Annotated in this window: 59 protein-coding genes (1 of these 59 running past the window's edge); 31 read left to right on the top strand and 28 right to left on the bottom strand. The window is 67.1% G+C overall.

From position 1 onward, the window contains the following. Positions 1-1,414, top strand: the 3' portion of a protein-coding gene (locus ACFVBH_RS20460; RefSeq protein ID WP_354987667.1) for a cutinase family protein. The gene continues 254 nt to the left of window position 1, outside the view; the window shows 1,414 of its 1,668 coding nt (coding positions 255-1,668); its start codon lies beyond the left edge, outside the window; its stop codon occupies positions 1,412-1,414. A gap of 118 nt (positions 1,415-1,532) precedes the next feature. On the opposite strand, the gene ACFVBH_RS20455 is transcribed toward ACFVBH_RS20460, so the two are convergent. Beyond that, the gene (locus ACFVBH_RS20455; protein WP_379003426.1) at positions 1,533-2,330 is read right to left on the bottom strand and encodes an SDR family NAD(P)-dependent oxidoreductase; all 798 of its coding nucleotides are present in this window, start codon (positions 2,328-2,330) and stop codon (positions 1,533-1,535) included. A gap of 169 nt (positions 2,331-2,499) precedes the next feature. Here ACFVBH_RS20455 and ACFVBH_RS20450 point away from each other — a divergent pair, with 169 nt between their 5' ends. Together ACFVBH_RS20450 and ACFVBH_RS20445 are read left to right on the top strand one after the other, a co-directional pair. Continuing rightward, positions 2,500-3,066: a TetR/AcrR family transcriptional regulator gene (locus ACFVBH_RS20450; RefSeq protein WP_379003424.1), complete on the top strand. Its 567-nt coding sequence runs from the start codon at positions 2,500-2,502 to the stop codon at positions 3,064-3,066. Between the two features lie 50 nt (positions 3,067-3,116). Continuing rightward, on the top strand, positions 3,117-3,635 hold the full coding sequence (locus tag ACFVBH_RS20445; protein ID WP_379003422.1) for a DUF2199 domain-containing protein: 519 nt from the start codon (positions 3,117-3,119) through the stop codon (positions 3,633-3,635). A 63-nt stretch (positions 3,636-3,698) separates the two neighbouring features. Here the strand turns inward: ACFVBH_RS20445 and ACFVBH_RS20440 are convergent, their stop codons facing one another. Further along, the gene (locus tag ACFVBH_RS20440; RefSeq protein WP_379003420.1) at positions 3,699-4,487 is read right to left on the bottom strand and encodes an SDR family NAD(P)-dependent oxidoreductase; all 789 of its coding nucleotides are present in this window, start codon (positions 4,485-4,487) and stop codon (positions 3,699-3,701) included. Positions 4,488-4,715: 228 nt separating this feature from the next. Here ACFVBH_RS20440 and ACFVBH_RS20435 point away from each other — a divergent pair, with 228 nt between their 5' ends. The 5 genes from ACFVBH_RS20435 (at position 4,716) to ACFVBH_RS20415 (ending at position 7,503) form a co-directional block, all read left to right on the top strand. Continuing rightward, the gene (locus ACFVBH_RS20435) at positions 4,716-5,156 is read left to right on the top strand and encodes a hypothetical protein (RefSeq protein ID WP_379003418.1); all 441 of its coding nucleotides are present in this window, start codon (positions 4,716-4,718) and stop codon (positions 5,154-5,156) included. A 247-nt stretch (positions 5,157-5,403) separates the two neighbouring features. Continuing rightward, the gene (locus tag ACFVBH_RS20430; RefSeq protein ID WP_379003416.1) at positions 5,404-5,952 is read left to right on the top strand and encodes a dihydrofolate reductase family protein; all 549 of its coding nucleotides are present in this window, start codon (positions 5,404-5,406) and stop codon (positions 5,950-5,952) included. Beyond that, positions 5,952-6,404 carry a putative glycolipid-binding domain-containing protein gene (locus ACFVBH_RS20425; RefSeq protein ID WP_379003414.1) on the top strand — a complete coding sequence of 151 codons (453 nt, stop codon included), beginning with the start codon at positions 5,952-5,954 and terminating at the stop codon, positions 6,402-6,404. The genes ACFVBH_RS20430 and ACFVBH_RS20425 overlap by 1 nt, the downstream gene beginning before the upstream one ends. A 33-nt stretch (positions 6,405-6,437) precedes the next feature. Beyond that, the gene (locus ACFVBH_RS20420; RefSeq protein ID WP_379003412.1) at positions 6,438-6,800 is read left to right on the top strand and encodes an iron chaperone; all 363 of its coding nucleotides are present in this window, start codon (positions 6,438-6,440) and stop codon (positions 6,798-6,800) included. Between the two features lie 64 nt (positions 6,801-6,864). Further along, the gene (locus tag ACFVBH_RS20415; RefSeq protein WP_379003409.1) at positions 6,865-7,503 is read left to right on the top strand and encodes a maleylpyruvate isomerase family mycothiol-dependent enzyme; all 639 of its coding nucleotides are present in this window, start codon (positions 6,865-6,867) and stop codon (positions 7,501-7,503) included. Positions 7,504-7,564: 61 nt separating this feature from the next. Here the strand turns inward: ACFVBH_RS20415 and ACFVBH_RS20410 are convergent, their stop codons facing one another. Next, on the bottom strand, positions 7,565-9,283 hold the full coding sequence (locus ACFVBH_RS20410) for a protein kinase (RefSeq protein ID WP_379003407.1): 1,719 nt from the start codon (positions 9,281-9,283) through the stop codon (positions 7,565-7,567). Positions 9,284-9,395: 112 nt separating this feature from the next. Beyond that, positions 9,396-10,196 carry an acyl-ACP thioesterase domain-containing protein gene (locus ACFVBH_RS20405; RefSeq protein ID WP_354987656.1) on the bottom strand — a complete coding sequence of 267 codons (801 nt, stop codon included), beginning with the start codon at positions 10,194-10,196 and terminating at the stop codon, positions 9,396-9,398. Positions 10,197-10,391: 195 nt separating this feature from the next. Between ACFVBH_RS20405 and ACFVBH_RS20400 the strand changes: the two genes are divergently transcribed. Further along, the gene (locus tag ACFVBH_RS20400) at positions 10,392-10,745 is read left to right on the top strand and encodes an MmcQ/YjbR family DNA-binding protein (protein WP_354987655.1); all 354 of its coding nucleotides are present in this window, start codon (positions 10,392-10,394) and stop codon (positions 10,743-10,745) included. 75 nt (positions 10,746-10,820) lie between these two features. Here the strand turns inward: ACFVBH_RS20400 and ACFVBH_RS20395 are convergent, their stop codons facing one another. Then, positions 10,821-11,741, bottom strand: a complete 921-nt coding sequence (locus ACFVBH_RS20395; protein WP_379003404.1) for a toprim domain-containing protein — start codon at positions 11,739-11,741, stop codon at positions 10,821-10,823. 182 nt (positions 11,742-11,923) lie between these two features. Beyond that, a complete protein-coding gene (locus ACFVBH_RS20390; RefSeq protein WP_379003402.1) occupies positions 11,924-12,784 on the bottom strand; it encodes an LLM class F420-dependent oxidoreductase in 861 nt (286 codons plus the stop codon). A gap of 144 nt (positions 12,785-12,928) precedes the next feature. On the opposite strand from ACFVBH_RS20390, the gene ACFVBH_RS20385 reads away from it, so the two are divergent. The 6 genes from ACFVBH_RS20385 to ACFVBH_RS20360 all read left to right on the top strand — a co-directional run bounded on the left by ACFVBH_RS20385 (position 12,929) and on the right by ACFVBH_RS20360 (position 20,251). Further along, positions 12,929-13,807, top strand: coding sequence for a helix-turn-helix domain-containing protein (locus tag ACFVBH_RS20385; RefSeq protein WP_354987652.1), 879 nt, complete (start codon positions 12,929-12,931; stop codon positions 13,805-13,807). A gap of 149 nt (positions 13,808-13,956) precedes the next feature. Continuing rightward, positions 13,957-14,829, top strand: coding sequence for a TIGR03619 family F420-dependent LLM class oxidoreductase (locus tag ACFVBH_RS20380; protein ID WP_379003400.1), 873 nt, complete (start codon positions 13,957-13,959; stop codon positions 14,827-14,829). Continuing rightward, positions 14,826-16,424, top strand: coding sequence for a glucose-6-phosphate isomerase (pgi, locus tag ACFVBH_RS20375; protein WP_379003398.1), 1,599 nt, complete (start codon positions 14,826-14,828; stop codon positions 16,422-16,424). Before ACFVBH_RS20380 ends, pgi begins: the two co-directional genes overlap by 4 nt. Positions 16,425-16,609: 185 nt before the next feature. Then, the gene (locus ACFVBH_RS20370; RefSeq protein WP_379003395.1) at positions 16,610-17,512 is read left to right on the top strand and encodes an arpA protein; all 903 of its coding nucleotides are present in this window, start codon (positions 16,610-16,612) and stop codon (positions 17,510-17,512) included. Positions 17,513-17,579: 67 nt separating this feature from the next. Next, entirely contained in the window at positions 17,580-18,425 is an 846-nt protein-coding gene (locus tag ACFVBH_RS20365; RefSeq protein ID WP_354987648.1) for a class I SAM-dependent methyltransferase, read from the top strand. Between the two features lie 23 nt (positions 18,426-18,448). Further along, entirely contained in the window at positions 18,449-20,251 is a 1,803-nt protein-coding gene (locus tag ACFVBH_RS20360; RefSeq protein WP_354987647.1) for a choline/carnitine O-acyltransferase, read from the top strand. 352 nt (positions 20,252-20,603) lie between these two features. Here the strand turns inward: ACFVBH_RS20360 and ACFVBH_RS20355 are convergent, their stop codons facing one another. After that, positions 20,604-21,788, bottom strand: a complete 1,185-nt coding sequence (locus ACFVBH_RS20355; protein WP_379003392.1) for an NAD(P)/FAD-dependent oxidoreductase — start codon at positions 21,786-21,788, stop codon at positions 20,604-20,606. 85 nt (positions 21,789-21,873) lie between these two features. After that, the gene (locus ACFVBH_RS20350; protein WP_379003390.1) at positions 21,874-22,401 is read right to left on the bottom strand and encodes a hypothetical protein; all 528 of its coding nucleotides are present in this window, start codon (positions 22,399-22,401) and stop codon (positions 21,874-21,876) included. Between the two features lie 126 nt (positions 22,402-22,527). Between ACFVBH_RS20350 and ACFVBH_RS20345 the strand changes: the two genes are divergently transcribed. After that, the gene (locus ACFVBH_RS20345) at positions 22,528-23,076 is read left to right on the top strand and encodes a TetR/AcrR family transcriptional regulator (RefSeq protein WP_379003387.1); all 549 of its coding nucleotides are present in this window, start codon (positions 22,528-22,530) and stop codon (positions 23,074-23,076) included. 820 nt (positions 23,077-23,896) lie between these two features. Here ACFVBH_RS20345 and ACFVBH_RS20340 read toward each other — a convergent pair. After that, the gene (locus tag ACFVBH_RS20340) at positions 23,897-25,378 is read right to left on the bottom strand and encodes a DUF222 domain-containing protein (RefSeq protein ID WP_379003384.1); all 1,482 of its coding nucleotides are present in this window, start codon (positions 25,376-25,378) and stop codon (positions 23,897-23,899) included. Between the two features lie 226 nt (positions 25,379-25,604). Here ACFVBH_RS20340 and ACFVBH_RS20335 point away from each other — a divergent pair, with 226 nt between their 5' ends. From ACFVBH_RS20335 to ACFVBH_RS20325, 3 genes are all read left to right on the top strand, one after another. Continuing rightward, on the top strand, positions 25,605-26,624 hold the full coding sequence (locus tag ACFVBH_RS20335) for a hypothetical protein (protein ID WP_379003381.1): 1,020 nt from the start codon (positions 25,605-25,607) through the stop codon (positions 26,622-26,624). Beyond that, the gene (locus ACFVBH_RS20330; protein ID WP_379003379.1) at positions 26,608-27,375 is read left to right on the top strand and encodes a hypothetical protein; all 768 of its coding nucleotides are present in this window, start codon (positions 26,608-26,610) and stop codon (positions 27,373-27,375) included. Before ACFVBH_RS20335 ends, ACFVBH_RS20330 begins: the two co-directional genes overlap by 17 nt. Before the next feature lie 111 nt (positions 27,376-27,486). Then, positions 27,487-28,254 (top strand): MerR family transcriptional regulator, encoded by a 768-nt coding sequence (locus ACFVBH_RS20325; protein WP_379003377.1) that lies wholly within the window; start codon positions 27,487-27,489, stop codon positions 28,252-28,254. Here the strand turns inward: ACFVBH_RS20325 and ACFVBH_RS20320 are convergent. The 3 genes from ACFVBH_RS20320 to ACFVBH_RS20310 form a co-directional block, all read right to left on the bottom strand. Next, positions 28,209-28,820 carry a pyridoxamine 5'-phosphate oxidase family protein gene (locus tag ACFVBH_RS20320; RefSeq protein ID WP_379003375.1) on the bottom strand — a complete coding sequence of 204 codons (612 nt, stop codon included), beginning with the start codon at positions 28,818-28,820 and terminating at the stop codon, positions 28,209-28,211. The two genes, ACFVBH_RS20325 and ACFVBH_RS20320, sit on opposite strands and share 46 nt — an antisense overlap. A gap of 206 nt (positions 28,821-29,026) precedes the next feature. Further along, positions 29,027-29,200 (bottom strand): hypothetical protein, encoded by a 174-nt coding sequence (locus ACFVBH_RS20315; protein ID WP_379003373.1) that lies wholly within the window; start codon positions 29,198-29,200, stop codon positions 29,027-29,029. A 107-nt stretch (positions 29,201-29,307) separates the two neighbouring features. Further along, complete coding sequence (locus tag ACFVBH_RS20310; protein WP_354990486.1) at positions 29,308-29,685, bottom strand: DoxX family protein; 378 nt, start codon at positions 29,683-29,685, stop codon at positions 29,308-29,310. Positions 29,686-29,814: 129 nt separating this feature from the next. Between ACFVBH_RS20310 and ACFVBH_RS20305 the strand changes: the two genes are divergently transcribed. Then, complete coding sequence (locus ACFVBH_RS20305) at positions 29,815-30,705, top strand: LysR family transcriptional regulator (protein WP_379003368.1); 891 nt, start codon at positions 29,815-29,817, stop codon at positions 30,703-30,705. A gap of 80 nt (positions 30,706-30,785) precedes the next feature. Further along, on the top strand, positions 30,786-32,261 hold the full coding sequence (locus ACFVBH_RS20300; RefSeq protein WP_379003366.1) for an amidase: 1,476 nt from the start codon (positions 30,786-30,788) through the stop codon (positions 32,259-32,261). A 167-nt stretch (positions 32,262-32,428) separates the two neighbouring features. Here the strand turns inward: ACFVBH_RS20300 and ACFVBH_RS20295 are convergent, their stop codons facing one another. From ACFVBH_RS20295 to ACFVBH_RS20280, 4 genes are all read right to left on the bottom strand, one after another. Further along, positions 32,429-32,587: a hypothetical protein gene (locus ACFVBH_RS20295; RefSeq protein ID WP_379003364.1), complete on the bottom strand. Its 159-nt coding sequence runs from the start codon at positions 32,585-32,587 to the stop codon at positions 32,429-32,431. 400 nt (positions 32,588-32,987) lie between these two features. Next, a complete protein-coding gene (locus tag ACFVBH_RS20290) occupies positions 32,988-33,680 on the bottom strand; it encodes a type 1 glutamine amidotransferase domain-containing protein (protein WP_379003362.1) in 693 nt (230 codons plus the stop codon). A 55-nt stretch (positions 33,681-33,735) separates the two neighbouring features. Next, a complete protein-coding gene (locus ACFVBH_RS20285) occupies positions 33,736-34,650 on the bottom strand; it encodes an acetoacetate decarboxylase family protein (protein WP_379003358.1) in 915 nt (304 codons plus the stop codon). 83 nt (positions 34,651-34,733) lie between these two features. Beyond that, positions 34,734-35,309, bottom strand: a complete 576-nt coding sequence (locus ACFVBH_RS20280) for a TetR/AcrR family transcriptional regulator (protein ID WP_379003356.1) — start codon at positions 35,307-35,309, stop codon at positions 34,734-34,736. A gap of 62 nt (positions 35,310-35,371) precedes the next feature. Between ACFVBH_RS20280 and ACFVBH_RS20275 the strand changes: the two genes are divergently transcribed. After that, entirely contained in the window at positions 35,372-36,664 is a 1,293-nt protein-coding gene (locus ACFVBH_RS20275) for an NADH:flavin oxidoreductase/NADH oxidase family protein (protein WP_379003353.1), read from the top strand. 91 nt (positions 36,665-36,755) lie between these two features. Next, entirely contained in the window at positions 36,756-37,994 is a 1,239-nt protein-coding gene (locus tag ACFVBH_RS20270) for a thiolase family protein (protein WP_379003351.1), read from the top strand. 58 nt (positions 37,995-38,052) lie between these two features. Here ACFVBH_RS20270 and ACFVBH_RS20265 read toward each other — a convergent pair whose 3' ends face one another. The 3 genes from ACFVBH_RS20265 to ACFVBH_RS20255 all read right to left on the bottom strand — a co-directional run bounded on the left by ACFVBH_RS20265 (position 38,053) and on the right by ACFVBH_RS20255 (position 39,749). After that, positions 38,053-38,445, bottom strand: a complete 393-nt coding sequence (locus ACFVBH_RS20265; RefSeq protein ID WP_379003348.1) for a DUF4259 domain-containing protein — start codon at positions 38,443-38,445, stop codon at positions 38,053-38,055. Positions 38,446-38,533: 88 nt separating this feature from the next. Next, entirely contained in the window at positions 38,534-38,974 is a 441-nt protein-coding gene (locus ACFVBH_RS20260) for a hypothetical protein (RefSeq protein ID WP_379003346.1), read from the bottom strand. A 214-nt stretch (positions 38,975-39,188) separates the two neighbouring features. Continuing rightward, positions 39,189-39,749 carry a DUF6881 domain-containing protein gene (locus ACFVBH_RS20255; protein ID WP_379003344.1) on the bottom strand — a complete coding sequence of 187 codons (561 nt, stop codon included), beginning with the start codon at positions 39,747-39,749 and terminating at the stop codon, positions 39,189-39,191. Positions 39,750-39,809: 60 nt separating this feature from the next. Here ACFVBH_RS20255 and ACFVBH_RS20250 point away from each other — a divergent pair, with 60 nt between their 5' ends. Then, a complete protein-coding gene (locus ACFVBH_RS20250) occupies positions 39,810-41,936 on the top strand; it encodes an Hsp70 family protein (protein WP_379003342.1) in 2,127 nt (708 codons plus the stop codon). A gap of 27 nt (positions 41,937-41,963) precedes the next feature. Here ACFVBH_RS20250 and ACFVBH_RS20245 read toward each other — a convergent pair whose 3' ends face one another. From ACFVBH_RS20245 to ACFVBH_RS20235, 3 genes are all read right to left on the bottom strand, one after another. Further along, positions 41,964-42,848: a virginiamycin B lyase gene (locus ACFVBH_RS20245; RefSeq protein WP_379004549.1), complete on the bottom strand. Its 885-nt coding sequence runs from the start codon at positions 42,846-42,848 to the stop codon at positions 41,964-41,966. A 110-nt stretch (positions 42,849-42,958) separates the two neighbouring features. Beyond that, positions 42,959-43,696: a maleylpyruvate isomerase family mycothiol-dependent enzyme gene (locus ACFVBH_RS20240; protein ID WP_379003338.1), complete on the bottom strand. Its 738-nt coding sequence runs from the start codon at positions 43,694-43,696 to the stop codon at positions 42,959-42,961. A 154-nt stretch (positions 43,697-43,850) separates the two neighbouring features. Beyond that, on the bottom strand, positions 43,851-44,351 hold the full coding sequence (locus ACFVBH_RS20235) for an SRPBCC family protein (protein WP_379003336.1): 501 nt from the start codon (positions 44,349-44,351) through the stop codon (positions 43,851-43,853). Positions 44,352-44,452: 101 nt separating this feature from the next. On the opposite strand from ACFVBH_RS20235, the gene ACFVBH_RS20230 reads away from it, so the two are divergent. Both ACFVBH_RS20230 and ACFVBH_RS20225 read left to right on the top strand, forming a co-directional pair. After that, positions 44,453-45,034 (top strand): TetR/AcrR family transcriptional regulator, encoded by a 582-nt coding sequence (locus tag ACFVBH_RS20230; protein WP_379003334.1) that lies wholly within the window; start codon positions 44,453-44,455, stop codon positions 45,032-45,034. A 177-nt stretch (positions 45,035-45,211) separates the two neighbouring features. Beyond that, the gene (locus ACFVBH_RS20225) at positions 45,212-45,448 is read left to right on the top strand and encodes a hypothetical protein (protein WP_379003332.1); all 237 of its coding nucleotides are present in this window, start codon (positions 45,212-45,214) and stop codon (positions 45,446-45,448) included. A 191-nt stretch (positions 45,449-45,639) separates the two neighbouring features. Here ACFVBH_RS20225 and ACFVBH_RS20220 read toward each other — a convergent pair whose 3' ends face one another. The 4 genes from ACFVBH_RS20220 to ACFVBH_RS20205 all read right to left on the bottom strand — a co-directional run bounded on the left by ACFVBH_RS20220 (position 45,640) and on the right by ACFVBH_RS20205 (position 50,003). Beyond that, positions 45,640-47,394, bottom strand: coding sequence for a hypothetical protein (locus ACFVBH_RS20220; RefSeq protein ID WP_379003330.1), 1,755 nt, complete (start codon positions 47,392-47,394; stop codon positions 45,640-45,642). Positions 47,395-47,857: 463 nt separating this feature from the next. Next, positions 47,858-48,994: a cytochrome P450 gene (locus ACFVBH_RS20215; RefSeq protein WP_379003327.1), complete on the bottom strand. Its 1,137-nt coding sequence runs from the start codon at positions 48,992-48,994 to the stop codon at positions 47,858-47,860. 253 nt (positions 48,995-49,247) lie between these two features. Then, on the bottom strand, positions 49,248-49,457 hold the full coding sequence (locus ACFVBH_RS20210; RefSeq protein ID WP_379003325.1) for a hypothetical protein: 210 nt from the start codon (positions 49,455-49,457) through the stop codon (positions 49,248-49,250). 78 nt (positions 49,458-49,535) lie between these two features. Continuing rightward, positions 49,536-50,003, bottom strand: a complete 468-nt coding sequence (locus ACFVBH_RS20205) for an NUDIX hydrolase (RefSeq protein WP_379003323.1) — start codon at positions 50,001-50,003, stop codon at positions 49,536-49,538. A 58-nt stretch (positions 50,004-50,061) separates the two neighbouring features. Here ACFVBH_RS20205 and ACFVBH_RS20200 point away from each other — a divergent pair, with 58 nt between their 5' ends. The 3 genes from ACFVBH_RS20200 to ACFVBH_RS20190 all read left to right on the top strand — a co-directional run bounded on the left by ACFVBH_RS20200 (position 50,062) and on the right by ACFVBH_RS20190 (position 52,014). Next, positions 50,062-50,619, top strand: coding sequence for a DUF6301 family protein (locus ACFVBH_RS20200; protein WP_379003321.1), 558 nt, complete (start codon positions 50,062-50,064; stop codon positions 50,617-50,619). A 385-nt stretch (positions 50,620-51,004) separates the two neighbouring features. Continuing rightward, positions 51,005-51,499 carry a nitroreductase/quinone reductase family protein gene (locus ACFVBH_RS20195; RefSeq protein WP_379003319.1) on the top strand — a complete coding sequence of 165 codons (495 nt, stop codon included), beginning with the start codon at positions 51,005-51,007 and terminating at the stop codon, positions 51,497-51,499. A gap of 107 nt (positions 51,500-51,606) precedes the next feature. Beyond that, positions 51,607-52,014: a hypothetical protein gene (locus tag ACFVBH_RS20190; RefSeq protein WP_379003317.1), complete on the top strand. Its 408-nt coding sequence runs from the start codon at positions 51,607-51,609 to the stop codon at positions 52,012-52,014. Between the two features lie 160 nt (positions 52,015-52,174). Here ACFVBH_RS20190 and ACFVBH_RS20185 read toward each other — a convergent pair whose 3' ends face one another. Next, positions 52,175-52,657 carry a macro domain-containing protein gene (locus tag ACFVBH_RS20185; RefSeq protein WP_379003314.1) on the bottom strand — a complete coding sequence of 161 codons (483 nt, stop codon included), beginning with the start codon at positions 52,655-52,657 and terminating at the stop codon, positions 52,175-52,177. Positions 52,658-53,130: 473 nt separating this feature from the next. On the opposite strand from ACFVBH_RS20185, the gene ACFVBH_RS20180 reads away from it, so the two are divergent. Beyond that, positions 53,131-53,442 carry a hypothetical protein gene (locus ACFVBH_RS20180; protein ID WP_379003312.1) on the top strand — a complete coding sequence of 104 codons (312 nt, stop codon included), beginning with the start codon at positions 53,131-53,133 and terminating at the stop codon, positions 53,440-53,442. A gap of 43 nt (positions 53,443-53,485) precedes the next feature. Here ACFVBH_RS20180 and ACFVBH_RS20175 read toward each other — a convergent pair whose 3' ends face one another. Further along, positions 53,486-54,286 (bottom strand): hypothetical protein, encoded by an 801-nt coding sequence (locus tag ACFVBH_RS20175; RefSeq protein WP_379003310.1) that lies wholly within the window; start codon positions 54,284-54,286, stop codon positions 53,486-53,488. Positions 54,287-54,810: 524 nt separating this feature from the next. On the opposite strand from ACFVBH_RS20175, the gene ACFVBH_RS20170 reads away from it, so the two are divergent. Continuing rightward, on the top strand, positions 54,811-55,011 hold the full coding sequence (locus ACFVBH_RS20170; RefSeq protein WP_354990460.1) for a CsbD family protein: 201 nt from the start codon (positions 54,811-54,813) through the stop codon (positions 55,009-55,011). The last annotated feature ends 107 nt before the right edge of the window (positions 55,012-55,118 follow it).

Below are 55,118 nucleotides of genomic sequence, written 5' to 3'. Positions count from 1 at the left end.
CGCGGCGCTGTCCGGCGATCACAAGAGCCCCTGGCTCGACCCGATCGTGAACGCTCCGTCCGATTACGTGAACCCCGGGTCGAACGCTGCCATCTATATCGCGTACCCGGCGAACATGGCCACCTACGAGGACGCGGTCAACACCGGTGTGGCAAACACCGAGCGCGTCATGACCGAGATCTCCAAGGCCTGCCCGGACACCAAGTACTCGATCGTCGGCTACAGCGAGGGCGCCGATGTCGTGCGCCGCGTGGCCATGAAGATCGGCAATCAGGAAGCCGACGCGAGCGGCAACTACGGCATCGTGAACCCGGACGACGTGGTCGGCGTGGTCATTCTCGCCGACGCGGGTCGCAAGGAAGGCGATTGCACGTTCCTCGGTGCGAAGGATCCGTGCAGCAACCCGGACAACTTCGACCAGAAGTACCAGAACGGGTCCAACACCGCCGGCGGCGCGGGCGCGCTGCCCGGGACCAGCGGTGATTTCGGCAAGCTGAACGGCCGCATCGCCTCGTTCTGCTCGGACGGCGACCTCACCTGCGCCGCGCCCAAGAACATCTCGCTGCTGACCCTCGCGGTCAACGTGGGCCGTCAGGTCAACGCCGATCAGCTCGAGCGCGAGGGCCTGACCCCCGCGACCGGCATGGACGTCGCGATGGTGCTCGGCGACATCGCCCTCAAGGCGTTCGCGGACATCCAGTCCCAGCCGAACTGGATGGCGAGCAACGAGACCTTCCTGTCGGTGCTGCTGCGCGTGTCGGACCCGAACTACACCCCGGGTGAGAAGCGCGTCGTCGCCGAGGCGGATTCCATTGCCGCCGAAGGTATGTCGCCGCTGGCCTACCTGCCGCAGAAGGTCTTCAACGAGATCATCGGCCTGATCACGACCAACCAGAACACCATCCCGGTCATCATGAGCGACCCGTACAACCTGACGCTCGGCCCGAACCACTCCGGTCATCACTTCGATTACTGGAAGGACGCCAATGCTCAGAACGGTAAGCCGCTGACTTCCGCCGAGTACGCGGCGGCCTGGCTCACCGAGCTCGCCAAGAAGGCCCAGGCCGGGGACCTGGACGTGACCACCACGCCCAAGACCACCACCAAGGCCGTGGAGAAGGCCGGTCTGGCCGCCGATCCCGCGGCGCCGCAGACCACGAAGTCGACCACGACGACGACGGCGAAGCCGAGCACCACCACCTCGGACGCCAAGGTCGACGCGAAGGCTCCGGCCACCACGACGGATCCGTCCACGACGGCTCCCTCGACCACTACGGACCCGACCACGGTCGCGCCCACCACGGTGAAGCCCGCCGAGGCGGCCCCCACGACCGCCGAGGCGGCCAAGCCGACCACGACGGCTCCGACCACGACCACCACGGTCGCGCCGACCACCACGGCACCGGCGAACTGATATCGGAAATCCGCTGCGGCCCCGTCGAATCAGACGGGGCCGCAGTTCTGTTTTTCCTCGCCTCAGCACGCCCTGGGCCAATTGCGCGGGACCCCGAGGGGAGTGGCCCGGCGCGGATTCAGCTGTTCTTGAAGGGGTTGAGCGTCTTACCGACGAGGTAGCCCAATCGGACGGGCATGGGCTTCATGGCGGCTGCGGAGATCTTGTTGAAGGTGCCCGGGACGCAGACGGGGTTTCCCTTCATCACGGCCGCCCAGCCTTCGGTGACGACGGCGTCGGGCTGCTGCCAGAGGATTCGGGGCAGGTCGTTCGCTCGGTCTCGGGTGCCCATCACGTCGTGGAACTCGGTGCGAGTGAAGCCGGGACACAGGGCGGTGACGTGGATGCCGTGGGGTTTGAGTTCCATGTCGAGGGACTGCGAGGTGTTCAGCACGTAGGACTTGATGCCGGTGTACAGCAGGCTGGCCGCGGGGGGAGCGAACGCGGCGGCAGAGGACACATTGATGATGCGGCCCCAGCGGCGGTCCTTCATACCGGGAATGACCAGGTGAATGAGCTGGGTCTGGGCGGTCACCATCAGCTGGATCTCACCGGCCAGGACCTCCCACGGGGTGTCGGCGAAGGCGGTCTTGCCCGACAGTCCCGCGTTGTTGATCAGAATGTCGATGTCCAGGCCGACGTTGCGGGCGTGGTCGAGAACGGCGGTGGGTGCTGCGGGGTCGGTGAGGTCGGCGGCGAAGACCTCGCAGCGCACCCCGTGTCGTTCGGTCAGTTGCGTGGCGAGTTCGCGGAGTCGGTCTTCGCGCCGGGCCACCAGCAACAGCTGGTAGCCGCTCGCGGCCAGGTGGTGGGCGAATGCCGCGCCGATGCCGGCGGATGCGCCGGTGATCAACGCGGTGCGGGGTGGAGTCGTCATGGGTCCTTCGTTCGGGTGCGGGAGGCGAGGCGTCGAGGACGTCAGCCGGGACAGGGTCGTGACGGCCCGGGACGCGGGCGGCGCCGATGTCGCCGCGGTACGGGGTCTCTTGAACGATGCTCAAGAAGCCTAACGTTTTCTTGAGCGCCGCTCAAGATATGGTGGTGCGGTGCCCAGGAATCGAGGTCCGCAGAACCGTGAGGAGAAGCGCGAGGAGATCGTCGCCGCGGCGCATCGGCTGCTCATCGACGACGGCTTCGAGTCGGCATCCACGGCGCGGATCGCCAAAAGCGCCGGGGTTACCGTCAATACGATCTACTGGTACTTCCGGGACAAGGACGAGGTGCTCATCGCGGTCCTGGACCGCATCCTGGCCGAGGCGCTCGCCACCTACGCGGAGATCGACGCGCTGCCGTTGACCGACCGGCTGCTCTGGGTGGTCGACCAGCTGGAACAGCTGCACGGCCTGGTCAATACCGTGCATGCGCGCGCGGCGACCTCCCCCTCGATCGAGGCCTGGCACACGGGTTTCCACCAGCTCGCCGACGCGCTGTTCGCCGACAGTCTCCGCGCCGCCGGTGCGTCTCCGGCCGACCTGCCCGCGATGTCCGCCATCGGAACCTTCGTGATCGAAGGGCTCCTCACCCACAGGCGCGACGACGCGGACAAACGAGCGGTCATCGACCTCCTGGTCCGCAGCCTCACCGCGGCCCCCGGCGACCCCGGACGGCACTGACCGCGGCATCTCTGCGGGCCTGCCGTGATTACCGTCAGTACGCTGGGTCCGTGACGGTCTCGACGTTCTTCTGCTCCTCCTGCGACGGGGTACACGAGGGGCCTCCCCTGAGCTACGCCGCCGTCGCACCGGTCTATTGGACCGACGCTCACACCTCGCAGCAGGGCTGCGTGCTGGGCGAGGAACAGTGTGTGATCGCGGGCGAGCACTTCTTCGTCCGGGCGAGCCTGGCGCTCCCGATCTCCGATACCGGTGGCGAGTTCGACTGGGGCGTCTGGGTATCGCTGAGCCCGGCCAACTTCGCCCGGATGTCGGAGGTGTGGGAACGGCCCGAAAGGGTCGAGGAGCCACCGTATTTCGGTTGGCTGTCCACGGAGCTACCCGTATACGAGCCGACGACGGTGAACCTGAAGACCAGGCTCCACACCCGCCCCCTCGGCGAACGCCCGTCGGTGGAGCTGGAGCCCACCGACCACCCCCTCGCCGTCGACCAGCGGGAGGGGATCACGATGGCTCGGGTCCGCCGGCTGGCCGAACGCCTGCTGCACACCGACCCGCAATTCGGCTGAGCAGCGCGCCGTTTCGCCGCGGATCGTCCCGGCGCGGCCGAGACTGTCGCGCGCCGCGAGCCGTTACGGCAGGATCGAATCGACGTAGCCGCCGTCGACGCGCAGGGCCCCGCCGGTGGTCGCCGAGGCGAACGGTGAGCTGAGGTAGACGACCATATTGGCGATCTCGTCGGGCTCGATGAGCCGCTGGATCAGCGACTGGGGGCGGTGTGCGCGCATGAACTCGCGCTGCGCCAGATCCCAGGGCAGTGCCGGGTCCACCAGTTGATAGACGAAATCCTCCACCCCGGCGGTGTGGGTCGGCCCCGCGATCACGGAGTTGACCGTGACCCCTGTTCCGGCAACGTCTTTGGCGAAACCGCGGGAGAGCGCCAGCAGCGCGGTCTTGGACACCCCGTAGTGGATCATCTCCTCGGGGATGACGATGGCCGAGTCGCTGGCGATCTGGAGGGCACGGCCCCAGCCCCGGTCGACCATGCCCGGCAGGTACGCGCGGAGCAGGCGGGCCGAGGTCAGGACGTTGACCTCGAAATAGGTGCGCCACTGCGTGTCGGTGATCTCCCGCGCCGGGACCGCCTCGAAGATGCCGAGGTTGTTGACCAGGATGTCGACGGCGGGCAGTTCGGCGAGCAACCGGTCGACCCCCGCGTCGGTAGTGACGTCCGCACTCACCCCGAGTACGTCCCCACCCGCGGCGCGCAGTTCGGCGACCGCCGACTCGACCCGGTCCGGCGTCCGCCCGTTGACCGCGACCCGGGCCCCGGCGCGGGCCAGACCCGCGGCGATGGCCAGTCCGATGCCCTGCGTCGATCCGGTGACCAGCGCGGTCCTGCCCCCGAGGTCGATGTTCACGAGCGACACTCCTTCGCGGATGGTCATGTGGCGTGCGATGTTCGCTGCGCCGGCCGAGTCTATGGAGTCGGCGGGAGTCGCCCGCACAACCCGACGTTCTTCGGCGAGGCGTGCCGCGCCCGCCCACGGTGGCGAGCGGTACGCTACGGCCCGGGGAATCGGGCGGTCGGCACGAGATGCGGAAAAGCTGTCCCGCATGCCATTTCCACTGTGATACGGGGGGTTTCGATGACTCATATAGATGCGATGCGAGCGGGCGTGCAGTCCCCCTACGCGAATGTGCCCGAGGTTCGGCGACTGACCCGCCTCGCCGGATTCGCAGCACTAGCGCTGGGCATCGCCCTCGTGGCCTGCGCTGTCGGACTGGTGGCATCCGGTCTGGTGAACACCGAATACCTGATCGCGGTAAGCGTGGTAGCGCTGCTGCCCGGGATCACCGGCATCAGCCTGCTCATGGCATCCCGGCGGATCCTGCGCGGGGAGATCTACGGCGCGATCAAGGCGATGACGACCCTGGTCGCCACGGTCGGCCTCGTCCTGCTGGGGACGGTGGGCGCCCTCATCGAAGGCCCTTGGCCCGCAAAGCTTCTGATGGTCGTTCTCACCGTCGGGACCGTGACGACCATGACCCTGGTCAACCGCGCCGATCGAGCGCTGAAGGGCCAATAGCACAGGCGCCGTGGTGTTCCCGTCCGGACCGGGCGCACTCTCGTGTACGAGATCGCTCAGCGCTGTCTCCGATGCAATGGTCACGGGCTCGCGGGAGGCCGCGATCCGCGATCCGCACGTCGTGTCGACACACGCCGCGTCCTACCCGTCGGCTGCGATGTGCGCGCCGTGCTCGCTGGTCCGCGACCACTTCGCTCTCCGGCCCCGGTGCGTTGTGGATGCCTCTGATCGGTGCTAGAACAGGGCTATGCGCCGGTTGCTGGTCACCGAGAACATCACCGCCGACGGGCGGATCGAGATCATCGACGAGTGGTTCGCACCGACCCCCGAGGGCGGCATCGTGGAGTGGCTGTCCGCGACCGAGCGGGTGGGCGCGGCCTCCGACACCGTGCTGCTGGGGCGGCAGACCTTCGAGGACTTCCGGGGCTACTGGCCGCAGCACACCGACGAGCCGGCGGGCGCCTACCTCGACCAGGTGCGGAAGTACGTCGTGTCGTCGACGATGACCGACCCGCGGTGGCGTAACTCGACGGTCCTGTCCGGCGACCCGGTCGAGGAGGTACGCCGGCTCAAGGAGTCCGACGGCGGCGACATCACCCTGTGCGGCAGCCCGACGTTGGCGCACGCGGTGCTGGCGGCCGGGCTCGTCGACGAGATCCGGCTGCTCGTCTTCCCCGCCGTTCAAGGCCGCGGAAAGAGCCTGGTCGCCGACGGCACCTCGTTCGACCGGCTCGAGGTGCTCGAGTCGCGGGTGTTTCCTTCCGGCGTGACGCTGCTCCGATACGCCGTGAGCTGATGCGCACGTTCGTGTGGCAGGGAATCGACGAGCCGCGGATGGAGATCGTCCGGGTGGAGAGCCCGGACCGAGCACGCGGCACCCTGATCGGGCTGGTGTACGAATTGCGCTGGGAGCTCGATGGTTCGGAGCTGATCGTCGACATCGGCGCGGGCCCGGTCCGGCACACCCTCGGCGAGGCGGACTTCTTCGATCTTCAGCACTCGGCATACTTCAACTCGCTACCCGTCCTGCACGACCACCTGTTGTCGAACGCCGCACCACCCCGGGACTACACGATGCGTTTCGTGAGCGTCCCCCGGCTGAGTTCCGAGCTCACCGCGCAGCGCTACGAGCCGCGCGGCGACGACGTGGTCGGCTTCGCTTCCGGCGATTACCACGCCGAAATCGAGTTCGACCGGGACGGTTTCGTCGTCACCTACCAGGACTACATTCGGCGGCTACATCCCTGAACGCAACGCTCGAACACCCGGGAGGACAGGACGATGGATGACAAGGTGACGACCATCGATGACTATCTCGATGGCGTCGACGCCGCTTTCCGGCCGGAGCTCGAACGTATTCGCAGTCTCGTGACCGAGCTGGTGCCGAGTGTGGAAGAAACGATCAGCTACCGCATGCCGACCCTGAAGTACAAGAACCGCGCACTGGTGTTCTTCACCGCGTCGAAGAAGCACATGAGCTTCTATCCCTCGTCCTGGGCGATCGCGGAGTTCGAGGACCGGCTGGCGGACTACCGCACCTCCGAGCACGCGATTCGGTTCACGCTGGAGAAGCCGTTGCCGAGCGACCTGATCGAAGACCTGGTCCTGTTCCATGTCCGCCAGATCGACGCCGACCGGAGTTGACCGGCCACGCCGGGACGGCTTCGAGACATCCCGGGCAGGCACCACCGAGCTGGAGGTTTCCCCAGTGCCGAAGGACATCTCTCGTAATGAGCTGTGGACCATGGCCCACTCCGAACGCGCGGCGCTGGCCGCCGATCTCGCCGATCTGGACGACGCGCGGTGGGCCCGGCAATCGCTGTGCGGACGTTGGACAGTGGAGGAGGTCCTGGCCCACCTCACCGCGGCGGCGAGCACGGGCCGGCTCCGCTGGCTGATCAGCGTCGCGGGCGCCCGCTTCGACTTCGACGAACACAATGCCCGCCGGCTGGCCGAGCACCGTGGCACAACCGCCGCGGAGACGCTGGAGCGATTCCGGAAGATCATCACCAGCACCACATCGACATTCGGCCCCACCGCGGCATGGCTCGGTGAGGTGGTCGTCCACGCCCAGGACATCCGGTATCCGCTGGGCCTGTCGCGTGAGCCCGCGGTCGAGGCCGTCACCGAGGTCGCACGGTTCTACGCGAGCCGGGACTTCACCGTCTCCGGCCACAGCGTGATCGAAGACCTGCGCGTGGAGGCGACCGACGGCCCCTTCGCCGCGGGAACGGGCCCGCTGGTGAGCGGAACGACCCTCGCCTTGACCATGGCGATGGCGGGCAGGGCCGTCTACTGCGAGGAGCTCACCGGGCCCGGCGTGCCCACCTTGCGCGGTCGCCTCTGAGCCACTCCCCGTCGTTCCGGTGCGCGAGCGTTCGACGGGACACGGCCGGCCCAGCGTTCCCTCAGCGCGCGTACACGCTCACGATCGAGCCGTCGAGATTCGCCGCGATGTACCCGCCGCCGCTGTATTCGTCACTGAGATAGACCATCAGCGTCGGCTTGTCGTCGTTGAACGTCCAGGCCGGATTGACGATCAGGTAGCGGCTGGTCGGATTCGCCAGGCCGAGCTTCTCGTGCGCCGTGGCCAGCAGCGCTGGCAGGATGTCCCAGTTGATGCTGTTGAGCGTGATGGTCGGCTCGTCGGCGATCTGCCCGCCCGCGCCCTGACGGCTGGTGGTGCCGTTGCGGTAGGAGTACTCGTCGTACACCGTCGGCCGGTCCTTGACCGGCGCACCGAAGTTCGCGTACTCCGGGTAGAACACCGTCTCGGTGAAAACCGTTCCGCCGGTGGCTTTCTCGAAGCTCTCGATCGCCTGACGAATACCGGCCGGGGTGAGCAGATCGGTTTTCGCCGACGTGCTGGTCGTGGTCCGGGCCGCGCCGCCGGTGGTGGGAACGATCGGAATCGGGATCGTTGCGCGCACGTCGGTGGTGCCCGGGATCTGGCTCGGCAGCGCCTGGCTGTCCGAATCCTCGGGCAGCAGGGTCACCGCGGCGACGACCCCCACCGCCAGCACCGCCGCGACCCCGGCGCCGACCAGAATCCAGCGCCGCTGCCCGGACGGCGCGGGCGGGTGCTGCATCGGCGCCTGCGGCGCGGTGGCGGGCATGGTCGGCGCGTACGGCAGCGACTGCTGCGGCGCCGAGTTGTACTGCGGGCGTGCGTAACCCGCCGGCGGGGTCTGCACCTGCGGCATCGAGGGGTGCGACGGCGCGCCCTGATACACCGGCTGCGATCCGGGGAAGGTCGTCGCGGCATGCGCAGCGGGAAAGCCCGGGTTCGAACCCGTGATCGCCTGGGAGAGCAGCCAATCCAGCTGATCGGCCGAGGGCCGCTGATCGGGGTCGGGCACCAGCAGCGCCTGCAGCGCCGCCGTCAGCGCGCCCGCCTGCCGGGGCGGCGGCACGTCACCGCGCAGCACCGCGGCCAGCGTGGCCACCGAGGTGTCGCGCCGCATCGGGTGATAACCCTCGACCGCGACGTACAGCACCAGGCCCAGCGACCACAGATCCGAGGCCGGATGCCCCTCCTGCCCGCCGAGTCGTTCGGGCGCGACGTAATCCAGCGACCCGACCACGCTGCCGGTGGAGGTCAGCCCATCCATGTCGTTGATGGCCGCGATGCCGAAGTCGGTCAGCACCGGCGAACCGTCATCGCGCAGAATCACATTGGCGGGCTTGATGTCGCGGTGCAGGATGCCCACCGCGTGCGCGGCCTTGAGCGCGGCCAGGATGCCGCGCCCGATCTGCGCGGCCCGGTCCGGGCTCATCCGGCCGCCGTCCAGGCTCGGGCCCGGATCCAGGTGTTCGGCCAGCGTCTTGCCGCGCACCAGTTCCATGACGATCCAGGGATGGGCGACGGTGGGGGAGTCCACGATGTGGTGGATGGCCACCACGTTGGGGTGCCCGATCCGGGCCAGCGCGCGTGCCTCGCGCAGCACACGTTCGCGCTGGACCCCGGGGGTGCTCTCGCGATCGGGTTCGGCCGGGCGGACTTCCTTGAGCGCCACCTCGCGATGCAGCGCCAGATCGTAGGCCCGCCACACCGTGCCCATGCCGCCGCTGCCGAGCGGTTCGAGCAATTCGAAACGCCCGTCGATCACTGTCCGCTCGGAAATCACGGCGTCAGCCTATGGGCAGTGCCCGTTCGGCGCTAATCCTTCGTCGCGGCGGGCGCTGCCGATTGCGTCACTGTCCATTCGGCGACGTGATCACCGTGCGCGAGCCGCCCATTCACGGTATCCGGCGCACCTGCGCCATCGCGCGAATTTCCCGGTCGACGGTGAACCAGAGCGTGAGCGCGTCCGATTCACGCCGGGTATGGATCTCGATCTCCTCGCCGAATCGGATCGGGCGGTTGTATTCCAGGACGAACCGGTGCGGGCCCGCGGTGAGATCGGCGGCGGAGTCCGTGAATTCGTGCACCCCGTGCCAGTAGGCGGTGTTGGTCACGTGCTGGAAGTGGTCGATATCGGTGCGGCGCAGCGGGAATGGGGTGCCCCCGGCCGCCGGCGCGGGGTCGGTCAGCCACTGCTGCCAGCGCAGGCGCTGTTCGTCGGTGGTCGTGCACATGAGGTCGAAGAACTTGTCGTCGACCCGGGAGGGGCTCATGGTCTCCTTGTTCATGTGGATCCAGAAGCCCTCGGTCTCGACCAGGCCGCCGTTGTCGGCGTCGATCCGCACCCGCATCGTGCACCAGCGCGGTGAGATGCCCGAGCACCAGCGCCGCGTGCGCAGCTGCGCGGGCCAGGTGATGGGCCGCACCACGTCGATGACGGTGCGGCGCACGATCCAGTGCGGATGCGATTCCAGCGCACCGCAGTGCACCAGGTGATCGACCCCGGCCTCCTGGATGTGGCGGGCGATGCCGTCGATGCGCAGGCCCTGCTCCTCGTCCATGTCGCAGGTGCCCAGGCGTCCGGGGAAATCGAAGATATGGCCGGTGGACGGCACGGGGGCGAGCGGGCGCAGCAGGGGATGATCGGCGGCAACGAGCGGCGGCGCGGTCGCGGGTCGAGCGGCGAGCTGGGTCATCGGCAAACCTCCGGGGCGTCCAGACAGGGCGGAGAGCGGGGAGTGCACTGAAGTACTACGGCGGCCTATATCAAGGGGGCGCAGGCAATGCCTCGCCGAGTGATACGCAGCGTAATGCAGCATCGGTTCGACACCCGGAGCGACGCTTCCCATTCGTCCAAGGCGTTCCCCGCGCGCACTGACTAGCCTTCGATCATGGGCGAACAATTGGACTCGTTACGCGCACTCTGCACCGCGCTGCCGGAGGTGAGCGAACGCCTCAGCCACGGCGAACCGACCTGGTTCGTGCGCAAGAAAGTCTTCGTCATGTTCGCCGACCATCACCACGATGACCGTCTCGCCTTCTGGTGTCCCGCGCCGCCTGGGGCGCAGCAGGAGTTGATCGCCGCCGAGCCCGACCGGTTCTTCCGCCCGCCGTACGTCGGCCATCGCGGCTGGCTCGGGGTGTATCTGGACGTACCGGTCGACTGGACCGAGATCACCGAGGTGGTGCACGACGCCTATCGGATGGTCGCGCCGAAAACCGTACTTGCGCAGTGGGAAGGGTGACCGGTACCGCGGCCGCCGTGCCGGGCGCGCGCGACTGCCGCAGCCGGGCCTGAAGCTATGCCGCAGCCCGCGCGATCACAGCCCGCGATAATGGTCGTCCAGTACCGGCACCGGGTCCAGGTCGGGAATGTGGTGGCCCGCGTTGCAGTGGTCGGTCAGATCCTTGCCGTCGCGGGCCTGCACGACGCGGATGCGGCCGACGAGCCCCTCGATCGACCGTGCGACCCGGTCGGCGTGCCGGTAGCCGGGGGCGTCCCGGTCCGCGATGATCCAGACCCGGCGCGCGCCCGCGAGCATGCGGCCGTGTTCGGGTCGCCAGCCCTGGGCCCCGCCGGCATTGCAGGTGGCGGCGAGCCCCGCGTGCACGGCGGTCAGGGTGTCGGCTTCGCCCTCGCACACGACGATGTCGCGCCCGGCCCGCACGGCCGCGAGCACCTCGGGTAGGCGGTAGGGGAGCGGCTCGAATCCGCCCGGCTCCCAACCGTGTTCGCCGTAGCGCTCCTGCCAGAAGGTCTTGGCGTGACCGTACCGGTGCGGGATGTGGGCGCGAATGATCCGGCCCGCCGGGGCGCCGTCCGCGCGGCGATAGAGGTAGGTCGCCACCCGGTGCGGCCGCCCGATCCGGGCCCCGAGGTCGCGCCGGTGTACCTCGAGGGACAGGCCGCTCGCCTGGAGCGCGCGGTCGGCCAGCTGCACCTGCGCGCCGGCTCGGCCCGGACGGCGTGGCAGCGCCCCCGGTCCGGGCCGGTCGAACAGATCCCGCACGCCGAGCCCGAGCCGGTACAGCACTTCCTCGTCGGAGCAGCCCGCGAAGCACCGCACCACGGTGCGCCCGCGCTGCCGGTTGTAGACCACCCCGAGCGAGGGATGATGGCGGCGGCCGTCGGCCTCGTGCACCGGGCACAGGTAGGTGAGCCACTCCCCGCCCCGCCGGCCGGGTCCGGAAACCCGTTGCAGGGCAGCGGTAATGGTGTCCCAGGAGTGATTGACGCTCATGACGCGGTCCTCTCTCCTTCGGAGTACCCGAATTCGAGAGTCGTTGAACCACACTGTGCCCGGCCGTTCGGCGATCGTTCGACCGCCGCGCGATGAGTTCCGCGGCGACGGCCCGACGACCGCCGTGCGGGCCGGAACCGCCCCGGCGCGCGGACAGCCGCGGCGACCGGTTGTCGCGCCGGTTATCCCTTGGGCAGATCCAGCCCGTCGAGCTTCTTCGCGAGCCGGTCGAGGTAGGTGTACGCGATGTCGTTCGAAGCGTCGGGCACGCCGTAGAGCACGTCGGTCACCCCCGCCTCGGCCCAGCGCTCGAGGCGTTCGGCATCGGGTTTGAAGTCCAGGGCGACCACGCGCGGCGCGCCCTCGCGGCCGGCGTCCTGCCAGGCGCGCAGCAGTCGGCTGGTGGAGCCGTGCACGTCGGTTTCGGTGGGCGTGGTGATCCAGCCGTCGGCCGAACGCGCGATCCACTTGAAGGTGGTGTCGGTGCTGCCCGCGCCGATCAGCAGCGGGATGTGCGGCTGGACCGGCTTGGGCCAGGACCAGCTGGGCCCGAAGGAGACGAAATCGCCCGCGTATTCGGCTTCCTCCTGCGTCCACAGCGCCCGCATGGCTTCCACGTACTCGCGCAGCACGGTGCGCCGCTTGTTGGCGGGCACACCGTGATCGGCGAGTTCGTCCGTGTTCCAGCCGAATCCGGCGCCCAGGGTCACCCGGCCGCCGGAGAGGTGATCGAGGGTGGCGATGGTCTTGGCCAGGGTGATCGGGTCACTCTCGGTCGGCAGCGCCACGGCGGTGGACAGCTCGATGCGCGAGGTCACCGCGGCGGCCGTGGCCAGCGCCACCCAGGGATCGAGGGTGCGGGTGTAGCGCTCGTCCGGCAGTTCGGCGGTCCCGGTGCCGGGGTGGGCCGCTTCGCGCTTGACCGGGATGTGGGTGTGCTCGGGCACGAAGAACGAGGAGAAGCCCCGGTCCTCCGCGGCCGCGGCCGCCGTCGCGGGCGTGATGCCGCGGTCGCTGGTGAACAGTACGATGCCGAAACGCATTATGCGCCAGCCTTTCTCACGATGCTGCGGGTTGTCTCGAACGACGATTCCCGCCGAGCTTGCGAATATTCGCAAGCTAGTTTACGAATATCTGATTCGGTCGTACGCTAGCGAGAATTCAGCGACTCGACAAGAGGAGTGCAGGTGCCCGGATCACCGCCCACACAGCGCGTTCTCGACGTGCTCGAGCTGCTCGCGGGTTCGTCGGCGGCCCGCACCGCCTCCGACATCTCGAACGAACTCGGGCTCAGCCGCTCCACCGCGGGCGCGGTGCTCGGCGTCCTCGAGGAACGCGACTGGGTGCGGCGCTCCCCGGAGCTGACCTACCAGCTCGGGGCCGGCGCGATGGCGTTCGCCGCCAGCGCGCAGGCGCGCGGCGACCTGCCCGGACCCGGCGCGCTGGCCGCCATCGAGGCCCTGGCCGCGGACCTGGACTGCGGCGCGGCGCTGGCCATCGTCGCGCGCTCGCACATGGTTTTCGTCGCGGTCTCCACCGGCCGCGGCCGGATCCCGGCGGTGATCACCCCCGGCGCCCGCCTGCCCTATCGCGCACCGACCGGGGCCACCATCGCCGCGTTCAACGACGAACAGAGCCAACAGCAATGGCTGCGCCAGGCCTCCACCCGCGCGCGCATGAACGAGTACCGCGATGTGCTCGAGCAGATTCGCACGCGGGGCGTGGCCGTCTGGGGCGTGGCCGCGGAGAACGCCGGCTTCCTCGATGTGCTGGCCGAGGTGGCGGGCCATCTCGACGACCACCCCGCCACCGGCGCGCTGCGCGATCGCGTGCTGACCATGCTCAGCGACCTGGGCGGGCGGCCGTATTCGGCCGCGACCGTCGACTCCGATTTCGACCTGCCGATCAGCTATCTCACCGCCCCGGTCCTGAAGGCGGACGGCCGGGCGGGCTGGGAGCTGCAGATCGGCCCGCTGCGCCCGGCGGTATCGCGCGCCGAGCGCGAGCACTACAGCGCCCGGCTGACGGCCACGGCACGACTGCTGAGCCACGGTAACAACAACTGAATCCGGTGGCGGGGCAGGCGAATCCGAGCCCGGCTACCCCGAGATCACGGCGCCCCCGGCGCCCGTTCCCGTTCGACCGCTATCGACCCGCGCACCGGGCGACGCCATCGCGGCGTTCGCCTCTCTCGCGCACCCCGAAAGGATCTGTCATGCGTTATACCTACGCCGAGGCGATGACCAATCCGGACTACTACGTCCCCCTCGCGCAGGCGGCCGAAGCCGCCGGATTCCACAGCATCACCATCGCCGACAGCGTTGCCTACCCGGCCGAATCCGACTCCAAGTATCCGTACAACGAGGACGGCAATCGCGAGTTCCTCGAGGACAAGCCGTTCATCGAGGCGTTCGTGCTCTCGGCGGCCATCGCGGCGGCCACCACCACCCTGCGCCTGACCCCGTTCGTCATCAAACTGCCGATCCGCCCGCCGGTGCTGGTGGCCAAGCAGGCGAGTTCGCTTGCCCGCCTGAGCAACAACCGCTTCGCGCTGGGCGTGGGCATCAGCCCGTGGCCCGAGGATTTCGACATCATGGGTGTCGACTTCGCGCGCCGCGGTAGGCGCATGGACGAGTGCATCGAGATCGTGCGCGGATTGTCCACCGGTGAGTTCTTCGAGTACCACGGCGAGTTCTACGACATCCAGAAGATCAAGATGACCCCCGCGCCCACCGAACCCCTGCCGATCCTGCTGGGCGGGCACAGCGATCCGGCCCTGCGCCGCGCGGTCCGGCTCTGCGACGGCTGGATGCACGCCGGCGGCGACGCCGAAACCCTGGACAAGTACCTGGCCCGGATCAACGAATTGCGCAGCGAGCGTGACAATCCCCGCGATTTCGAGATCCACGCGGTCTCCCTGGACGCCTACAGCCCCGACGGGGTCAAGCGTCTCGAGGACAAGGGCATCACCGACGCGCTCGTGGGCTTCCGCAATCCCTATGTCGCCGAACACGATACCGAGACCCTCGAGCACAAGATCTCGATGATCAATTGGTACGGCGAGAACGTCATCGCCAAAGTCAAGTGAGCACGGCCGTGACCGATCACCGAACGCCTTGGGCGGCACTGGAAGACAAGCAGCGGGAACTGGCCGGGGTGAGCCTGCGCGAGCTGTTCGCGCGCGAGCCCCGGCGCGGTCCGGCCATGACGGCCGAACACGACGGCGTGGTGCTGGACTACTCGAAGAATCGCGTCGACGCCCGCACCCTGGACCTGTTGGTCGCGCTCGCCGAGGAGCGCGGTCTGCGGGCCGGAATCGAGGCCATGTGCACCGGTTCCCCCATCAACACCACCGAGGGCCGGGCCGCGCTGCACACGGCCCTGCGCGCGCCCGCCGGCGAATCGATCATCCTCGACGGTCACGACGTGGTGCCCGACGTCCACGCCGTCCTGGCCGAGATGAGCGCGTTCGCGGTGCGCGTGCGCACCGGCCAATGGCGGGGCGCGACGGGCGCGCCGATCCGCGCCGTGGTGAACATCGGCATCGGCGGCTCGGACCTCGGGCCCGCCATGGCGTACCAGGCGCTGCGCGAATTCGGCCTCGACACCCTCACGGTCCGGTACGTCTCGAACATCGACGGCCACGACCTCGCGCGGACCCTGCACGATCTCGAGCCCGAGACCACCCTGTTCATCGTCTCCTCCAAGACCTTCACCACGGTCGAGACCCTGACCAATGCCTACACCGCCCGTGAGTGGATCCTGGCGGGCACCGACGATCCCGGCGCGGTCGCCAAGCATTTCGTCGCCGTGTCCACCGCCGCGGCCGAGGTCGAGAAGTTCGGTATCGACCGGGACAACATGTTCGAGTTCTGGGACTGGGTCGGCGGGCGCTACTCCCTGCCCTCGGCCATCGGCCTGTCGCTCATGATCGCGATCGGTCCCGGCCGCTTTCACGAACTGCTGGCCGGTGCACGATCGATGGACGAGCATTTCCGGACCGCGCCGTTCGGCGCGAACCTGCCGGTACTGCTCGGGCTGCTCGGGGTGTGGTACCGAAACTTCTGGCGGGCACAGAGTTACGCGGTGCTGCCCTACGACGAGCGCCTCGCGCGGCTGCCCGCGTACCTGCAGCAGCTCGACATGGAGAGCAACGGAAAGTCCACCGGCCGTGACGGTTCCCCGCTCACCGTGGACACCGCGCCGGTCATCTGGGGCGAACCCGGAACCAACGGTCAGCACGCCTTCTTCCAACTGCTGCACCAGGGAACGGTTCTCGTGCCGGGCGACTTCATCGGGGTGCTCGAACCGGCGCACGAGCTGTCCGGTCACCACGATCTGCTGATGGCCAACCTGTTCGCCCAGACCGAGGCGCTGGCCTTCGGACAGCCCGCGCCGCAGCGGGATTCGGGTTCGCACCGCGAATTCCCGGGCAACAGGCCCAGCAACACCCTGCTGATACCGCGGCTCACCCCGTACACGCTGGGTCAGCTCATCGCGCTGTACGAGCACAAGGTGTTCACCCAGGGCTGGATCTGGGGCGTCAACTCCTTCGATCAGTGGGGCGTGGAACTGGGCAAGACGCTGGCCCGGCGCATTCACGCCGAGCTGCGCTCGGAGTCGGCCGGGGAGCACGACAGTTCGACCGCCGCGCTGATCGAGCGGTACCGCGCCGCACTGTAGCGGCTCGCGGCGCGCCGTGCGCAGCCGTCGTTCCGCGCTGCGAGGGGGCGGGGTGCCGCGCGGCGCGCCGAGATCTTATACCGCAATGTGGCGCATGAAAACTGTTGGTGCACAGGAAATGTGAATTTCCACAATTGGGTCGCATCTCGGGCGTGTCGGCGAATTCTGAGGCAAGAATGATCGACATGGCTGCGACCGGGGGTAGGACAGACGCGTGTGATCAGTCGGATGCCGACGGGATCGGCACACCCGTTCCGGGAGTGGACAATCAGCGCTATCCGCTCGGGGAACCGGGCAGCGAACGCTGGCGCGCCGCCGTGTCGGCCGCGCGCGCCGATCTCGCGGCGGACGGCTGCACGGTGCTGCGCGGCTTCATCCGGTCCGATCTGATCGAGACCCTGCGCACCGAAGGGGTCGCACTCGCACCGCACGCCTACTACGCGGTCGAGCGAGTCAACGCGTACAACATCCCGCTCGACACCGAACTGCCCGCCGGACATCCCGGGCGCATGGTGCTCGAACGCGGAAACGCCTTCGTGGCCCGCGATCTCATTCCGGCCGAGGCGCTCGTGCACCGGCTCTACACCCATCCGCGCTTCCAGCAGTTCATCGCCGACTGCTTCGGGCTGGACACGTTGCACGAGTACACCGATCCACTGGCCGGCCTGTGCCTCAACGTCGTCGCCCCCGGAATGTCGCACCCCTGGCATTTCGACACCAACGAGTTCACCGTCAGCATGCTCACCCAGGAGCCCGAATCCGGCGGAACCTTCGAGTACTGCCCGAACATTCGATCGCGTACGGCGGAGAACTTCGACGATGTGCACGCGGTGCTGCGCGACGAGGGCGATCAGCTGGTCCGCAAGCTCGAGTTACGCCCCGGCGATCTGCAGTTGTTCCAGGGCCGCTTCTCCCTGCACCGCGTGGCGCCCGTCGGCGGTGCGGTGCAACGACATTCGGTCATCTTCGCCTACAGCGACATTCCGGGCGTAATCGGCACCGCCGAGCGCTCACGCCAACTGTTCGGCCGGGTCACCTCCGAACACCTCGCCGCCGCGGCCGTTCGCGGCGATGGCCTGCTCGACTGAGAGCACTCGACTGACACCGCTCGACCGCTCGACCGTTAGATTGCTCGACTGAGAAGAGGACCAGCACGTGCCAGCCTCGTCCCGCAGCACCGTCCTGCACAGCACCGGAAAAGCCTCGTTCGACGACATTTACACCCGTCCCGATCCGCGTGCATACCTCGCCCGAATGTCCGAATTGGACTATCGGATACCGGAACTGGCCAAGCCGCACTTCCAGCAGCTGCTCCTCGACCATCACGCCGCCACCGGCATCACCGCCCCGACCGTCCTGGACATCGGCTGTTCGTACGGCGTGAACGCCGCGCTGCTGCGCCTGGACACCGATATGACCGACCTGTTCGGCAGCTACCGCGCGCACGCGGCCCTGGACTCGGTCGAGCTCATCGCCCGCGACCGGGCCCGGATGCTCGAACACGATCAGCTACCCGGGGTACGCTTCATCGGCATGGATTCCTCCAGTCCCGCACTGGATTACGCGCGCGCCGCGGGTTTCCTGCACGCCACCGTGCACGCCGATCTGGAGGCCGCCGATCCCACCGAGACCCAGCGCCGGACCCTGGCGACCGCGGATCTGGTCATCTCCACCGGATGCGTCGGTTACGTCACCGATCGGACCCTGCTGCGCGTGGCTCGCGCGCACGGTGGGAAGCTGCCCTGGATGGCGCATTTCGTCCTGCGCATGTTCTCGTTCGACCCGATCGCCACTCGCCTGGCCACCCTCGGATATCAGACCGAACTGGCGCCCGGAGCCTTCCGGCAGCGCCGCTTCGCCTCCGAGGAGGAACAGGCACAGGTGCTGAACAGCTTGGCCGCCAAGGATATCGACACCGGCGACCTGGAATCGGACGGCTGGCTCTACGCCCAGCTGTACCTGTCCCGGCCGTCACCCGATCTAGCCACCGATCACCCCTGACCATCCGACCACGAGGACAAGCATTGAGCGAACGGACCTTCGCCCACGACGACCAGCTGCCGCGGGTGCCGCTGCCCACGCTCGAGGAGAGCTGCACCCGGTTCCTGCACTGGAGTGCACCGCTGCTGACCGGCGACGAGTACGCCGCCACGGCGGCGGCCGTCGAGGATCTGCTGCGCCCGGACAGCCCGGCTCGCACCCTGCACGCGGATCTGCAGCGATTCGACGCGGAACCCGGTGTGGGCAGCTGGCTCGACGAGTTCTGGCCCGCCCGCTACCTGGGCCGGCGTGATCGCATCGCGCTCAACGCGAACTTCTTCTTCCTCTTCCACGATGACACCGCGCTGGCGGCCTCCACCTCGGCCGATCAGGCCGAGCGGGCCGCCGCGCTCATCACCGCGGCGGTGGACTACAAGCTGCGCCTGGACGCCGAGGAGATCCCGCCGGTCACCCAGCGCGGTCAGCGGCTCAATATGGCGCAGAACAAGTTCCTGTTCTCCGAGACTCGAATTCCCGGGGAACCGCAGGACACCGTGCGAGTGCCGTACACCGAGGAATGGCCGGGGCACTCACAGGCCCGGCACATCGTGGTCTTCTACCGCGGCAACATGTTCCGGATGGATGCACTGGGCCCGGGCGGAGCGCCCTACACCCCGGAGGATCTGACGGCGGGTCTGCAGGCGGTCATGAAGGCGGGCGCGCGGCGCGCGGCGGTCAACGCCTCCGCCGGGCATCTGACGACCCTGGCCCGTGTCGAGTGGGCGCCGGTGCGCACGGAACTGCTGGCCACCAACGCCGAGGTCTTCGAGACCATCGAGACGGCACTGTTCTGCGTCTGCCTCGAGGATTTCGCACCGCGCGACACCCTGCACGCGTGCGATCAGCTCCTGCACGGCGACAGCGGCAATCGCTGGTTCGACAAGGCGGTGTCCTTCGTCGTATTCGCCGATGGACAGGCCGGCATCAATGTCGAGCACTGCGGTCTGGACGGCACCACCATCCTGTCCTTCGTCGACACACTGCTGCAGGATCCGGTGAGCGTGCACGCCGAGCGGTCCGGCGCCCAGGCGCAGGGACTGCCCGCGATCGAGCCCATCGAATTCGTCCTCGAAGCCCAGCACCGAGCGGTGATCGCTTCCGCCGCAGCCGCGTTCGCGCAGTTCGCGGCCGATACCGCCACCTCCACGGTGTCCTTCGATTTCGGTACCTCGTTCGTCAAGACCCTGGGCATCTCCCCGGACGCGTTCGCGCAGTTGAGCTATCAGCTCGCGCACCGGCGCAGCAAGGGCCTGACCGGAGCGACCTACGAATCGATCGCGACCCGCCAGTACCGCAACGGCCGCACCGAGGCCATGCGCGTGGTGACCACCGAAATCCTGGATTTCGTTGCCGCCATGCAGGATCCGGCCGCCGATGCCGAGACCAAGCTGGCCGCGGCCCGCGCCGCGGCCACCGCGCACGTGCAGCGCGCCCAGGAATGCCAGCGTGGAGAGGCTCCCGAGCAGCACCTGTGGGAACTGCAACTGCTCCAGCGCCGCCGGGGCGAGCAGTTGGGCGCGACGGCGCCCATGGCGTTCTACGACAGTCCCGGCTGGCGCATCAGCCGCGACGACTACCTGAGCACCAGTTCGGCTCCCTCGGTCAACATCCAGTACTTCGGTTTCGGCTCCACCAGCCCGACCTGTATCGGCATCGCCTACGTGCTACTGCCGGACCACTGGAACCTGTACCTCGCGACTCCGAAGTCGGTGGCCCACGAAATGCACGAGTTCGCCGCGCAATTGCGTATCGCGGCAGACGAATTGGCGGCACTGCTGAGCGCGTGAGGTGAAACCGATTGTGACGGACCACAAAGGGTGATCGCCGACGGGCGCATCACGCTGTGCTCGTCACAGCCGTTCACCACCCGCGTTGTGTGGCGTCGGGTGACCCGCACTGTGATGCACGGCATTTCGGGATGCTGAGCGCCACGGTGCTTCGGCCCGCCGGGGATTCCGGCGGGCCGATTCGCGTTCCGGGGTTCGTGCGATGGCCGACGCCGGAGGGTGGTGTCGCATCGTGGAGTTTCCCGGAGCCGGGCTCGCGTTCGGGCATTGGTTCGACCCGGTCGGCATCGGAGACGGCGAACCGACGGGGCGGATTGCGGGCTCGAGGTGCTTCCCGCCTGATCGGTCGGCGTCAGCGGGCGGGCTGAACCGCGTCGCGGCGCTCGCGCAGCCGGGCCGCGCGGGTTCGATCCGACACCCAGGTCAGAGCGCCGGGCTTGCGGGCCTCGGTCGCCAATTCCTTGACCGTCTGCTTGCAGACCAGCTCCTTCATCGTGGCGCCGGGGCGTCCGGCCAGGTACATCCACTTCGGAGTGTCGTCGCGGTCGGCCATCTGGAAGATGCCCGCGCGGCGGCCCAGACTGAGGCAGAGACCCGCGAAACCGAGGCGGATGGCCTCGGGGCGATCACCCGCTATCCGCGCCAGCACGGTGTCGGCGGCGTGCGCGCCCAGTGGCCGCGCGGCCTGGCAGCTCATGCGATAGGGCAGATTCGACGGGGCAGCCGAGTCACCCGCGGCCACGATGTGCCGATCGTCGACGCTGGTCAGAGTCTCATCGGTGAGCAGTCTGCCCTGGGCATCGGTACTCAGGCCACTGCGAGCGGCCAGATCTGGTGCGCCGAAGCCGACGGTCCAGATGGTCACCGCACTCGGTAGTTCGCCACCGTCGGCCAGATGCACGGCATCCCGGGTGACAGCGGTGACCCGAGCGGTGGGTCCCTCGAGCACCGTCACACCGAGTTCGGCCAATCGTTTGACGGCCGAGCGTCGTGCCTTGGGGTGCAGGTACGTCCCGAAACTGTCCCCGCAGACCATTGTGACCGTGCGATCCGCCTCGGCCAGTTCGGTCGCGATCTCGAGTCCGGTGGAACCCGCGCCGACAACGGTGACCGGTGCGCCATCCGGAGTCGCGCGCAGCACCGGTCGCAGTCGCTCGGCCTCCTCGAAAGTAGCTATCGGATAGGCGAACTCGGCCGCACCCGATACCCGCGGATCAGCGCTACCACTGCCCGCGGCGTAGACCAGATAGTCGTAGCCGAGATCACCGCCGCTCGCGAGTTCGAGTCGCTGGACATCATGATCGATGAGTGTGACGGTATCGACCAGCAGGTGAACTCTCGGAGCCAGCAGTTCGCGGTAGTCCATGACCGCATCGTCGGATCCGGTGACCAACTGGTGCAGGCGAATTCGCTCGACGAATTCCGAGCGCGGGTTGATCAGAGTGACCGTGACGCCATCGTGCTTGGTCAGGCGATTGGCAGCTATTACGCCGGCATATCCGCCGCCGATCACGACGACATCGGTATTCGTGGTCATGTTGTTCGCTTTCGCTCTCTGTGGAGTGGACTCCGGCTCATGCGCCGGAGCCGAATGAATGCTGTTGTGCCCGCGCGGTAGTCGACTAGCCATCCACTCGCTCGGCTGTGACCCGCGCGTGAGCACCCTCCAGCAGCGTTCGTACGAACCGCAGGTGAGCGGGCAGCGCCAGATCCCACACCGCGCGCCCCGCCGCTTCATCGAAACGGATGAACGTTGCCAGCAGCACACCCCGCGCATCCCGCCGGAACAGCAGCTGTCCCTCGAACCCGAAGTCCGATGCCACCTGCAGCAGTGCGTAATCGAGCTCGATATGCGCAATCGGCCAGCCCTGCACGGTGCGCGCCGCGCCGATCGGATGCCGCCGCAGCGCGATCTTCTGCCAGGCCCGCTCGAGATCGGCCCGCATCTCCGCCGATGCGCCTTCGAGGATTATCCGCGCCCATTGTTCGGCCGAATGCGAGTCGGCATTCGCGATGTGGAGCAGAGTCGCGTCGATGTGCCCGATATCGGCCAGCGTGCTCAGTGCGAGTTCGTCCGGGCGGAGTTCGATCTTCTCGACGCGTGCCCCCTCGATGAGGTCGTTCCGCTCATGCACTTCGTGTCGCGCCATGTCTTTGCCCATCGATAGTCGCAGGTAGGACGCTGATTATCGCCAGCGCCGATAGATACAGGACAGTACTGTATCTATCGAGGATGATGTAATCAAGACCCCCTGCGACTGATTGGTTGACTGCCGATGGCCCCTCCGGTGCGAACTCCCCGCCAGGCCTGGATCGACGCCGCCCTGAGCATCCTGTCCACCTCCGGCCCGGACGCCATTCGCGTGGAAACCCTTGCGGCGGAACTGGGCGTCACCCGCGGCGGGTTCTACCGCCAATTCGCGGGCCGCCAGGAATTACTCGACGCAGTCCTGGATGCGTGGGAGCATCGGGCCATCGATGATGTCCTGCGCCGCCTGGCTGAAGACAGCGGCGATGCCAGGTCCAAAGTCCGTAAGGCCGGCCGCTGGACTCTCTCGAAGGACCTCATGCCGATCGATCTGGCAGTGCGCGAATGGGCGCGCCGCGATCCTGCCGTGGGCGCCCGTCTGGAACGGGTGGACAACAGTCGGCTGTCTTATCTTCGTGAGCTGATCGGCACCCTGCATGAGGACCCTCGGGAGGTGGAGGCTCGTAGTCTGCTGGCGTTCTCGCTGATGATCGCGGATTATCTGATTGCTGTGACTCCGGAGACGGGTAGTCGGGCTGAAATCAGTGCGGCTGCTACGGATCTGATTCTGGGGTAGGTTGCGTCTCGCTGGGTCGTGAGGGGCTGAATCTTGGTATGCGCGGCCGGTTCTCGGGGGTATCGGAACGTTGGGAGATGGTCGCGTTCAGGGGCGGCTGGATAACGGGAAACAGCTTTGGGGGACAGGCTGCGGGTTGGGTGCCCTACCGCAGGAAGAGCGGCCTGGATAACGAGTACCAGCCGAGTTCGGTGGGGGAGTTAAGGCTGCGGTTCCAGCCCTTCCGGGGCGGAGCAGCCTGGATAGCGGGATACCAGCGGGGACCGGTTGAGAGGCTCGACTGCGGTTCCAGCCCTCCCGAGGGAGAGCGGCCTGGATAACGAGAACCAGCGGAGTGCGGTCGGGGTGAGCGGGCTGCGGTTCCAGCCCTCCCGGGGCAAAGCAGCCTGGATAACGGAATTCCAGCGGGGTCCGGTTCGGAGCCTCGATGGCGGTACCAGCCCTACCGGGCTGATAAACGTGATCCACCACCGGCGGGGGTGCGAACCAACCCTCGGTTCGACTACCGCTCACCACGATCACCCTCTGAGGCAGTACCAGCATTCAGCGATGACGGATCTTTGTCTGTAGGTCTCGAGAAGGTTCCTACGGCCATCCAGCCAGGCTGGGAGGGTGAACAGGCTCTCAGCTGGGGAGCCGAGGTCGGGTACGGCAGGCGAGGTAACCAGCATTGCCTCGTTGTTCTTGCTTGTTCTCCCGAACCCCGTCGGAAGATGAAGGGTGCGTGTGGGTCTCGGCTACGTCGGCCACTGGAGTGAACACCGATGCCGCTCTTTCGGGTTGGGCTTTGGGGTTTGGGTTTCAGCTGTGGGGCAGCGCTCTAGCAGAGTCGCCGCGTCGGGATACCCGGGATCCCCGAAGGACTCGGCACACGCGGGTGATGACGGAAATTCACCCGGGGTCTGCGAGCGGGGTCGATATGGGGTGGTGGTATCCACCCGGTTTTGCCCGGATGCTCCGAATCATCGGGCATGGTGATCGTTTTCCAGCCGTTCGGACCAGTGTTGATCTGTGCGTGGCAGGCATCGCACGCGAAGGTCAGGTTCTCGATGTCCGTTTCGCCGCCATCAGCCCATTCCTTGATGTGGTGCACGGCGGAGCGGGTGGCGGGGGCGTCGCATCCGGGGCGGGTGCAGCCCCGCTCGACCGCGGTGAGTGCCAGGCGCTGCTCTGCCGATGCCAGGCGTTGACCACGGGAGAGGTGCAATGGACGGCCGGTGGCATCCACGATCACCAGGTACGGGGTCGAACGCGCGGCCAGCCTGATCGCTTCGGTGATCGAGAGCGTCCCACCGGTGTTCGTGGTAGCGAGCCCGGTACGCTGCTCCAGGTCCGTCAGGCGCATGGTGACCACGGTCGAGACCGGCAGCCCACGGTGGTACCCGAGCTTGGTGGGCCCCATATCGGGGTGCAGGAACCGCAGCAGCGCATCATGATTGCGTTGCGCTTCACTGCGGTGGTCACGCTTGGCAGCAGCCCGCAACACGTTCCGAGCAGCGACGGTGGCAGCATCGGCGTCACTGTCATCGGCTTCGGTTTCGGTGTCGATCCCGAGTTGCGCGGTGGTGTGCGGGCTCTCGGGATCATCAGGGTTGCACATGCCGGGTCGCGCGAACTTGGCGAACATCGGCAGGAACACCGCACCCAACTCCGGGGTCAGCAACCCCGAGATCGGGAACATCCCATCCGCACGTTGACGGCCGATGCAGATCCCGCGCATCCGCTGCCGGTCCTTGTCCGCGGTCAACACCCCGTCCGGGTCGGCGTAGGCCAGGACTCGGATACCGGCCTGGGTCACCCCTTTCGGGTCACCGACGCACGCGAAGTCGGTCAACGTCTTCTCTGCGAGTTCCTTCAGCTTCGGTTCCACACTGTCAGGGATCCGGTCCAGGACCTTCACGATCGCCTGCACATGCTCGGCGGAAATCTCTCCCGCGCGTTGGGCGGCGGCGATGTGCGGGAACACCGGTGGCCGCTGGAACGACCCTTCGGACACCGTGGAGAGCCGGTCGGCGTTGCGCACTCGGGCGGCGGCGTCGAAATGGGAGATCCGCAGGGTTTGTTGCAGGAACACGATCAGGCTCTTCACTCCGGCCTGCGTGTTCAACCCTCGCACGCCGCATTCGAGGACGAAGCGTTGCTTCACCGCTTCGAGCATGCGGAAACTGGTCTCGAGTTCCTGCATCTTCTCGATGAACTCGGCATCGGGCAGCGAGAACAGAGGTGATTCGAGCAGGTTCTCCACGATGGCAGCGTGTGCGGTGACACTCTGCGCGATGGTGGTTTCCCCTCCTGAATTCATACCCCTATTCTACTCCTCGATAGCAACCTGCAATAGCCCAATCCCATTGTGATACAACAATATTCAGACAAGAAGTCAGTTCAGAATCGCGCGGATTCCGCCCCCGTAATCATCCAAAATCTAACTGGTCGCACAGTGACCCCGCCGACCGCTACGCTCACCTCGCGGAGGCAGGGGAGGCCGGGTCATCCCGCGCCACCGATAATGAGCGAATGGCGGGTGCCGCATGACGAATAGAACTGAAGCCCAGATAGGCGACGGCCTCGGAGCCGGGGTTTCGCCGGCGGCTGCGGCACTGTCCGCGGAGATCGACCCCGGCCGGGTACCCGTTCGCATACACGACGTCGGCGTGTTCTACCGCCGCTTCTTCGACCCGGCGGACGGCCACTTCGGCCGGATCCGTGCCGAGCACGAGTTCCAGTCGCTGACCGAGTCGACCAAGCCGGGGGCCGCTCACCGCAGCGGCATCTATTTGACCCCGGTCACCCGGGTCGGCGACGAGCTGCATTTCCGGTTGCTGCGCTGTTCCACGAACCTCTCGGGTCCGACGGAGAATTTCGGGCCGACGGACACGAGCATCGTCGACGCCTTGAATCGCGAGGCCGACAACATTTTTCGCGACCATGCGCCACTCAATCATGTGCTCGCGCAGGTCTACCACAACACCCGGGCAACGGCCGAGCGCAAGCAGTCCAAAGCCAAGATCTCGGCCCACGCCGACAAGACCAAGGACATGCCGGGCAACGGCATCATGGCCTTCTGCACGTTCTATGACGGGCTCGACGAGCTGCGCCCGCTGGCGGGCGACGGCTTCGATCGGGGCGTGCGAAACACCAGTGGGCTGACCAAACTTCGTTTCCGGCTGAAGGACTCGGTCACCGAGGCTGCCGACCTGCCCGCGCAGTTCGAGCTCACCCTCTACCCGGGCTCTGTCTTCTTCATGCCGCTGTCCACCAATCGCCTGTACACCCACGAGATCCGGCCCTCGGCGTTGGACGCCGAGTCGCTGCCGACGCGGTTGGGCTACGTGGTTCGGTGCTCGAGCACCGAAGCCGTGCACAAGGACGGCCGCACATTCCTCGAGCGGCCGAGTGGCCGGGTGGAATTGGAACCGCCCACACCGGAGGGCATGGACGACCTCCGCAGGCTGTATTCCGAGGAGAACAAGACCCCCGCACACATCGACTACGGCGACCGATTCCTCTTCAGCATGAATTCGGGGGACTACGTTGCTCCCCGAATGTGAGCACACGCACGGGATCTCCTCCTACGCTCTGCCGTTCGAGGAGAACCCGTTCGCAGAGCTGTACGACTCGATCCACTGGGAAGATCTGGGCAAAGGCAGGCGCGGCGCAACCCTCACCAACCCCGCCGCGGACGGCTCCATACCGCTCGTCCGCACCACGACCCGCTACGCCAACCCGGCCCAGCGCTTCCGGCCGGTGCATATCCAACTGGCACAGCGTATTTGCTCCCACGCCGGCCTCCCCGCGGATTTCAACAACGCGCTCGTCGAGACGTACACGAACGCCTACGCCACGATGGGCGGCCATTCGGACCAGGCCCTGGATCTCGCCGACGAGTCCCATATCGCCGTCTTCTCCTGCTACCGCCACCCCGGTCCCGTCGCCCCCAGAAAACTGATCGTCGAACCGAAGGGATCCACCGAAAGATTCGAGATCCCCCTGTCCCACAACGGTTTCGTCGTGTTCTCCGTCGCCACGAACCAGCTCGTGAAACACAAGATCGTCCTCGACACATCGGCTCGAACAACGGAAAACGACTGGCTCGGCATCACTTTCCGAACCTCGAAAACCGCCATCCATTTCCACGAAGGCCATCCCCATCTCCCACAGGGCGACCGCCTGACCCCGGCCGACGAATCCCAGCGGAAAGAGTTCTACCAACTCCGTCGCCGAGAGAACACCGAAACAGACTTCCGCTACCCGCCACTGACCTACACGGTCAGCGCCGGCGACCTGCTGCCCCCGGTCTGACCCATTCGGCTTGCTCCTGACGTAACGTCAGGTCCTAACGTCCTCGGTACCCGCGCGAAGTGCGCCGGGGGAGGTGGGTTCGATGCGGATGGACGAGACGGGGTCGAGCAGGTGTGGAAAGTCGGTGAGCTCGCCGCCGAGGCCGGACTAACGGTTCGGACGTTGCACCACTACGACCGCCTCGGGCTCGTGCGCCCTGCCGCGCGCACGGGTGCGGGCCACCGGCTCTACAGCGACGCCGATGTCCAGCGTCTGTATCAGGTGCTGGCACTACGCCGGCTGGGGCTCGGCCTGGACCGGATCGGCGAGGTGCTCGCGGGCGGCGTACCAATGGCGCAGGTTCTGGCCGCGCATCGGGATTGCCTCGCTGTGCGACTGGATGCCATGCGCGACCTGTACACACTCGTCACGGCACTCGCGGCCACGGCGGAGAGCCGTCCCGACCTTCGCTCGGATCACTTCCTGGATTTGACCAGGAGGACTGCCATGACCGACGACACGATCGACAACCATTTCACCCGGGACAACGCCGAGGCGTTCGCCGCGCTGTATTTCGCGCAGCTCACGGCTCGGCAGGGTGCGCTGCGGTTCTGGTACGCCGCCGACGCGGTACTCACCCTCGACGACAGCGCCTACGTGGGCCCACCGGCGATCGTCGATCGACTCGGCCGGCTTCCGCGGGCGGGCTATGCCGTGAATGCCGTTGAGGTCCAGCCGGATACGATCGCGTCCACGGTGTTTCGAGTGAGCGGAGGGCTCGTGCGAAAACCGGCCGAGGACCTTCATGCTTTCGAGACGTCCTTCACCCTCACCAGATCCTCGGTGAACAACGCCTATCTGATCACCGACCAGACCTTTCGAAGCGTCGCGGCCGCGTAGTCGTTTCGGTCCGGCGTGGCATCGACCGCCTGTTGATCCGCCGTCTCGGGGTCGGAAAGCGGTACCGAGTCCGCCTGATTCAAATGCGACATCATCACCGGATATCGCACGGGCCGTGCACTGGTGAACGTGATGTCACGAACGTGGCTGAAGTCCGACCACAGCATGCGCCCGCCCCTGAATATCCACATCGGCCTTACGCGCCGCCGGACCTGGGTGAGTTCGGAATCGGTGGCGGGGCGGCGTGGCCCCGCCGTTCCGTAGAGGCGTACGCCCGGGGCGGCGGGGAATCGGCCGGACAACAGCGACCGGAACCAGAACCACGTGCCGCGATCGACCGCCATCAGGCAGACATGGGAATTCGTTTCCAGATTGCTGGTCAGGGCCGAGGTGTACTGGTCGAAATAGAACGCGGTGCGGTCGTTTCGAAAGAACACCGTGCCGACGGGTGTGATGTTGGGGACGCCGTCGGCGTCCACCGACGCGATCGCGAAATGCCCGGTCGATCTGCGTCCTCGATTCAGGATGTCGCGAATCTCGTTCCATCGCGTGCCCGCATCGGTCACAGCGCACCCGCCACGATGCTCGAAGCAGCACGCTCACAACAACAATCGTTCCCCCGCCGAGACATACTCCGGACGCTAACAGTCAGCGCCTCGTGCCGCTAGCGGCCGATTCGCCAGGGTGGCCACGCCCTGACGCCCGGCAGCGTTGTAAGACCCTGTCGGGCAATGGTTTCCGGCCGGGCATGCCGGGAGCCTCGGATACCGCGCTATCCGCCGTAGAGCCGGATGAAGTCCTGGGCCGGGTCGACCATCGGAACCGTGTAGTTCGACGAACCCCCGTCGACCTGTGTCTCCTCGACGTACCGCGCCGGCTCGGGCGGTAGCTTCCGCCATTTGGCGCGCGGATCGTCGACCTGCTCCGGATGAGTGTCCGATGACATGACGTCCCCCTTCGAAATCACGTCACTTCATCGTACCCGGCCGGCGGCGGCCTCCTCGGTACGTTGTGGTGCAGCGGAAGACGCCTGCGCGGGCCCGGCGGGCCGGATCAGAACGGCTCGAGGGCGAGCCGGCCGACGACGATGAACACCGCCAGGGCGAGGTAGATCGCGTTCACCGCAACGAGTTTGGGCTGGTGGTGCCGAGCGTGGGTCCGCATCGCGCCGATCATGAGCAGAATCCACGCGCAGGCGGTCACGACCACCATGATCGGGAGGATGTCCAGGACCGCGGGCAGGATGAGCCCGAGGGCGGCCAGCAATTCGGCGACGCCCAGGGTCTTGATGAAGCCGGGCGTGAAGTCGGCGGTCCACTCCCCACCGTGAGCGGCGGCCAGTTTCTGCTTGGGCAGGAAGGTCTTGGTCAGGCCGCCTGCGAAGGCGACGACCGCCAGCAGACCGGCGGCGATCCATAGTGCGACGTTCACGTGCTGCTCCAATTGCGTTGCGGGAAAGCTGGTTCGGGGCGGGTCCCCGGTGCTTGTTTCAGCATCGAGGCAGGTCAGGCGTCGAACAAGGTAGGGTTCGTGCACCTATCAATAACCCTGGAGTTATCAGTGGAGCTACGCGACATCGAGATCTTCCTGACCCTGTCCGAGGAATTGCACTTCGGCCGGACCGCCGAGCGATTGCACGTGTCGCAGGCGCGGGTCAGTCAGGCGGTGCGCAAACAGGAGCGGCGGATCGGGGTGGAACTGTTCGACCGCACCAGCCGCAGTGTGCGGCTCACCCCCGTGGGCCGTCGCCTGCGAGAGGATCTCCAGCAGGTTCAGGACCTGCTGCACGCGGCGCTCGCGCGCGCCGAAGCGGCTGGGATCGGCAGCGGTAGTACATTGCGACTCGGCCTGTTCGGGCACGCCGGACACGAGTTGCGCACCCTGCTGGACGCCTATGCCACCCGGCACCCGGGCGCGGAGGTGAGCTTCGCCGAGATCAACGGCGTCGACGCCTTCACATCGCTGCGCGCCGGCGACAACGACGTGAACGTGCTGTGGCTCCCGGTCACCGAGCCCGATCTCACGGTCGGCCCAACCGTGCTCACCGGCGGCCGGGTGCTGGCCGTGTCGTCCGAGCACCCGCTGGCCGCGCGGGGCGTCGCCTCGCTCGAGGACCTGGCGGACAACCGGGTCGCCGACCTGGGACCCGATGCGCCCGAATACTGGGTCGCGGCGATGGTTCCCACGCACACGCCACTGGGACGCCGCATTCCGCGCGGCCCGATCGCCCGCACCTTCCACGAACTCCTGTCCCTGGTCGCCACCGGGCAGTGCGTGCATCCGCTCGGTGAGATCGCGGCCCGCTACAACAGTCCGCCGGGCATCACCTTCCTGCCCATGCCCGACGCCCCCGCGCTGCAGTGGGCGCTCGTCTGGCGAAGCACCGCGGACAACCCCGCCATCCGCGCGCTGGCCACGCTCGCGACCGAGACCGGCCCGATTCGATTGTGACGACTCGGTTTTCCGGGTCGTGCGGGGTTGCCGTCGAAAGCATTTTATGGCTCCGGCAACCCGCCGCTAGCGTCGAATTCATGGAATGGAGCTTTCTTTCGGCCGGAGAACTCGGCGCCGCTCTGCGTGCGGGTGAAGTGACCTCGGTGGAACTCACCGACGAGGCGATCGCCAGAATCGAGCGTGCGGACAAGGCGATCAACGCGATCTGCGTGCCTGATTTCGACCGGGCACGGGCCGCCGCACGCGATGCCGACCGCGCCCGTGCCCGCGGCGCGGACGGCCCGCTGCTCGGCATCCCGGTGACGGTCAAAGAGTCCTACAACATGGCCGGACTACCCACCACCTGGGGCATTCCGCAGTACGCGAACCATATCGCCGCCGAGGACGCGGTGCAGGTCTCGCGGTTGAAAGCCGCGGGCGCGGTGCTGCTCGGCAAGACCAATGTCCCGATGACACTGCGAGATATCCAGAGCTTCAACGACATTTACGGCGTCACCAACAATCCGTGGGATCACAGCCGCACCTCCGGCGGCTCGTCCGGCGGTTCGGCGGCCGCCCTGGCCGCGGGCTTCGGCCCCCTGTCGATCGGCTCCGACCTGGCCGGATCCCTGCGCACCCCGGCGCACTTCTGCGGCGTCTACGCGCACAAACCGACCCTCGGCCTCGCCCCGACCCGCGGCATGGTCGCACCGCCCGCGCAACCGCTGCCGATCGACCTCGATCTCGCCGTTGTCGGCCCGATGGCGCGCACGGCCCGCGACCTCACCCGGCTGCTCGACGTCATGGCCGGCCCCGACCCCCTCACCCACGGCATCGGCTACGACATCGCGCTTCCCCCCGCGCGGCACGACCGACTCCCGGACTTCCGCGTCCTGGTCATCGAGGATCACCCGCTCATCCCCACCGGATCGGCGGTGCGGGCGGGCGTCAATCGGGTCGCCCAGGCCCTCATCGACGCCGGTGCACGCGTCGAACGGCACAGCTCGCTGCTCCCGGATCTCACCGAGGCCGCGACGGCCTACATGCTCCTGATGATGTCGAACGCCGCCGCCAATCTGCCCGCCGACGTCTATGAACAGCTGCGAGCCCACGCCGCCACCCTGAGCCCGGCCGACCGGACCCTCGACGCGGCGCGCCTGCGCGGCATGGTGCTCAGCCATCGAGAGTGGGTCGAGGCGAACAACATCCGCGAGATCCACCGCGATCAGTGGCGCAGGCTTTTCGCCGAGTTCGACGCCGTGGTCTGCCCCATCACGCCGACCCCGGCGTTCCCGCACGACCACAGCGGCGGTCTGGACAGCCGTCGTATCGATATCGACGGCGCCGACCACCCGTACTTCGACCAGCTCGTCTGGGCGGGCGTGGCCACCATGCCCGGTCTGCCCGCAACCGCGATCCCGGCGGGCCGCTCGCCGGCGGGCCTGCCGGTGGGGGTGCAGCTCATCGGCCCGATGTTCGAAGACCGCACCCCGTTGCGCCTGGCCGAACTGCTGGAGCGGGAGATCGGCGGTTTTGAGAAGCCGGAACTGATACTGCCGCAACCGGATTGCTGATCACCGCACTCGATCACGCGGTGCTCCAGGCGAACCCGGCCGCCACGCCGGTAGACGGTGTGCCGGCCTGGACGGGCTCGTCGCCCGAATTCTCCTGGAGTCCTGCCGAGCGCTGTCGAGCCCCGTCAGCGCCCGGCCGAGTGATAACTGTTCGGCCGGAACAGGACTCAGCGTGAGCGCTGAACCACCCCGTCGAGCACGGCTGTCCACTCCGCGGGATCGGCCACGATGAATCCGTACTCGCCATCGGACGTGGTGACGACGAGGTGGGTCGTGCCCCCGTGAACCGCGCCGTTGAAACCCTTGGACTCGCGAACGCCGGTCATCGCGGACACCGGAATCTCGACGAGTCGCGACGTGGCGGTGCGGAAGACGAGCCGGCGGGCGGTGGAGCCCCATCTGTCCGGTGTTCTTGACCTTGGGCGCACCGGGGACCGTGGAGCCCCGGTAGCTACCGCGTTCCATGGGCCGAATGATCGTCTCGGCGGCCATGCTCGCGGCCAATTCCCGATCGAGCCGCTCGTTCTCGCGCCGGAAGTGGAGCACGACGGGAACGATCCAGAGCAGCTGGACGACCAGCACCGCCAGGACGATGCCGATCACCAGGAGCGCGACGTTCACGGCGGTCTCCGTTCTTTCGACGACGACGGCCCGTGCCGCCACCCGCGAGAATCGTAAGCCTGATCTGCGCCGCGAGGGCGAGCATCGCCCCCGGCGTCGCGGAGACTACTTCGAGCCCAGCCGGTCGGCGATCGCCAGCGCCGTCCGCTTGGCCGAGCCGGGGTTCTGCCCGGTCACCAGATTCCCGTCCACGACGGTGTACGGAACGAACGGCAGCTTGGCCTTCTCGTACAGTGCGCCGCGCTTCTTCATCTCGGCCTCGGCGTTGTAGGGCACGAGCTGGTTCACGCGCGCCAGCACCTCCTCCTGCCAGGCGAACCCGGTGAGCTTTCGCCCGGCGACGAGGTGACTCCCGTCGGACAGCGTGGTCTCGAGCAACCCGCAGTAACCGTGGCAGACCGAGGCGACGATCCCGCCGCGTTCGTAGATCTCCCGGGTGAGTCGTTGCAGCCCGGTGTTGCCGGGGAAGTCGTACATGACAGCGTGCCCGCCCGTGAAGAAGATGGCGTCATAGTCGTTCGAGTCGATCTCCTCGGGGGCGACGGTGTTCTCCAGCAACGCCATTCGTGCCGGGTCTCGATGCCAGGCTTTCGCGGACCTGTCGTAGTTGGGGAACTTCAGCGACCGTGGCTCCAGCGGAACGTGCCCGCCGGACGGGCTGACCAGGGTCTGCTCGAATCCGTTCGCGGCGAACACATCCCAGGCATGCGAGAGCTCGGACAACCACAACCCGGTCGGATGTGACGGGTCGTCGTAGTGGCCCACGTTGGTGACGACGGTCAATATGCGCTCGACCATGGCTGACCTTCCTCCGGTGCGGTCGCGGGGGTGATGTGTTCGATCGTCTTCGTGCTCATCCGGCCGACCGGACGGATGTGGGAACGGGCATGTGCAGGGCGTTCTGCCCCGCGGTCATGACGTCGAGTCGAATTGTCCGCAGCGGTCGCAGTGAGCGGATGTCGTCCGAGATCCGTCCGGCGCCGAGTCGCAAATCCACTCCTCCGGGAAGATGTGCGGCGCCGGTCGACAGGACGTTGGTCTGACTCGAGGTCGAATGCCAGGCCCCGTTGATCGTGGTGTACGAGGTCAGGCTCGAAACCCGCTCACCCGAGCCGACTTCGGTCTGCCGCGGCGTGCGCGCGGACAAGCTCACGTCAGTATCGCTGTCCGCGTTCGCGACCCGGGCCGCGACGCGCCGGTCGTCGATGTCCACGTCGATGTCGGTGACCCACTTGGGGAATCCGTACCCGTCGTGCCCGCGCACCTGGGCGATGTCGCTGCTGACGGGCAGCGAGAGCACATACGAATGCAGGTGATCGTTCTTCAGGCCGGTGAGCAGATCTAGGAATCCCGCGCCGCCGTGGCGCGCGGGCCGCACGCCGATGCCGACCGCCGCCTCGGTGTAGAAGTCGATGTCGCACACCTCGTAGCGGAAGAACATCACCGACACGAGCCCGAGTCCGGGCGCGAGTCGCAGCGGAGCCAGTTCCCGGGGCAGGCGTTTCCGGATCGCGGGCAGCGGCGCGATCATCGTCAGGCGCGCGGTGGAGATCCGGTAGTAGAAGTTCGGTGTCCAGGTCGGCCCGATCGGCGAGTCGACGCGGGTTTTCGGCAGCCGCCGGAAGAAGTCGACCCCGCTGACCCGCGGATCCGTCGCCACGGCGTCCAGATCCGTGTTCATCCGGTAGCGGTCGTACAGTCCGCCCTTCGGGACGGCGACCGAACGGCCGCCCAGCTCTACGACGACCTGTTGTGCTGTGGGTGCCATACCAACCCCCTCATGTTGACGATGCTTACATCGATGAGGCTAGGGGTAGATGTAAGCATCGTCAACATCCCGGGATGTCGCGGTTACCTGGCTGTCGTGAGGATCGCGGAGAACGCCGCGCGCACCTGATCGGCCCTCGTGTCGGCGGAGTCCGCCGCCAGCTTGCCGTCCAGATACAGGCAGGCCAGACCGTGTGCGAGACCCCAGCCCGCCGCGGCCAGCGCTTCGCGATCGCCATCGGGAAAAACCAGTCCCATGCCGAAGCGCAGCAGTTCGTGGATCTCCTCCGCCGCCACCGCTCGGTCCTCGTCGGACTTGTCGCAGGGGTTCCCGAACATCAGCCGGAACAGTGCCGGCCTGCGCAGGGCGAATTCGACATAGGTCACCGCGAAATCGCCGAGTTGGCCGGGCGCCGTGGGCAACTCGCGTCCGTCGAGCAGGTCCGCCTTCAGGTCGCGCAGCCCCTGTGCCGCCAAGGCCGATTCGAGCGCCTCGCGGTCCGCGAAGTGGCGATACGGCGCGGTGGGGGAGACGCCCGCCTCGCGTGCGACCGCGCGCAGCGAGAACGGTTCACCGGCCTCGAGCATGCGCATCGCGGCGGTCAGGAGCGAGGCTCGCAGGTCGCCGTGATGGTAACCACCCTTCGCTGAAGTTGACACTGCTTACATTCCTTTCTAGCCTCATGTTAGCAATGTAAACATACCGCATGTGGGAGCAACCGATGTCAGTGACACCCCCTACCTCGGGCGAGCTCGACGAGGCCGTTCGCACCTCGCCGGTGTTCACCCCGTTCACCCTCCCGAACGGCGCGACGATTCCGAACCGGCTGGCCAAGGCCGCGATGGAGGAGAACATGGCCGCGGCCGGTCAGCTCCCCGGTGAGGCCCTGTTCCGGCTGTACCGCCGCTGGAGCCACGGCGGCGCGGGCTTGATCATCACCGGCAACGTCATGGTGCACGCCGAGGCGCTCACCGGTCCGGGTGGTGTTGTCCTGGACAAGGATTCGCCGCTCGAACCGTTCCAGGAGTGGGCGACCGCGGCCAAGAGCGGCGGCGCTCGGGTATGGATGCAGATCAACCATCCGGGCCGGCAGATCCGCGCGGACATGCCCGGCGTCGCGTGGGCGCCCTCGGCGATCCGGGTCGATATCGGGCGCAACAGCGGGCGGTTCGCGGAGCCGGTGGAGATGAACGCGGAACAGATCGAACAGACCGTGCGCCGCTTCGCCGAGACCGCGCGCCGGGCCGAGGCCGCCGGGTTCGACGGGGTGGAAATCCATGCCGCACACGGCTATCTGCTCTCGCAGTTCCTCTCGCCGCTGTCCAACCGGCGTTCCGATCGGTGGGGCGGGTCGCTGGAGAATCGGGCACGGCTGCTGCTCGACATCGTGCGGGCGGTGCGGGCCGCGGTCGCGCCCGGCTTCGCCGTCGCGGTGAAACTGAACTCCGCCGACTTCCAGCGCGGTGGCTTCGACGCCGACGATGCCGCCGCGGTGATCGCGCTGCTGGCCCCGCTCGGCGTGGACGTCGTCGAACTCTCCGGCGGCAGCTACGAGGCCCCCGCCATGACCGGGCAGGCCGGTGACGAGCGCACCCGCTCGCGCGAGGCGTACTTCCTCGGGCTGGCCGAGGATCTCGCCGCGACCAGCCCGGTGCCGCTGATGCTGACCGGCGGGGTCGCCCGGCTGCCGGTGGCCGAGGAAATCCTTTCCGGCGGAATAGATCTCGTGGGCATGGGCAGCGCGCTGGCCATGGATCCCGGCCTGCCGAATCGCTGGCGGCACGATGCCTCGGCCCGGGTCGTGCTCACCCCGGTGCGGATCGCGGACAAGGCCGTCGCGTCCGCCGCGGGCATGGCGCGGATCCGGCAGCAGCTGCGCCGCCTCGGGGCGGGCCGGAACCCGCGTCCGGGCATCGGTCCGGTCGGGTCGCTGGTGCGGGAAACCCTGCTGCAGCGGGGTGCGCTGCGGCGCTACCGGCGCTGGCTGGGCGGACGCACCCCGGTAGCTCCGTGAAAGTCCTTCGCGTGGAACCTCGCACTGGCTGGCAAGATCGAAAACGCTGGCTTGGTCTATGCAGCTTCGAGGAACGATCGAAGGAGATGTGATGACGGAAGCGTTCGTGCTCGGTGGTGTTCGGACCCCGTTCGCTCGATACGGCGGGTCGCTGTCGCACATTCGGGCCGACGACCTGCTGGGGATGACCATGAAGGGCGCGTGCGAGCGCGTCGGCGTGGGTCTGGATCAGATCGAGGACATCATCGCGGGCTGTGTGAATCCCGCGCACGAGGGAATGGGCGATGTCGCGCGCTGGGCCGCGCTGGCGGCCGGTTTTCCGGACACCGCGGCCGGTGCGACGATCAACCGGTTCTGCGGGTCCTCACTCAGCGCGACGGTCAATATCGCGCACGCGATCAAGGCCGGGGATCTGGGTGTCGGGATCGCGTGCGGCGTCGAGTCGATGTCGCGGTCGGGCTGGGCGTATATGAAGGGCGACAGCGCTTTCGGGCCGCGTGGGCCGCAGATCCTGCTCGACACCATGTGGGCGGGGGCCGGTGGTCCGGCGAATCCGACGCTGCTGGCGCGCAACGCCTACATCGGAATGATCGAGACCGCGCAGAAAGTGGCCGACCGCTACGGGATGACGCGCGAGGAGATCGACGCGTTCGCACTCCGCACGCAGCGTAATGCGTTGGCGGCCAGGGACTCGGGCCGACTGGCCAAGGAGATCATGCCGGTTGAGATCGCCGGGACCCGCACGACGCCCGCGCGGTTGTTCGAACACGACGAGTTCATCCGGGCGGACACCACGGCCGAGGGCCTGGCCGCGCTGCGTCCGCAGCCCGGCACGACCCAGATGACCGCGGGCAACTCGACGCCGTTGACCGACGGTGCCAGCGCCCTGATCCTGGCCTCGGGCGAGCGCGCGGCCGAACTCGGTGTGGAGCCGCTGGCCCGGGTGGTGTCATCCGCCGTGTACGGGATCGATCCGCAGTTCATGGGTCTGGCCCCGGCGTGGGCGTTGCCGTTGGCGTTGCAGCGGGCCGGTCTCGCCCCCGAGCAGATCGACGTGTGGGAGGTGCACGAGGCGTTCAGTGCCCAGGCGCTCGGCGTGCTGCGCGAACTTCCCAATCAGCTGGGCGGTTTCACCGTTCCCGACGAGAAGCTGACCCCCAACGGCGGGGCGGTGGCGATCGGCCATCCCTTCGGTGCGACCGGCGCCCGGTACGTGCTGACCTTGGCCACCGAACTGCGCGAACGCAATGCGCGATACGGGGCGATCGGGGTGTGCATCGGCTCGGGCCAGGGTGTGGCGATCGTGCTGGAGAACCCGGCCGCCGCCTGATCCCGAAGCCGTCTCGAGGCGGTCTGCGCTCGCGCCGCCGGCCGCCTCGACATCGCTTCTAGCCGTTCATCTCTCGCTCGCGGACGGTAGCCAGCTCGATGGCCCGATCGAACGTGCCGGCGAGCACGGCTCGGCGCGCGGTCTTGAATTCCGCGTCGGGCCCGAGCTCGTCGATGTATCCGTCCCACACCCGCAGGTACCGCTCCCGCCACTCGCCCAGCACCGCCACCGACGGGAATGTCGTTCCCACCCTTGCGGGTTCGGCCAACTGTACGAGCACTTCCAGCCAGGCGGGCACCATGTCCCCACCCCACTCGTCGGGTTCGAGCGGGGTGTCGTCCTCGGGGTCCTGAAACTGCTCGCTGATGTTCCCGATGAGCAGATCCGTCAGCTCCCCGAGCCCGTCCGCCGCGGTGTCGCTGTCGAAGTTCCCCGGACCCCAGACTCCCATACCAAACCTCTCCGCCCGACCGCTCGTGGTGCGGGCAGCGTATCAAGATCGCATTCTGCGGTTCGGCCGTGAAGGTATGCCGGTCGCGCTAGTCCTCGAAACCGGTGCGCGCACCGAAGACGAAGCGCACGGCCGCGACGATGACTCCGGCCCAGAGAATCGTCCACACGCCTCGAAAATCCACCCCGTAACCCACCGACTTACAGACGACGGTCAGCAGCCAGCATTTCAGCACGTTCGACGCGATCTCGCTGATCCCGCCGACGTGGATTCGGATCGGGGACAGCATGAAAGCAACCAGCTGGCCCAGCCCGAACAGCGCGTACAACAGCCCCGCGCCCGCGAATGCCAGTGCGGCGCCCCACCCGCCCCACCCCTCGGGCAACACGAGCCGAGCGTCGTCGAGCCACCAGACGGCAGCCGCGATCCCGAGTGCGTTGGCGATGGGCAGCAGGAATCCGCCCGGTGAACAACCGACGCGAACAATGGGCTCCCCGACCCCGAACGCCGGTCCGGCTGCTGGCTCCATCTTCGAATGATATGGCGGGCAACGGTTACCGAGTTATGAATGTGCGTTTCGGTCGCGCAGATCTCCGCTGACTTCGTGATGGTATGCGAAGAGCAACGCGAAATCGGTTGTGCCCGGGAGGACATCGGCCACACATTTGGCAATGAAATTGCGAGGAGATCGAGACTGCTTGCTCCAGCCGGAAAACTGGACTGCGGGCTACAACCGTGAGCGGCTAATCGAGGCCTTCCACGGCGAGCCATTCGGCTTGGAACTCCGAAGGTGCGATCGACTCCAGGACGAAGAGTCGGCCATCGACCGTTTCTGTCAAGGGCAGCACCGGATTCGGATCGATGCGAGTTCGCTCCCCGTCGAAGTCGAAGCTTGCGTTGTCGGCGGAGCCGTCGGGGAAGACCTCGACTCGGCGCGTCTCGTAGCCGTCCGTGCCGACCTCGATGAATATCTCGGCGGGCGTCGCGTCGGACTGTTTCTTCCGGGTGAGTTTCGCGTAGACCATGCTCGGCTCATCGGGCTCGAACGCGTTCAGCACGGCTTGAAAGAGCGGTGAGTTGGTGTCGTGCCGAGCGGTCGTTGGTGTCGCGGCAGCCATCTCCGCGTGCGTGCGATGTGCGGTTGCCGGCCCGGCCGGTTCGGCGAGTGCCGTCGCAATCCACCCGGGGACCGTGTCGCGCGGGTAGAGAACGAGGTCTTCCTCCAAGGCCGCGCCCAACGGGTGTCCCGGGTCCCCGTACTCGAACATCGTGGTGACCTCGCCCGCCGCGATCTCGAGGCGCATGCTGAACCATGTGCCTCGCCCCGGGCGGTACATCGCGTCGCGAAGGGCCATGACCGTGGCGTGCGGGTGGATCCGGGGTGCGGCGTCGATGTCGAGCTCGACCTCGTACCGCAAGCTTCTGCCCGCGGCGATGAACAAGAGGTCCATGGTCGACCAGCCCGGCGGGGCTTGGGCCGAGACCTCGTCGACCAGAGCGCGAATCAAGGTCTGCTGTTGGTCCATGTCGAACGTGATCCATTCACCGGAAGGACATTGCTGCTGCGAGACAGGTTGTCAGACCGCGCTGTTCACTTCGACACCGCGTGCGAGGTCACCGACTTCCAGGGCCGGAGCGCGCGGCGTGACTCCACCACATATCGACCGGCAATGGTGGTCCGGCCCTGGTCGGGAGGCTGCAGTAGATTTGGCCTCGACCGTCAGAGGGTTGGGGGAGACGTGAGTCGAATGATCGGCATCGATCTGGGTACGTCGAAGGCGCTGGCAGCCACGGTGGAGGGCGGGCGCACCGTTCTCATCCCGCCGTCCGAAGGCACGGCTGCCCTGCTGCGCGCGGGCCGGTTCGCCGAGTCGGAGTTGCTGTCCGCGCTGCGCCGGGACGCGGAACAGCAGCTCGGGCAAGCGGTTACCGGCGTGGTGGTGTCGAACCGGGCGGCTGATTCGGATGCCGGTCGGCGTCGGCTGGTGCTCGCCTGCGAATCGGCGGGATTTTCTGCCGTGCGCGTGGTTTCCCCGACGGCCGCGGCGGGTCTGGGGTGGGCCGCGGAGGGCGCGAAGCAGGAGCGCACCGCGGTGATCATCGATCTCGGGCGTGCGGGGTGCGAGGTCGCGGTGGTCAGTGCCCAGGACGGTGTCGCCGAGATGGGCGCCGTGGTGGTGGATTCGGAACTCGGTGGGAGCGCATGGGATCGGCGGATCGCCGATCGACTGGTACAGGCCATTCGACTGCGGTACGGGGTCGATGCGAGCGTGGACACGGTCGTGATGGGGCGACTGCTCGAGGCGGCGGAGTCGGCCAAAGTCGCGCTGTCGAGCGCGCAGAGCGCCGACCTCACGGTGCCGTACATCATCAATGACGCCGCGGGGGAGCCGGTGACGCTCCAGGACGCGGTATCCAGGACCGAATTCGACCGGTCCACAGCGGATTTGGTCGATCGCTGCCGGGATGCGGTGCGCACCGTGCTGAAAGAGTCGTGGAACGTCGACGCCGTGGACGAGGTCGTGCTGGTGGGCGGCGGTGCGCGAATTCCCGCCATCGCCGCCATGATTCGCCAGGAGACCGGGCGGGAACCTGCTCGCCGGATTCTTCCCGAACAGGCGGTGGTGGCTGGCGCCGCGCTGCAGGCGGCCGTGCTGCGGGGTGAGAACCGCGACCTGATTCTGCTGGACACGGCCCGGCGGAGTATCGGAATCGAGCTGGCCGACGGCCGCCTGCACGTGCTGGTGGAACGCGGATCGACCATCGAGACCCGCCGCTCGCTGACCGTCACGACGACGGCGCGGGATCAGCGATCGGTGTTGATCCGAGTGTTCGAGGGCGAGCACCCGGTGGCGCTCGCGAACAGTCTGCTCGGCGAAATGCGGCTCACCGGAATGCCTTCCGGCGCGGCGGGCACGGTGACGATCGAGATCAGCTGCCAGGTCGACGTGGATTCCGTCGTGCGGGTGACGGCGCGGGAGTCAGGGTCGAGTCAGGAACTGACCCTGCATGCGAACGGGCTGACCCCGCCTACCGAGAACCGTTTCCCCGGCACGATCGAGGCGATTGCCGAGCATTCGGCAGCCGATGGCACCGGGCGCGCCACGGCAGCACAGGCATCCACCCCGGAGTCCGTAGCCGCACCCCAGCAGCCGCCGAAGGGCCGCGGCATCGCGAAAGCGGTCGCGATCATCGGTGCCGTCCTGGTCGCCTTGGGCGCGTGGGCCTGGGCCGCGAATTCGCCGTCGGACAATCTCGAATGCGGTGGTAGCACGATGAAATCGGGGGACATCTGCCATAGCTACAGCTATCGCAGCGGCAACAGTTGGGACACCACCTACGACGACAGGGTGGAAGGCGCCGCGAACGTGCGTTCGTCCGGCCGGATCGGTGTTGTCATCGGACTGGTGTTGCTGGTGGCCGGCGGTGTCGGGCTGGTCGCGACCGCACGGCCAGAAGAGTTGCGTCGCAACCAGATGCGCTCCGCCTGACCTGCTTGCGTTCCGACTCCAACTCGGTCACAGGGTGCTCGTGGAGACACGGGCGAGGGCTCCGATCTCCAGCGCGGTCCACAGCGCACCGTCCGGGCCGAGGGTGATGCCGTGTGGTTCGGAGTTGGGGGTCGGGAGGTCATAGGCGGTGAGGGAACCGTCCGAGGTGATCGTGCCGACGCGATTGCCGGCCCATTCGGTGAACCACGGGGTGCCGTCGGCGTCGACCGTGATCGCGTGCGGCCGGGCGGTGCGGTCGGGCAGTGGGAACTCGGTGATCTGCCCGTCCGGAGTGATCCGGCCGATCTGCCCGGCGGCGATCTCGACGAACCACAGCACGCCGTCGCGACCGGCGGCGATCCCGACCGGTGCTGCCGCCTCCGTCGGAAGCCGGTGCAGGACGACCGCACCGTCCATACCGATCCGTCCGATGGCGTTGTCCTGGTTGAGGGTGAACCACATCCCACCGTCGTCACCCGCGGTGATCGCCGAGGGGAATGCGCCGGTGACGGGGAGCGGGAACTCGGTGATGTGACCGTCGACCGTGATTCGCCCGATCCGGTCGGCCGCTGTCTCGGTGAACCACAGCGCACCGTCGGGTCCTGCCGCGATGCCGAACGGTCCGCAGCCGGGGGCGGGTACGTCGAACTCGCGCAGGACGCCGTCGGTGGTGATTCGCCCGATCCGGTCCGCGCGGTACTCGGTGAACCACAGCGCGCCGTCGGGGCCGGGCGTGATGATGGTCGGCCCGCTGTCTGGCGTGACCCGGTGGGTCGCCGGCTGCTCGCCGGGGACCAGCCGGCCGATGTGGCCGCTGTGGACGAGGGTGAACCACAGTGCGCCGTCCGGACCGGTGGTCAGGGCATAGGGTCCGGCGGTGGTGTCGGCCACGGTGTGCTCTTCGATGGACATCCGGTGCGACGGGCTCACAAGAGGTTCCTCCAATTCGTTTTCGCCTGCAATGCTTTCGACGCCGGGCGGTCGATTCCTGCCGGGTGCCCTGCTACGAAAACCGTTGCATCCTACTGAGTTTCCTCGCTGATTCGAGCCGCAAGGGTGGCCAGGGCCGCTGGATCGCCCCACTCGGTCACAGGTGCATTGCCGGGGTCGCGATTCCACAGGTGCAGGAGCAGGTCTTCCGGTGTCGCGGTGATCTGCGCGTCCGGGGGCGTGTCTTCGTGCGCGCGGTCGACCCCGTTGGCGCGGAGAGTGAGTGCCCAGCGGCGGGTGTGGGTTTGAAGCCGGACGGTGCGGTTCGCGCCTGCCGTGAGCGTTGGACTATCGCCGAAGTCGTAGGTGAGGAAGTCGATCATCTCGTCTATGCCGGCTACGGCAAGGTCCGGATCGATGGCTGTGTTTGTGCCGGTTGCGAGTTCGGCGTCGACGCGGTGGATGGCCGTTTCCAACGCCATTCTGCGGAACCAGAAGCCCACGGATTGGTCGGGCGGAAACCAGGTGAAACTCGGCTGGGCGGGGCCGCGTTCGGTCAGTTGCTCCAGCAACGCATCTCGTGTGGAAATGAAGAAGGCCCATAGCGCCGGACCCGGCGTCGGCAGGGGTTTCCGCTCCTCGGCGGGCGGTTCGTGGCCCAGGGTCATGCACAGCACCTTGTGCTCGTACACCTGGGCCACGTGCCCCGCCACGTCCGCGGCCGTCCACCCCGGGCACGAGGGCGCGGCCGCGCCGGGATCGAGCCGCGCGGACGCGAGCAATGTGTTGCTGTCGGCCAGTATCAGGTCGAGGTACCGGGAGGGCTCCATTGGGGCGATTCTGCCGCATCGGAGACGTGCGAACCCGGGTGCCGAGTCGCCGTGCCCCTTGGTTCCTGCCCATTCTCGTTCCGCTACAAAATGATCCGGTCGGCCGGATTCGCGGAAGGACGGGTGGTCCTGTTGGACGCACCGCCGGTGAGTGTCAGCGCTCGGCCTGGGATTTGATGTTCTCCAGGGTCCGGCGCATACCGGCGCGCATGCCCGCGGTGAAGGCGTCGTTCCCGCCCGGGTAGTTCTCGGTGAACTGCTTGGACAGGGGCGAGATGCCTTCCGGGGTGTCTCGCCGCTGGGTGAGGCGGGTGCCGTCGGCCCCGGCCCGCTCGAGCGTGTACGACCAGATGACCCAGTTCTCTTCGATGCGGAAGGCCAGCTCCCGCTGGTCCGCGAAGCGGACGACTTCACCGTGGGTCACCCAGTCGAAGCCGCCTTCGCTGTTGAGGCTCGTGAACTGCGCGCCCAGTTCGACCTGGTCGAAGCCCTTGCGCAGCCGCGTCGAGCTCACCTGGGGACTCCAGTCCGCCATCCGGCGCACGTCTTTGACCAGTTCCCAGACCTGCTCGAGCGGGGCGCCGATTTCGATGTCGTCCTGTAGGAGCGGTGCGGCGGGTGACTCGGAGGCGGTGGACGGCGACTCGTCTGACATATCTGGCTCCTGAACTATGCGATCAACCGGTCGTAAATGTCTCGCCTCGAACGTAGCGGAGGCGGAGTATTTACGTCCAGACGGTCGTATAAAATCGCCGGATGGTCTCTCCCGTTGACGGCCGCCGCGCCCGCGGCGACGTGACGCGCCGCACCGCCGCGCGCAAGGCCGCCGAGATCGCCACCACCCACGGCCTCGACGCGATCACGGTCGGCGCGCTCGCCACCGCGACGGGCCTGAGCAAGAGCGGCATCCTCACGGTGTTCGCCACCCGCGAGGAGATCCAGGTCGCGGCCGTCGCCGAAGCGCGCCGCATCTATCAGGCCACCGTCATCGCCCCGGCCTGGGACCACGAGCCCGGAGACCGCCGGCTCCGCGCGCTGGTCGACTCCTGGATCGCCTACCTGCTCGACGGCGTGTTCCCCGGCGGCTGTTTCGTGGCCGCGACCTCGGTCGAGTACGGCCATCGCCGCGGCCCGGTGGCGGACGCGGTGCGCCGGCTCAAACGGGAGTGGCTCGAACTGCTCGAATCCGAGTTCGCCGCAGCCGGTTCGGCGGATCCGTCCGCGGACGCCTTCACGTTCGACGCACTGCTCACCGCGGGCAATGTCCGCCGCGAATTGTTCGGCGACGATAGGGAACTCGAGACCGCGCGCAGGCTCGCCCTGGCTGTACTCGGGTAGGAATGCGCAGATCGCGCACCTTTCAAGGTTCGATCACCCGGCTGGCCGGTACGCAACGGTTCGCCGGCCGGTGTGCGGTTCCGGCACCCAACAGCGGGGTGAACTGATCGCCAGGCGGTCGTAGAATTGAGCCCGTCCGGTCCGGAGTGGCCGACATTCGAACGAGGGAGGCGAACCATGACCGACGAGGAGATCGTGCTCTCGTTCGCCCTGACCAGGCTGGACAACGCGAACAGCGACTTGGATCTGGAGGAGGTAGCCGCCCTGGTGGTACGCCGCCTCACCCCCGATCAGGTGCTGGATCTGGCCACCCGCAATCTCGCCACGCGAGATGAGTTACGGGGAGCGTTGTTCGAATCCGCGGTGGAGCATGTGCTCCGGACCGTGCTGACTGCCCGAGGGCCTGTCGACTGACGAATCGATCTTTGCTGAGGTGGCGTCGGCCAAACGCTCGGAGGTTGTTCGAGGCGAAGTCCGGTGACCTGTCGACCAATTGGTGGGCGCAATCGGCAGTATGAGGCGTCGAATCGCGGTCGCCGATCAGTCTCGGGCCGTCGCGCCGCCACCGAGCCTGTAACAGCCGGTGACGGCACGAGCCGATCGAGCTACGCGGTGTGGCAGCGAGACTCCCAGGCACCCGGGATGTCGTCGGATAGTGCTGGGGCTCCCAGCTTTTCGTCGTCCAGTCCGAGAGCGTCCAGTACCGCGGGCAGCTGGTCGGCGAGGGTATCGAGCGCCGCGCGGCGATTCTGTTCGATGGTGTTCACCGCCGCGAGGTCGAGCATGCCGTGGTTGAGGTACCACAGGGCGTGTTGCGACAGGTAGGAGAGCGCGAACACCGCACGCACGGCGGCGATCTCGGGGTGGTCCGCGTATCGGTGGAGGATCTGCAGAGCTTCCTCGGCGGAGTATGCCTCGGCGAGGGAGAGCGCCTCGGGGATGACAGCCATGCGCGCGTCGAGCCCGGGAGTGGTGAGGTATTGCTGGGTCTCGTCGACGATCGTCAGGGTGCGCGCGTGGAAGAGGCCGAGCTGCTCGCTCTCGTCGGCGGGGTCGTAGATCCGGGTTTCGGGCGGACGCTTGCCGGCCAGGTGTTTGGCCAGGACTCGGCCGCCGTAGGAGCCCATGACGTGGCAGTCGCCTTCGCCGGTGATTCCGCCGTGGCAGACCCCGAGGTAGTCGGCGATCCGGTTGGCGCTGAACATCCCCTGTGCGCCCATCCGAATGCGGCAGTGGGTGACGGTGTCCAGGGCGTGCAGTTGGATGTAGTGCTTGGCCAGCATGACGGCTACGACGGTGTCGTGACCGGTGAGGTCGCTGGTTGCGAGCTGGGTTTTGACCGCGTTGCCGTAGAGCGTACGGGCGAGGGTGCCGGCCAGGTCGGTGAGCAGGGTGTCGCGCACGTGCGGTAGTTCGATCATGTGCGGGGTGTCGAATTTGGTGAGGGGCACCGCGCGTTTGGCGGCGTAGCGCAGGGCGATGTACAGCGACGCCCGCGCGGTGGAGTTGAGCGCCGAGGCCAGCGCCAGCCGCCCGACGGTGAGCTGGCTCGTCGCCGAGGCGAACGATCGGCGGCGACTGTCTTCGTCGCGCCAGGTCAGGACACCGTTGTCGTCGATGGTGGCGAGGTCGTTGCTCAGCCATGCCGCGCGCTCGAGGCGCAAGGTGTCGAAGCTGATGACCGAGTTGTCCATGATGACCAGTGGTTGGTGGTCGAGCGGGGTGATCGTCACCCCGGGCGCGACTTCGCCGTCGGGGCCGCGTAGTCGTGCTGCGAAGGCGTGCACGCCGTGATCGGTGCCGGTGGAATCGATCAAGCGTGCGCCCACCACGCATACCCGGGACACGGGGATGCCGATGCTGGGCATGAACTTTCGGGCGCGCGGGGTCGGGGTGTGGAGGGTGAAACCCGTGCCGTTCCATGTCGCGCGGGTTTGCATGAACTGGATGTTGGACCCGCATCCGAACTCGGTCAACAGCATGACCCCGATGCTGGAGGCGTCGTCGAGATCGCGCAGATACGGTGCGGCGGTGTCGGAATCGGTGAGGGTGGACAGACTGCCGGTGGCCAGGTTGTAGTGCCCGGATATCAGTGGCACCAGGTCGGTCGCGAGCACCGCCGCCCAATCGAAGATCGCGAACAGTCGCGGCAGGTCGATCGCGATGTCTCGGGTGCCGCCGACTTCCTGCGCCAGGTTGGCCAGCTGGTCGTAGGCGTTCTGCCGCCGCTGCTGCTGGCTTTGCGTCTCGGTGACCGCGTAGTCGGGGTTGACGAGGATCTTCTGCAGTTGCTGGTCGAATTCGAGGCTGCCGTGGCGCAGAATATCGGCCAGCGAGCGCTGCTCCTGGTGCTGGTGCATGATCCGTCTCCTACTTGTTCGGTTCACCCGATCGGCAGGTGATGCCGCGGGCATAAGAGGCGGTCGCGATGCCCGGAGTTCCCAGGTGGGACGCCGTGGCATGAGTCATGCCACGGTGATGACCGAGGGTCGGGGCGGGGCGATCGCCTGTCGGAAGTTCGACGGACCACTCACCATTACGCCATGCCGCGGCACGGTCGCCGCACGCGACCGAATCGCGCTGGCAGGGAGAGTGATCGGCTCGCGGGCACGTGCGGAAAGCGTGATGCCGACCGGCGACCATCGAGCATGCTGCGCTCGTGAGTTGCTGCGGCAGTGCTTGATTCGACCTGCGAGTCACGAATTGTATGGTCGCACAAATTCTGTGGATGCTCGTGGTGAACATTCCCAGCCCTGGCCGAGGGCGTGCGGAGCCGCACGATCGCTGGCTTCGATCGTGCGGCGATGCGCGAGTGGACGGTGGTTATGGGGTAGGGAACAGGTAGCGCGTGGGGGCGAAGGTCACAGGTAGTTCGGTCAGGGCCCGGTGGAAGCCGCCGGGACGCCACACCAGGTCATGTTGCGGCACTTCGAGTTCGAGATCGGGCAGATGGTCGAGGAGCTGGTCGATGATTTCCTGGGCGAGCACCCGAACGTACGGGCGTGCGGGTGCGGGGCACGCATGATCGCCCGAGCTGAAGGCCAGGTTCCATCCGTTGTCGACGCTGATGCCCAAACCCTGGGTCAGTGCGGGGTCGGTGTTGCACGCGGTCATGCTGATGATGACGGGCTGGTGCGGCGGCAGCCACTGCCCGTCGATGGTCATCGGGCGCGGCGGATAGGTGATGCAGAAGTTCGCCATCGGTGGATCGGTCGCCAGCCGTTCGTCGATGGCCGTGCCGGTTGACAGGGGCGGCGCATCGGCCGAACTCAGGAAACGGGCATCGGTCAGCAGCAGAAGCAGTGTGTTGGCGATGAGATTGAACGAGGGTTCGATGCCGCCGGCGAAGAGCAGCACCAGTTGGTGGATCATCTCCTCGTCCGTCAACGCAGTGCTGTGCTGGACCAGCCTGGTCGTGATGTCTTCCCCCGGGTGGGCACGTTTCAAGCGGGTGAGGTCGAACAGTGCCGCACCCATCGCGGCGTTGACCGTCTCGGTGTCCACCCCGTCGAACATGGCGGCCTGGGCGGCGGCTACCCGCTGCCCGATCTCGGGCGGGCAGCCCAGGATCTCGCAGAAGACGGAGAACACCATCGGCAGCGCGTATTGGCTCAGGATGTCGGCGCGGCCGACGGTGGCGAAGCCATTGATGACCGACGCCGCGGAGCGTTCGATGCTGGTACGCACCAGGTTCAGGTCGACGCCGGCCAGCGCGTCGGTCAGCGCTTGACGGTAGCGGGCGTGCTCGCGACCGCTGGTGCGCAGGGCGTTGGGCCGATACTCGAGCATCGGCATGATGGGGATGTCGGCGGGCACGGTCCGCTGCCACTGTCGTGGGTCGGCCGGAAAATGGCTGGGGTCGTTCAGGATTCGAATCGCGGTCGCGTACTTGATGACCAGCGTCGCGGGCACTCCCGGCCAGATGTCGACCGGCACCAGCGATCCGTACTCGCTGCGCATTCGCCGGTAGTGCCCGTGTGGGTCCGCCGCGAATTCGGGACTGTAGAGCGGAACTCGCGCGGCCTCGCCTTGCCCTGCGCCGAGAGGTTCACCTTGATGCGAGTGCTGCGGATCCACGTCGAGTCTCCCACTGGCTGCTGTGAAATTGCTTGCGGCAAAATATATCCCAGTACCCGCAGCTCTTCAGCGGGGGAGACGCCGAGGCGCCGGCGGGCAAGGTCGGCGCGTGGGCTCAACGAGAGTGCCGGTTCCTTCAGCTCGGGGGCGGCGTATTGTCGCCTGCGGTTTGAGCTTTCAGTGCTTCGGCTTTGCGCTGTTCGGCGCGCAGCGCTCTTACGAACACCACGACGGCGGCCACCCCCAGAACGGCGATCCCGCCCAGAGCGCTGCCGCTCGCCCAGGTCGCGACCGTGCTGATCACCAGCAGCGCGATGCCGATCGGTGACGAACGTATTCGCTTCATGACAAATCCCCTCCGTGCCTGTGGCTTTCGAGCACCCTAGAGCCTTGGTTGATTCGGGCGATCGGTGACCGCGGCCCGTCAGTGCTGGATCAGGCCACCGTATGGAGTGGGCGGGACGTGGCCGGTCGGCGGAACAGTTTGCGCCAGACTCATGCCCGTGTCGACGAGAGAGGATCTGCGCAGGCCGCTGACCTGACCTAGCGGTGTCCAGGTCGGATCGATCGTGGCCCCGTCTGTTTCGGCTCTGAGCAGGCCTCCGATTATGCGGACGCGGTAGAAGATTCCAACGTTCTGATGGTCGACCCCTGCGCGGGCCGCCGCCGCGGGAATCATCCTCGAATCCACGCCCAGTAGGCGTTCGACAGCCCCCTCGAGGCCGGTTTCCTCGCGAAGCTCGCGGGTCACCGCGTCGAAGGGATCCTCACCGTGCTCGACCCCGCCACCCGGCAGCGTCCACGTGGGTTCGCCCTGGCTGGCGACATGACGGGCAAGCAGGACGCGGCCCCGCTCGATGCAGACGGCATAGGCCGCCAATCTGAAGCTCACTCGATGAAGCCTATTGCGGCCTTCGATAGCGTAGCGGGACAGGAACTTCCGGAGCGATGTGCGTGCTTTGCTGCGCGGTGAAATCGTTGTCGCTGGGGCAATGACCTTGTTTGTCGACCTCGAGGGGGCGGTGCGTATCGTGCGGCTTGCCGTTCCGTTCGGCTGGACTTGGACCCTGGGCGACGTACGTAGCTTCTGCGAGGCCGCCGGGTGGCGTGAGGTGGGAGAGGACGACGTGGCGGTCATCTTCGCGACCGATCTCGGCGTCGCGGAGCCGCGCGCGAACGCGTACACCAATTCACGTCTTGCGCCCGCGTTGGCGTTGGCCGGTCAGGATATCGAGGAGATCTCGGTATACGTCGCGGACTCCGGACCGCAGCTGGCCGCCGATGCGGCAGTGGCAGAACCTTATTCGAGGCTGGCCGATCTACTTGCCGGTGAGTTGGGACCGCCGATGTGGAGCATGGTCGACCCTCGGATCGAGACCGGCTGGGAACTACCGGATGTCATTATCGGCGTGGTGGCCGAACCCGGTTGGGTGGAACTCGTTTTGACGAATCCGTTGTACCGGCGGCGGATTGAACGACTGGAGGATGAGTGGGATGCGGAGCAGTAGAGCCGTCCGGTCGTCGTCCGAGCAGTCAGGGTCCTCTTCCGGCCAGTGCTGAGCCTCCCGCGGTCAGCTGCTGCGCGGCTACCATGTCGGAGCTGATTCGCAGGTGAAAACCCAAGAGGACGGCGGCTATCCGATGTATCTCCATGTTCATCGGCGACAGCACGGTCGAATGCGCGGGTGGCTCGGCGACGGCGGCTTCGTTGTCGAAGCCGAGCGGACGGTGAACTCGGCCGAGAGCCCCCTGGGCGGGATCGTTCTCGCGCGCCGCGCAGCTGCCGGCGAGTTACCGCAGCGGGGAGCTGGTCGGCGACCCGTTCGAAAGAATTTCGCGATCTCCGGTCCAACTAGGACCGTAGTTGTCCTATCTGCTGGAAATACTCATCTCATGAGCGAAATCGAAGCCGCGGGACAGCCCGACATCACCGACTACAACGACCCGGACGCGCCGTGGAACCAGGCGTGGGACGGGGAGGGCGGCATCGCCGACTGGAACGGCGACGTGATCAAGGAGTTCCGGGAGAACTCCGGCAAGGTCGGCGGCGCCTACGCGGGCGGCGACCTCATTCTGCTCACCACCACGGGAGCCAAGAGCGGGAAGCAGCACACGACCCCGCTGGGGCCGCTGTACCGGGGCGAGGTGATGTACGTGAGCTCGTTCATCGAGAACAAGTACCCGGCCTGGTGGTACAACATCAAGGCGAATCAGCAGGTCACCATCGAGTTGCGGGATGAGACCTACCGCGCGATCGGGCGGGTTCTCGAAGGGGCGGAGTACGACGAGTTCGCGGCCTGGGTCCTGGCGAACAACCCGCTGCTGGCGGATTTCCAGTCGAAGGTAGACCGGCCGCTGCCGTTGGTGGTGCTCACCCGCGAGGGGTAGGGCGGGACGCGAACGGCATGCCCGCGGAGCGTCGATGAGGGCGCGCGGGCAATGCCGTCGGCTCGCGAACGGGGTTCGACAGTACGTAATGCCCCAACGGGGCCCATATGGATGCGCAAGGGCCGGTCGGGCAGAATCAGGCACCCATCGGATCGTGCACGGAAGGGGTCGATTTGCCCGTCGGCACCGCGGACTACCTCGAGTTGATTCGGGGCCTGCTCTGCGACTCACCCGAACGTCGAGACCGCGCCGCCGACGAGTGCACCGACCAGATCGGAGCTTACGATCTCGCGCAGAGGACCACGCTCCTCCACGTGCTCTTGTGGTCGGCGCAGGTCGAAACATCGCCGGCCGCAATGGAGTCCGAGCTGAACGCCGCGTGCGCGATTGTCGACTCGGGAGCACCGAGCGGCACGATCGCGGCAGTGTTGTCCGGAATCGACAGGTCGAAGCTATCCGGCTCGGCGATCGAACACTACGACTACCTGGTAGGCGAGGCCGGCCGAACAGCTTGATGGTGCGCGCTCATCTGTAGCTCGGTGTGTTCGGCGGCCGGATACGGCACGGCGAGCTGCTCTTCCGCTGCCAGCGGTAACCGGTTCGGTCGGTGGCGTTGCGGCGGAGCAGGACGTAGACCTTGCTGCTCGGCCGTTCCGGCTAAGTGAAATGCTTCCTTCATTCCAGGTCGTAAACCACCGTGGTGATACCCCGGCTGGAGAGTCGATCGTTGATGAGCGGTTCGATTCGGTCCCAGGTACCGCCCGCCAATCCGCACCCGATTCGCGGCATATGCACGGACGCGTTCGACAGGGCCGCGAAATCGGCCACGTGGCCCAGGCATCGGTCGATGGCGTCATATCGGATTGGTGGGTTTCCGGCGCTGGTTCGGATGCCGTGTTGCCCGATCATATTGGCTACGTGGAGATCAGGCGCGACCGAGACAAATTGGACGGCACCCAGGCCGAAGTCGTTGGCATGTCGTTGCCTGTGCCAGTCCCGGAACGCGTGTTCGGGTTGCCCCCAGCGGGCGGACACCGCGACAACGAAGCCTTTGCCCCAGCGACCGGCGTCATTGCAGATGTGGGCGATGATCGCGGGTCCGTTGATGCTGGGTGCGGTGGCATCTCCGGTTCGGTACTCGATCGCAGCCATGGTCATGGTGTCGAACCTAGGCATTCGCACCGACACAAATCGGTTGGTACGCGCTGACCGCCCGGGCCCGCCAGCAGAAGCGGACGCCCAGCGCCTCAGACGCATGATCAACCGGATCTTTGCTGCGAAGGGCGAAGGCCCCAACTCGGCACGAGGGTGCGTTCGGCCGGCGTCAGATCGGCTCGACCTGTTGACATCCGGCTCGCCCGCTAGCCGGTTCGGTCAGCGCACCATATGGCGGATGGGTGCATTTCCATCGACGCCGACCGTGATACATGTCGACTGCCATTGGTAGAGATGATGTCCAGGTGTTGAGAAGTTGAGATCCGGGAGTTGTTGCGATGGAGCGCGTTCGCTTGATCACGGTCTGTGAGCGATTGCTCCCACGTGAGCCGTCTGTCTCGACCGCGGTCAGGTCCGCGGTCGAGGACCAACAGGCATTGGTTGCACTCTCCGGCGGCTTGATAGATGCCGGGCTCATGGGCTACATCGATGCAGCAAGCGATCCGGAAATGGCGCGGGATGTGTTGGCGTCCCTCAGGTTTTGTCCTACGTCGATGTCGTGGGAATGGTGGGAGGACCACCGTGACGACGTCGATCAGGACGAGGATATCGAGCGGTTTCTTGGTTTGGCGGGGGAGCTGTGCCGGGAGAAGGGTGTGCTCTTGCTCGAACTCGGCTTGGGCTCGGACGCCTACCTCGTCGGATTCTTTCCGGTCGGCATGGTGGAGGATTTGATCGAGGAGGGTGAATTCTGGGTCGTGCGTCGTGGGTGGCAGGGGAGGGACTGAATCGGCTCGCCTGGCGAGCGTCGCTTGCCGCTCACTCAAGAAATCAGCAGAAACGGACGTTCCGCTGCGCTCGGACCGATACGGCCACTGACATTCCAAGGCTTCTCATTGGTGTGCAGCGTTCGCTTTCCGCTGGTCCCAGCGTCAGCCGGTTCGGTAACGGTTCGACCGTCTGTGGGGCGCCGAAGGTGATCCCTGCCTGGCGTAGGTAGTCGTAGGCGGCTCGGGCGACTTCGGGTTCGAGGAAACTCAGGTCTTCCTCGCGTACCTCGTGACGTTCGGCCGCCTCGGTCAGGCGTGTCAGTTCGTCGAGACCCACGTGGTCGAGGTCTTCGAGGGTGTCGTCATCGAAGGCCACATTTGCGGCGTTCTCGTGGGCTTGTTCGACCCGGTGGGCAAGGCCGGCTGGGCCCGCGTTTTCGTGCAGGCACATGTAGAGACCGTCGTCGTATTCGGTGGGGGTGGAGGACCAGTGGTCGTTCTCCCACCAGCGTACGAAGCTCACGGCATCCGCGGTGAGTACACGCGGGTGATGCGCTTTCAGTTCGATGGCGCGAACCCATTCCGGTGCAACGGCTCTGGGGTCGTACGGCTTGTCGTAGACGTCGTTTTCACGATCCCACCCGAACAGTACGGCGCGATCGCCCGGGTATCGGACGAGAGCGAACCAGTTGCCCGCACAATCCTCCGTGTCCAGGCGCCCACCGGCGACCACCGTTGTCTCCCCGACACACTCGGCCAACTCGCCAGGTTCGTACACATCTCCCGGGAATGCGGCGAACAACAGGTCGGTGACCACGGCTCTGACCCACAACACGCCAGGATGCGGCAGCTCGAAATCCATGTGCGGCAACCTAACACCGGTCGCCGACACCGGATGCCCTCGCGATCTCGGCGCGATCAGCGGGGGATGAGTACGTCCTGCGCATTGCAGCGACGGTCTAGACGTCCGCGGGTGCATCCACCACGAAATCGCGTGAACCGAAAACGGGTTCGTCAAGCGTCAGGCGCGACCGGGCGTTCGGTAGAACTCGTCGAGCGGTGCCGGTGCGGATTCAGGCCGTTATCGCAACACCTCGTCGAGTGCTTCTGGCGGTGTGTTCGGTCGAGACCGAATCAGGTCCTCGTTGCCCCTCGCCCGCGTGGACCGACCGATTTGCTCGACGCGCTATGGGGTATGCGTTCATGTCGGCTGGCGCACGCTGAGCTGCTGACCCACCGGTACGCCGACTGATCTTGGCGGTGCCGTCCGCCCGTCAGAAACCTTGATCAACTCAGAAGGTATGAATCGGGCGAACCCGGGTATGGCGTGATCGGAACGTCACCGACGTCGTTCGCAAACCACATCCGCAGAGTGGAAGGAACGCCATGAGTGCAGCTGAGAACAAGGCCGAGGAGTTCAAGGGCCGGGCCAAGGAGGCCGCGGGCAGCCTGACCGGTGACGAGGATCTGAAGGCCGAGGGTAAGGCCGATCAGGGTTCCTCGAAGGTGAAGCAGCACGTCGACGACGCGGCCGAGAAGGTCAAGGATGCCGCCGAGTCGGTCAAGGAAAAGCTGCAGGGCCACTGACGCTCACCGGTCGGGGGGGGGGGCCCCGGGGCAGGGGGGGCCCCCCCGCGCCGAGGGTTGATGTCTGACCCGCGGAGGGGGCGGGGGGGGGGGGAGGGCCACGGGGT

The sequence above is a fragment of the Nocardia sp. NPDC057668 genome (genome assembly GCF_042799795.1).
In the GTDB taxonomy this organism is placed as follows: Bacteria; Actinomycetota; Actinomycetes; order Mycobacteriales; family Mycobacteriaceae; genus Nocardia.
This window is presented reverse-complemented; position numbering and strand designations above follow the sequence as displayed.

Excerpts from the sequence above, each read along its gene's own strand:
- ACFVBH_RS20455 (WP_379003426.1), bottom strand. The coding sequence starts at position 2,330 with ATGACGACTCCACCCCGCACCGCGTTGATCACCGGCGCATCCGCCGGC.
- ACFVBH_RS20435 (WP_379003418.1), top strand. The coding sequence starts at position 4,716 with ATGACTCATATAGATGCGATGCGAGCGGGCGTGCAGTCCCCCTACGCG.
- ACFVBH_RS20430 (WP_379003416.1), top strand. The coding sequence starts at position 5,404 with ATGCGCCGGTTGCTGGTCACCGAGAACATCACCGCCGACGGGCGGATC.
- ACFVBH_RS20425 (WP_379003414.1), top strand. The coding sequence starts at position 5,952 with ATGCGCACGTTCGTGTGGCAGGGAATCGACGAGCCGCGGATGGAGATC.
- ACFVBH_RS20420 (WP_379003412.1), top strand. The coding sequence starts at position 6,438 with ATGGATGACAAGGTGACGACCATCGATGACTATCTCGATGGCGTCGAC.
- ACFVBH_RS20405 (WP_354987656.1), bottom strand. The coding sequence starts at position 10,196 with ATGACCCAGCTCGCCGCTCGACCCGCGACCGCGCCGCCGCTCGTTGCC.
- ACFVBH_RS20400 (WP_354987655.1), top strand. The coding sequence starts at position 10,392 with ATGGGCGAACAATTGGACTCGTTACGCGCACTCTGCACCGCGCTGCCG.
- ACFVBH_RS20395 (WP_379003404.1), bottom strand. The coding sequence starts at position 11,741 with ATGAGCGTCAATCACTCCTGGGACACCATTACCGCTGCCCTGCAACGG.
- ACFVBH_RS20390 (WP_379003402.1), bottom strand. The coding sequence starts at position 12,784 with ATGCGTTTCGGCATCGTACTGTTCACCAGCGACCGCGGCATCACGCCC.
- ACFVBH_RS20380 (WP_379003400.1), top strand. The coding sequence starts at position 13,957 with ATGCGTTATACCTACGCCGAGGCGATGACCAATCCGGACTACTACGTC.
- ACFVBH_RS20370 (WP_379003395.1), top strand. The coding sequence starts at position 16,610 with ATGGCTGCGACCGGGGGTAGGACAGACGCGTGTGATCAGTCGGATGCC.
- ACFVBH_RS20355 (WP_379003392.1), bottom strand. The coding sequence starts at position 21,788 with ATGACCACGAATACCGATGTCGTCGTGATCGGCGGCGGATATGCCGGC.
- ACFVBH_RS20350 (WP_379003390.1), bottom strand. The coding sequence starts at position 22,401 with ATGGCGCGACACGAAGTGCATGAGCGGAACGACCTCATCGAGGGGGCA.
- ACFVBH_RS20345 (WP_379003387.1), top strand. The coding sequence starts at position 22,528 with ATGGCCCCTCCGGTGCGAACTCCCCGCCAGGCCTGGATCGACGCCGCC.
- ACFVBH_RS20340 (WP_379003384.1), bottom strand. The coding sequence starts at position 25,378 with ATGAATTCAGGAGGGGAAACCACCATCGCGCAGAGTGTCACCGCACAC.
- ACFVBH_RS20335 (WP_379003381.1), top strand. The coding sequence starts at position 25,605 with ATGACGAATAGAACTGAAGCCCAGATAGGCGACGGCCTCGGAGCCGGG.
- ACFVBH_RS20315 (WP_379003373.1), bottom strand. The coding sequence starts at position 29,200 with ATGTCATCGGACACTCATCCGGAGCAGGTCGACGATCCGCGCGCCAAA.
- ACFVBH_RS20300 (WP_379003366.1), top strand. The coding sequence starts at position 30,786 with ATGGAATGGAGCTTTCTTTCGGCCGGAGAACTCGGCGCCGCTCTGCGT.
- ACFVBH_RS20295 (WP_379003364.1), bottom strand. The coding sequence starts at position 32,587 with ATGACCGGCGTTCGCGAGTCCAAGGGTTTCAACGGCGCGGTTCACGGG.
- ACFVBH_RS20290 (WP_379003362.1), bottom strand. The coding sequence starts at position 33,680 with ATGGTCGAGCGCATATTGACCGTCGTCACCAACGTGGGCCACTACGAC.
- ACFVBH_RS20285 (WP_379003358.1), bottom strand. The coding sequence starts at position 34,650 with ATGGCACCCACAGCACAACAGGTCGTCGTAGAGCTGGGCGGCCGTTCG.
- ACFVBH_RS20275 (WP_379003353.1), top strand. The coding sequence starts at position 35,372 with ATGTCAGTGACACCCCCTACCTCGGGCGAGCTCGACGAGGCCGTTCGC.
- ACFVBH_RS20270 (WP_379003351.1), top strand. The coding sequence starts at position 36,756 with ATGACGGAAGCGTTCGTGCTCGGTGGTGTTCGGACCCCGTTCGCTCGA.
- ACFVBH_RS20265 (WP_379003348.1), bottom strand. The coding sequence starts at position 38,445 with ATGGGAGTCTGGGGTCCGGGGAACTTCGACAGCGACACCGCGGCGGAC.
- ACFVBH_RS20260 (WP_379003346.1), bottom strand. The coding sequence starts at position 38,974 with ATGGAGCCAGCAGCCGGACCGGCGTTCGGGGTCGGGGAGCCCATTGTT.
- ACFVBH_RS20255 (WP_379003344.1), bottom strand. The coding sequence starts at position 39,749 with ATGCGCCTCGAGATCGCGGCGGGCGAGGTCACCACGATGTTCGAGTAC.
- ACFVBH_RS20245 (WP_379004549.1), bottom strand. The coding sequence starts at position 42,848 with ATGTCCATCGAAGAGCACACCGTGGCCGACACCACCGCCGGACCCTAT.
- ACFVBH_RS20240 (WP_379003338.1), bottom strand. The coding sequence starts at position 43,696 with ATGGAGCCCTCCCGGTACCTCGACCTGATACTGGCCGACAGCAACACA.
- ACFVBH_RS20235 (WP_379003336.1), bottom strand. The coding sequence starts at position 44,351 with ATGTCAGACGAGTCGCCGTCCACCGCCTCCGAGTCACCCGCCGCACCG.
- ACFVBH_RS20230 (WP_379003334.1), top strand. The coding sequence starts at position 44,453 with ATGGTCTCTCCCGTTGACGGCCGCCGCGCCCGCGGCGACGTGACGCGC.
- ACFVBH_RS20225 (WP_379003332.1), top strand. The coding sequence starts at position 45,212 with ATGACCGACGAGGAGATCGTGCTCTCGTTCGCCCTGACCAGGCTGGAC.
- ACFVBH_RS20220 (WP_379003330.1), bottom strand. The coding sequence starts at position 47,394 with ATGCACCAGCACCAGGAGCAGCGCTCGCTGGCCGATATTCTGCGCCAC.
- ACFVBH_RS20215 (WP_379003327.1), bottom strand. The coding sequence starts at position 48,994 with ATGCGCAGCGAGTACGGATCGCTGGTGCCGGTCGACATCTGGCCGGGA.
- ACFVBH_RS20210 (WP_379003325.1), bottom strand. The coding sequence starts at position 49,457 with ATGAAGCGAATACGTTCGTCACCGATCGGCATCGCGCTGCTGGTGATC.
- ACFVBH_RS20195 (WP_379003319.1), top strand. The coding sequence starts at position 51,005 with ATGAGCGAAATCGAAGCCGCGGGACAGCCCGACATCACCGACTACAAC.
- ACFVBH_RS20190 (WP_379003317.1), top strand. The coding sequence starts at position 51,607 with ATGGATGCGCAAGGGCCGGTCGGGCAGAATCAGGCACCCATCGGATCG.
- ACFVBH_RS20185 (WP_379003314.1), bottom strand. The coding sequence starts at position 52,657 with ATGACCATGGCTGCGATCGAGTACCGAACCGGAGATGCCACCGCACCC.
- ACFVBH_RS20180 (WP_379003312.1), top strand. The coding sequence starts at position 53,131 with ATGGGCTACATCGATGCAGCAAGCGATCCGGAAATGGCGCGGGATGTG.
- ACFVBH_RS20175 (WP_379003310.1), bottom strand. The coding sequence starts at position 54,286 with ATGGATTTCGAGCTGCCGCATCCTGGCGTGTTGTGGGTCAGAGCCGTG.
- ACFVBH_RS20170 (WP_354990460.1), top strand. The coding sequence starts at position 54,811 with ATGAGTGCAGCTGAGAACAAGGCCGAGGAGTTCAAGGGCCGGGCCAAG.